The organism is Myxococcus sp. AB025B (assembly GCF_006518215.1).
Taxonomy (GTDB): domain Bacteria; phylum Myxococcota; class Myxococcia; order Myxococcales; family Myxococcaceae; genus Myxococcus; species Myxococcus fulvus.
Window position 1 is genome coordinate 1 of record NZ_SRLW01000043.1, and the last position, 44082, is coordinate 44082.

General features: G+C 70.0%; 43 protein-coding genes and 1 tRNA gene. 25 read left to right on the forward strand and 19 right to left on the reverse strand.

Annotated features, from left to right (window positions below):
- Nucleotides 1-1310 (reverse strand): MMPL family transporter (locus FL311_RS09695; protein WP_141324656.1); only part of this gene is annotated, 1310 nt, incomplete at its 3' end.
- A 449-nt stretch (nt 1311-1759) separates the two neighbouring features.
- Here FL311_RS09695 and FL311_RS09700 point away from each other — a divergent pair.
- The 4 genes from FL311_RS09700 (at nt 1760) to FL311_RS09715 (ending at nt 6422) form a co-directional block, all read left to right on the forward strand.
- Nucleotides 1760-4243 (forward strand): RND family transporter, encoded by a 2484-nt coding sequence (locus tag FL311_RS09700; protein WP_228556780.1) that lies wholly within the window; start codon nt 1760-1762, stop codon nt 4241-4243.
- A gap of 74 nt (nt 4244-4317) precedes the next feature.
- A complete protein-coding gene (locus tag FL311_RS09705; RefSeq protein WP_141324657.1) occupies nt 4318-4731 on the forward strand; it encodes an Erp protein in 414 nt (137 codons plus the stop codon).
- Nucleotides 4732-4854: 123 nt separating this feature from the next.
- Entirely contained in the window at nt 4855-5568 is a 714-nt protein-coding gene (locus FL311_RS09710; protein ID WP_141324658.1) for an MOSC domain-containing protein, read from the forward strand.
- A 332-nt stretch (nt 5569-5900) separates the two neighbouring features.
- Nucleotides 5901-6422 (forward strand): hypothetical protein, encoded by a 522-nt coding sequence (locus FL311_RS09715; RefSeq protein WP_228556781.1) that lies wholly within the window; start codon nt 5901-5903, stop codon nt 6420-6422.
- A gap of 198 nt (nt 6423-6620) precedes the next feature.
- Here FL311_RS09715 and FL311_RS09720 read toward each other — a convergent pair whose 3' ends face one another.
- Nucleotides 6621-6833 (reverse strand): hypothetical protein, encoded by a 213-nt coding sequence (locus FL311_RS09720; RefSeq protein ID WP_141324659.1) that lies wholly within the window; start codon nt 6831-6833, stop codon nt 6621-6623.
- A gap of 125 nt (nt 6834-6958) precedes the next feature.
- On the opposite strand from FL311_RS09720, the gene FL311_RS09725 reads away from it, so the two are divergent.
- The 7 genes from FL311_RS09725 (at nt 6959) to FL311_RS09755 (ending at nt 14559) form a co-directional block, all read left to right on the forward strand.
- Nucleotides 6959-7411 (forward strand): hypothetical protein, encoded by a 453-nt coding sequence (locus tag FL311_RS09725; protein WP_141324660.1) that lies wholly within the window; start codon nt 6959-6961, stop codon nt 7409-7411.
- Between the two features lie 276 nt (nt 7412-7687).
- Nucleotides 7688-8962, forward strand: coding sequence for a hypothetical protein (locus FL311_RS09730; RefSeq protein ID WP_141324661.1), 1275 nt, complete (start codon nt 7688-7690; stop codon nt 8960-8962).
- 69 nt (nt 8963-9031) lie between these two features.
- The gene (glgX, locus tag FL311_RS09735) at nt 9032-11161 is read left to right on the forward strand and encodes a glycogen debranching protein GlgX (RefSeq protein ID WP_141324662.1); all 2130 of its coding nucleotides are present in this window, start codon (nt 9032-9034) and stop codon (nt 11159-11161) included.
- Between the two features lie 188 nt (nt 11162-11349).
- The gene (locus FL311_RS09740; protein WP_141324663.1) at nt 11350-12003 is read left to right on the forward strand and encodes a bifunctional 2-polyprenyl-6-hydroxyphenol methylase/3-demethylubiquinol 3-O-methyltransferase UbiG; all 654 of its coding nucleotides are present in this window, start codon (nt 11350-11352) and stop codon (nt 12001-12003) included.
- Between the two features lie 55 nt (nt 12004-12058).
- Entirely contained in the window at nt 12059-12439 is a 381-nt protein-coding gene (locus FL311_RS09745) for a nuclear transport factor 2 family protein (RefSeq protein ID WP_141324664.1), read from the forward strand.
- A gap of 149 nt (nt 12440-12588) precedes the next feature.
- Entirely contained in the window at nt 12589-13341 is a 753-nt protein-coding gene (gene bla / locus FL311_RS09750; RefSeq protein WP_141324665.1) for a subclass B1 metallo-beta-lactamase, read from the forward strand.
- A 258-nt stretch (nt 13342-13599) separates the two neighbouring features.
- Entirely contained in the window at nt 13600-14559 is a 960-nt protein-coding gene (locus FL311_RS09755) for a hypothetical protein (protein ID WP_228556782.1), read from the forward strand.
- Here the strand turns inward: FL311_RS09755 and FL311_RS09760 are convergent.
- Complete coding sequence (locus tag FL311_RS09760) at nt 14553-15638, reverse strand: aldo/keto reductase (RefSeq protein WP_141324666.1); 1086 nt, start codon at nt 15636-15638, stop codon at nt 14553-14555. The genes FL311_RS09755 and FL311_RS09760 overlap by 7 nt on opposite strands.
- A 92-nt stretch (nt 15639-15730) precedes the next feature.
- On the opposite strand from FL311_RS09760, the gene FL311_RS09765 reads away from it, so the two are divergent.
- Entirely contained in the window at nt 15731-16138 is a 408-nt protein-coding gene (locus FL311_RS09765; protein WP_194869136.1) for a MarR family winged helix-turn-helix transcriptional regulator, read from the forward strand.
- An 18-nt stretch (nt 16139-16156) separates the two neighbouring features.
- Here the strand turns inward: FL311_RS09765 and FL311_RS09770 are convergent, their stop codons facing one another.
- A complete protein-coding gene (locus FL311_RS09770; protein ID WP_141324667.1) occupies nt 16157-16999 on the reverse strand; it encodes a hypothetical protein in 843 nt (280 codons plus the stop codon).
- A gap of 766 nt (nt 17000-17765) precedes the next feature.
- On the opposite strand from FL311_RS09770, the gene FL311_RS09775 reads away from it, so the two are divergent.
- The 5 genes from FL311_RS09775 to FL311_RS09795 all read left to right on the forward strand — a co-directional run bounded on the left by FL311_RS09775 (nt 17766) and on the right by FL311_RS09795 (nt 23177).
- Entirely contained in the window at nt 17766-18083 is a 318-nt protein-coding gene (locus FL311_RS09775) for a hypothetical protein (RefSeq protein ID WP_141324668.1), read from the forward strand.
- Nucleotides 18084-18323: 240 nt separating this feature from the next.
- Nucleotides 18324-18395, forward strand: a tRNA-Gln gene (locus FL311_RS09780).
- Nucleotides 18396-18726: 331 nt separating this feature from the next.
- Nucleotides 18727-19851, forward strand: coding sequence for a slipin family protein (locus FL311_RS09785; RefSeq protein ID WP_141324669.1), 1125 nt, complete (start codon nt 18727-18729; stop codon nt 19849-19851).
- A 179-nt stretch (nt 19852-20030) separates the two neighbouring features.
- Nucleotides 20031-21848: an acyl-CoA dehydrogenase gene (locus FL311_RS09790; RefSeq protein WP_141324670.1), complete on the forward strand. Its 1818-nt coding sequence runs from the start codon at nt 20031-20033 to the stop codon at nt 21846-21848.
- 135 nt (nt 21849-21983) lie between these two features.
- Nucleotides 21984-23177 carry a Dickkopf N-terminal cysteine-rich domain-containing protein gene (locus tag FL311_RS09795; RefSeq protein ID WP_194869137.1) on the forward strand — a complete coding sequence of 398 codons (1194 nt, stop codon included), beginning with the start codon at nt 21984-21986 and terminating at the stop codon, nt 23175-23177.
- A 48-nt stretch (nt 23178-23225) separates the two neighbouring features.
- Here the strand turns inward: FL311_RS09795 and FL311_RS09800 are convergent, their stop codons facing one another.
- Entirely contained in the window at nt 23226-24329 is a 1104-nt protein-coding gene (locus tag FL311_RS09800) for a hypothetical protein (protein ID WP_141324672.1), read from the reverse strand.
- A gap of 232 nt (nt 24330-24561) precedes the next feature.
- Between FL311_RS09800 and FL311_RS09805 the strand changes: the two genes are divergently transcribed.
- Nucleotides 24562-25248 carry a LysM peptidoglycan-binding domain-containing protein gene (locus tag FL311_RS09805; protein ID WP_141324673.1) on the forward strand — a complete coding sequence of 229 codons (687 nt, stop codon included), beginning with the start codon at nt 24562-24564 and terminating at the stop codon, nt 25246-25248.
- Between the two features lie 84 nt (nt 25249-25332).
- On the opposite strand, the gene FL311_RS09810 is transcribed toward FL311_RS09805, so the two are convergent.
- Entirely contained in the window at nt 25333-26208 is an 876-nt protein-coding gene (locus tag FL311_RS09810) for a LysR family transcriptional regulator (RefSeq protein ID WP_141324674.1), read from the reverse strand.
- A gap of 106 nt (nt 26209-26314) precedes the next feature.
- Between FL311_RS09810 and FL311_RS09815 the strand changes: the two genes are divergently transcribed.
- Nucleotides 26315-26614 carry a YiaA/YiaB family inner membrane protein gene (locus FL311_RS09815; protein ID WP_074948559.1) on the forward strand — a complete coding sequence of 100 codons (300 nt, stop codon included), beginning with the start codon at nt 26315-26317 and terminating at the stop codon, nt 26612-26614.
- A 10-nt stretch (nt 26615-26624) separates the two neighbouring features.
- Here the strand turns inward: FL311_RS09815 and FL311_RS09820 are convergent, their stop codons facing one another.
- From FL311_RS09820 to FL311_RS09840, 5 genes are all read right to left on the reverse strand, one after another.
- Nucleotides 26625-27392 (reverse strand): DUF4157 domain-containing protein, encoded by a 768-nt coding sequence (locus tag FL311_RS09820; RefSeq protein WP_141324675.1) that lies wholly within the window; start codon nt 27390-27392, stop codon nt 26625-26627.
- Nucleotides 27393-27411: 19 nt separating this feature from the next.
- Nucleotides 27412-27876 (reverse strand): hypothetical protein, encoded by a 465-nt coding sequence (locus FL311_RS09825; RefSeq protein WP_228556784.1) that lies wholly within the window; start codon nt 27874-27876, stop codon nt 27412-27414.
- Between the two features lie 220 nt (nt 27877-28096).
- The gene (locus FL311_RS09830; RefSeq protein WP_141324676.1) at nt 28097-29707 is read right to left on the reverse strand and encodes a DUF4419 domain-containing protein; all 1611 of its coding nucleotides are present in this window, start codon (nt 29705-29707) and stop codon (nt 28097-28099) included.
- Nucleotides 29708-29868: 161 nt separating this feature from the next.
- Nucleotides 29869-30681, reverse strand: coding sequence for a Sir2 family NAD-dependent protein deacetylase (locus FL311_RS09835; protein WP_141324677.1), 813 nt, complete (start codon nt 30679-30681; stop codon nt 29869-29871).
- A 61-nt stretch (nt 30682-30742) separates the two neighbouring features.
- Entirely contained in the window at nt 30743-31960 is a 1218-nt protein-coding gene (locus tag FL311_RS09840; protein WP_141324678.1) for a metallophosphoesterase, read from the reverse strand.
- A gap of 102 nt (nt 31961-32062) precedes the next feature.
- Between FL311_RS09840 and FL311_RS09845 the strand changes: the two genes are divergently transcribed.
- The 3 genes from FL311_RS09845 (at nt 32063) to FL311_RS09855 (ending at nt 33938) form a co-directional block, all read left to right on the forward strand.
- Nucleotides 32063-32509, forward strand: coding sequence for a cytochrome c oxidase assembly factor Coa1 family protein (locus FL311_RS09845; RefSeq protein WP_141324679.1), 447 nt, complete (start codon nt 32063-32065; stop codon nt 32507-32509).
- 36 nt (nt 32510-32545) lie between these two features.
- Nucleotides 32546-33079 (forward strand): hypothetical protein, encoded by a 534-nt coding sequence (locus FL311_RS09850; protein ID WP_141324680.1) that lies wholly within the window; start codon nt 32546-32548, stop codon nt 33077-33079.
- Nucleotides 33080-33143: 64 nt separating this feature from the next.
- Nucleotides 33144-33938: a TIGR00266 family protein gene (locus tag FL311_RS09855; protein ID WP_046710615.1), complete on the forward strand. Its 795-nt coding sequence runs from the start codon at nt 33144-33146 to the stop codon at nt 33936-33938.
- A 65-nt stretch (nt 33939-34003) separates the two neighbouring features.
- Here the strand turns inward: FL311_RS09855 and FL311_RS09860 are convergent, their stop codons facing one another.
- The 4 genes from FL311_RS09860 to FL311_RS09875 form a co-directional block, all read right to left on the reverse strand.
- A complete protein-coding gene (locus FL311_RS09860) occupies nt 34004-36391 on the reverse strand; it encodes a hypothetical protein (protein WP_141324681.1) in 2388 nt (795 codons plus the stop codon).
- A 62-nt stretch (nt 36392-36453) separates the two neighbouring features.
- Complete coding sequence (locus FL311_RS09865; RefSeq protein ID WP_141324682.1) at nt 36454-36951, reverse strand: hypothetical protein; 498 nt, start codon at nt 36949-36951, stop codon at nt 36454-36456.
- 13 nt (nt 36952-36964) lie between these two features.
- On the reverse strand, nt 36965-37468 hold the full coding sequence (locus FL311_RS09870) for a cupin domain-containing protein (RefSeq protein WP_141324683.1): 504 nt from the start codon (nt 37466-37468) through the stop codon (nt 36965-36967).
- 106 nt (nt 37469-37574) lie between these two features.
- On the reverse strand, nt 37575-38357 hold the full coding sequence (locus FL311_RS09875; protein WP_141324684.1) for a class I SAM-dependent methyltransferase: 783 nt from the start codon (nt 38355-38357) through the stop codon (nt 37575-37577).
- A 109-nt stretch (nt 38358-38466) separates the two neighbouring features.
- Between FL311_RS09875 and FL311_RS09880 the strand changes: the two genes are divergently transcribed.
- From FL311_RS09880 to FL311_RS09890, 3 genes are all read left to right on the forward strand, one after another.
- Complete coding sequence (locus tag FL311_RS09880) at nt 38467-39762, forward strand: citrate synthase (RefSeq protein ID WP_141324685.1); 1296 nt, start codon at nt 38467-38469, stop codon at nt 39760-39762.
- A 9-nt stretch (nt 39763-39771) separates the two neighbouring features.
- Nucleotides 39772-40143, forward strand: coding sequence for a hypothetical protein (locus FL311_RS09885; RefSeq protein ID WP_141324686.1), 372 nt, complete (start codon nt 39772-39774; stop codon nt 40141-40143).
- Nucleotides 40144-40266: 123 nt separating this feature from the next.
- Nucleotides 40267-40563 (forward strand): hypothetical protein, encoded by a 297-nt coding sequence (locus tag FL311_RS09890; RefSeq protein ID WP_074948531.1) that lies wholly within the window; start codon nt 40267-40269, stop codon nt 40561-40563.
- A 99-nt stretch (nt 40564-40662) separates the two neighbouring features.
- Here the strand turns inward: FL311_RS09890 and ychF are convergent, their stop codons facing one another.
- The 4 genes from ychF to atpB all read right to left on the reverse strand — a co-directional run bounded on the left by ychF (nt 40663) and on the right by atpB (nt 43909).
- Complete coding sequence (gene ychF / locus FL311_RS09895) at nt 40663-41772, reverse strand: redox-regulated ATPase YchF (RefSeq protein ID WP_141324687.1); 1110 nt, start codon at nt 41770-41772, stop codon at nt 40663-40665.
- A 45-nt stretch (nt 41773-41817) separates the two neighbouring features.
- Nucleotides 41818-42369, reverse strand: coding sequence for a F0F1 ATP synthase subunit B (gene atpF, locus FL311_RS09900; protein WP_046710604.1), 552 nt, complete (start codon nt 42367-42369; stop codon nt 41818-41820).
- Between the two features lie 125 nt (nt 42370-42494).
- Entirely contained in the window at nt 42495-42725 is a 231-nt protein-coding gene (locus FL311_RS09905; RefSeq protein WP_141324688.1) for an ATP synthase F0 subunit C, read from the reverse strand.
- A 137-nt stretch (nt 42726-42862) separates the two neighbouring features.
- Nucleotides 42863-43909: a F0F1 ATP synthase subunit A gene (gene atpB / locus FL311_RS09910; protein ID WP_141324689.1), complete on the reverse strand. Its 1047-nt coding sequence runs from the start codon at nt 43907-43909 to the stop codon at nt 42863-42865.
- Between the last annotated feature and the right edge of the window lie 173 nt (nt 43910-44082).

Below are 44082 nucleotides of genomic sequence, written 5' to 3' on the forward strand. Positions count from 1 at the left end.
GTTGGGGATGGCGTCGCGCTTCGGGTGGGCCCCGCCCCCTCCTCCTGCATCCGCGGCGCCCACCCGAAGCGCGACGCCATCCCCAACAGCGCCGGCAGGATGAGCACGTACGCGAAGATGCTCACCAGCATGCCCACCGCCGCGATGATGCCGAACTCGCGAAACGCCCTGAACTCCGACATCGCCAGGCTCAGGAACGTCAGCGCCGCCACCAGCGCCGCGATGAGCGCGGAGAAGCCCGTGTGCCGGAAGGACTCCCGCACCGCCGCCTCGGAGGTCATCCCCTCCGAGCGCAACGTCCCGTATCTCCCCAGCAGATGGATGCCGTGCTCCACGCCCAGGCCGCCGAGCACCGCCGCCAGGAAGCCCGTCAGCAGATTCACCTGCCCGTACGCCAGGCCCACGAAGCCGTACGTCCACCCCAGGCCCGCCATCACCGGCACCATGGTGAGCACCACCGACAGCGCGCTGCGGAAGTGGAACACCAGGTAGACCACCAGCAACACCATGGCCAGCGTGGACGCCCGCGCCAGGTCGCTCACGATGACGCGCTGCTGGTCGATCTTCTTCTTGAAGGTCCCCGTCACCGCCGTCTTGAAGCCCGGCCCGTACTTCGACAGGTCCTGCGTCGCCAGGAACTCCTCCACCTGCGTGACGACCTTCTTCGAGTAGTCCAGGTCCGCGGCGCTGCCCTTGGGCTTCGCCATCAGCACCACCATCCGCTCCGTCGTGTCCAGGTAGTACAGGTCCCCCTGGCCCGACAGGCGCTGGTTGGCGCGGCCCGTGTACTTCTGCTCGATGTCGGAGAAGTCCACCGACGGCGCGGGCTCCTCGTCCAGCCGGACGAAGAGCGGGTTGGCCTGCTCCTTCTCCCACGCGATGCGCGCGTCGATGCGGCCCTGAATCGTCTTCAGGTCCTCCAGGTCGACGTAATACAGCGCGTGCTCGTTGAAGAACTCGCTGGGCCGCTGCGCGTTGACGTAGCGGATCTCCGACAGCTGCGCGAGCTTCGGCGACAGGTCATCCACGAAGCGCTTGAGCGCCTCGGGCTCCGCCCCCATCCCCACCACCACCACGTTGCCCTGGCCACCGAAGCGCTTGCGCATCTTCTCGATGTCCTGGACGCTCGGGAACGACTTGGGCAGCAGGCCCACGAAGTCCGCGCTCAGGGTCAGGTTCCTGGCGAAGTACGCGCCCAGAAGCGTCAGCACCACCGCCACCACCACCGCATGCATCGGACGCCGATGGCTTCGCGCGGCGAGTTGGCCCATCGCCCCCTCGAACCGCTCCGACCAACGCTTCTCACCCATGTTGCGACACCTGCTGTGTTGTTTTCGGGCCGACCCGCGGCCCACCTTGGGCATGCGCCAACCGGGGAGTCAACGCGTTTATGCCGTAAGCCGGAATGTAAGGCCCCGAATGACTTTCCCTCTGTAACAGGCCCCCACGACCCCCGCTCGACTGTCCGCACGGCCGCCTGCGGGCTCGTGACGCCCACGGCCCTGCATCGCGCAGCCGGACCGCGAGCACCGGGCCCGAAGGCCTCCTGGAGGGCAGACGGCCGAGCGGCGCGGACTGCACACCCCGCGCCGCGTCCCCAGGTTCCCGCCCACATGGGGCCGCTCTCGCGGACACCCGAGGGAGGGGAAGCCGTGCCACCTTCCACGCCGTCGGACTTCTCCGGGGGTGGGAGGCTGGGACGCCCGCGCGACGGATGGACTCGGAGCCGACCACATCGACGCAGGGGGAGCGCCGTTGGATGCAGCGCGTGGAGCGGGGCCTCGGCGCCCTGGCCGCGCGCAGCCACCGGCGGCCGGTGCTCGCGCTGGGCCTGGCGGTGGTGCTCGCGGCGGTGGGAGGAGTGCTGTCGCTCAAGCTCCGCCTCAACGCCAACCTGGTGGACCTGCTTCCCCGCTCCTTCCAGAGCGTGCAGGACCTGGGGGAGCTGGAGTCGCGCTTCGGCGCGCTCGGCTGGGTGGCGGTGGTGGGCGAGGGAGGTGACACCGCGTCGCTGCGCCGCTTCGCCGATGACCTGGCGCCCCAGTTGGAGAAGCTGCCGGGCATCCGCTTCGTGGAGAAGGAGCGCACGGGCGCCTTCTTCCGCGACAGGGCGCTCTACTTCCTGTCGGAGGAGGACCTGAAGGAGGTCCACCGCCGGCTCGAGGCGCGGCTGGCGTGGGAGCGGCAGCGGGCCAATCCGCTCTACGTGCCGCTGGTGGACGAGCCCGCGCCGTCGCTCGACTTCTCCGACCTGGAGGCGAAGTACGGCGGCGCGGCCGGACAGAAGCTGTCGGGCGCCCAGGACGACTACTACCTGGACGCCAAGGCCGGGCGCGTCGTCGTGCTGGCCAAGCCGGAGACCACGTCCGCGGACCTGGCCTACTCGCGGCGAATCGTCGACGAGGTGCGCGGGCTGGTCGACGCGCAGGACCTGTCGAAGTACGGCCCCGGCTTCCGGGTGGACATCACCGGCACCTTCCAGAAGAAGCTGGACCAGCAGCAGCAGATTGTCCGCGACATCGCCGTGTCGTCCGCCGTGGCCACGGCGCTGATGCTGCTCTACCTGCTCTTCCACTTCCGGAGCCCCGTGGCGGTGGGGCTGGTGCTGACACCGGTGGGCGCGGGGCTCGCGTGGACGTACGGGCTGGTCGCGCTCCTGTACGGCCAGGTGAATCTGTTGACGGGCTTCCTCGGCGCCATCCTCGGGGGCCTGGGCGTCGAGCACGGCATCCACCTGCTGGGCCGCTATCTCCAGCTGCGCACGCAGGGAGAGGACTCCGAGCGGGCCACGCGCGAGTCCTTCACGCACACGGGCGGCGCGGCACTGGTGTCCGCGCTGGTGGCGGCGCTCACCTTCTTCGTGCTGGGCACGTCCCGCTTCCGGGCGTTCCGCGAGTTCGGCGTCATCGCCGGCATCGGCATGCTGGTGCTCGTCGCGGCGTACGTGCTGGTGCTGCCGGCGCTGCTGGGGCTGACGGCGCGCCTGGGCTGGCGGCCGCGACACGCGCGCGTCGCGCCGCGCGAGTCCTCGATGGGCCGGGTGCTGGTGCGCCACCGCGGGGCCATCACCGCCATCTCCGCGGTGGTGCTGGTGGGGCTCTTCTCCCAGGTGCCTCGGGTGCGCTTCGACTACGACTTCGGGACGCTCGAGGACCAGGACCTGCCGTCGTTCGTCCTGGACCGACAGGTCAACGACATCATCGGCTACTCACAGACGCCCGTGGTGGTGCTCACGCGGGACGAGCAGGAGGAGCACGCGATGGCGTCCGCGCTCGCCCGGCGTCAGCGGGAGCGGGGCAAGGACTCCACCATCGACTTCGTCGCCTCGCTGTCCTCGCTGGTGCCCCGGGACCAGCCGAGAAAGCAGGTGGTGCTGCGCGACATCCACGCGCTGCTCGAGAACGTCCCGGAGGAGCGGCTGTCCGCGGAGCAGCGCGCGCAGGTGGCGCAGCTGCGTCGGCAGACCCAGGCGCCGCCCTTCACGCTCGCGGACCTGCCGGCGAGCGTGCGGCAGCAGTTCACCGGACGCGAGGGGACGACGGGCGGCTTCGTGCTGGTGTACCCGGCGGTGAACCAGTCGGACGGCCAGGCCGTGCGAGCGCTGGCGCGCGAGATTCGCGGCGTCACGCCCCCGGGAGGCGGACGCGTGGCCGCGGCGGGCGAGTCCATGGTGATGGCGGACATCCTGGACATGGTGACGCACGAGGCGCCGCTCATCCTCGGGGGCGCGACGCTGGCGGTGCTGCTCGCCATGTGGATGACCCTGGGAGGGCTGCGCATGGCGGTGCTGTGCCTGCTGCCCACGGTGGTCTCCTTGCTGGCCTTGATTGGCCTGATGCCGGTGGTGGGGTTGGAGTTCAACTATCTGAACATCCTCATCATCCCCGTGCTCATCGGGACCACGGTGGACGCGGGCGTGCATCTGCTGACACGGCTGGCGTCGCCGGGCAGCGACTTCGTGGCGGTGTACTCGGAGACGGGGCGTGCCATCGCGGGCGGCCTGCTGACGAGCGCCATGGGGTTCGGCGCGCTCTTCCTGGCCAGGCATCCAGGCCTGAACTCGGTGGGGGCACTGGCCAGTCTGGGATTCGCCACCAATCTACTGGTCATGCTGGTGGCGTTCCCCGCGCTGTTGCTGGTCCTGACGGCGCGGGGGCACCGCAAGCGGCGAGCGCGGTTGGACTCGGAGGTGAAGGAGAGGGCGGCGGCGGGGGGCACGGGGCCCGAGCACGCGACGCCTTGAGCTGAAGCAACACATACCCACGAACGGAGGCGGCAATGGTGAAGCACATGAGGCGGTGGATGTGGGCGGGTGCCATGGCGGGGACCCTGGCGCTGGGCACGGCTTGCAGCGCGACGGAAGCGCCGGTGATGGTGGCCCAGGCGGACCCCAGCACCACGACGAGTGAGCCCGCGACGGGCGGCTCGGGCACGACGACGCCCAGCCCCACCACGACGGACCCGATGACGCAGGACCCGACGCAGTCGACGCCGGGCACGGTGCCGAGCACGCCGGACACGAACCCGGGCAGCACCACGACGATGCCGGATGACACCACGACGGCTCCGGGCAGCACGACCACGGCGCCCGGCAGCCTGCCCACGTTCGACGGGGACGCGGGCATGGGCGGCTCGGGCCCCACGACGGTGCCAGGCCCCGCGGACGACAACGCGTCCGGCACCTTCACGCCGCCCGCGGGTGGCTCGGTGCTGGACGGCGGTACGTACTGACGCCCGAGCGCGACCAGAGGGAGCGGAGGACGACTCGCTGGAGGCGTCCTCCGCTCCCGTCGCACGTCCGAGGCAGGCTCGACGCTGGACAGCACCCCGCGCGCCTGCTTTGTCGCGAAGCCGATGCAGCCCCAGACACCCCGCATCCTCTCGCTCCACATCGGCATGCCCCGCGAGCTCGGCACGCCCGGCGCCGCCGACCCGATGGAGCGGCCGTGGACCAGCGGCATCCACAAGGAGCCCGTGATGGGGCCCGTGTGGCTCACCCGCACGGGGCTCACCGGTGACGGCCAGGCGGACCTGCGCGTGCACGGAGGCCCCGAGAAGGCCGTGCTCGCCTACGCCGCGTCACACCATGCCTTCTGGCGCGAGCAGCTCGGCCGAGAGGACCTGGGCCCGGGCGCCTTCGGCGAGAACTGGGTCGTCTCCGGCGGCGCGGAGGAGAGCGTCTGCATCGGCGACGTGCTGAAGGTCGGCACCGCCGTGGTGCAGGTGTCCCAGCCGAGACAGCCCTGCTGGAAGCCCGCGCGGCGCTGGCGCCACAAGGAGCTGGCGCTGCTGATTCAACGCACCGGCCGCACCGGCTGGTACTTCCGCGTCCTCCAGGAGGGCCAGGTCCGCGCGGGAGACGTGTTGGAGCTCGTGGAGCGTCCCCACCCCCGCTTCACCGTCACCTTCGCCAACCAGGCCATGCACGAGCAGCGGCCGGAGGACGCCGCGGCCCTGGCCGACTGTCTCCTGCTCACCCCCAGGTGGCGCGAGTCCCTGCACCGCCGCGCCCAGGGGAATCGGGGAGACGACGCCCCCCGGCTCACCGGCCCCAACAGCGACGGCTGAGCCTCGCGAAGCGGCGCTCGAAGGACCTCCGGCAACGCCCTGTCTCGACAACACCACGAGACGCGCGACGCCTGGGACCTGCGTCAATCACAAACACTCCACCCCGCGCCTCGGGACGGTATCGAGACGGCGGCCGTCTCCACGTGCGGGTGACAAATGACAGTCCCGCCCTGACAAGTCGTCCCCACGTCGGGCCCCCGCCGTCGTCAGGAGAGCAGGCAGCCGGAGGAGCGGCCCCTGCACGCCGCGTTCCGGCTGCTCACTTTCCCGGCCAGCAGCAGCCAGCCACAACCACCGCAGCACTCCAGAACTTTCCAATGAGGGGAGCCACCATGAAGAAGTTCATGAAGACGAAGGTCGTGTTGGGTTCGCTCGCCGCCGGCGCGCTCATGTTCAGCACCGCGTGCAAGTCCGACTCGAGCGCCAGTCGCGACGACACCACGGCGCCCACGACGACGGACACGGGCACCACGACGGGCACGGACACGACGACGCCTCCGACCGGCACCACCCAGGACCCGGGCACGGGCGGCACGGGCATGGATGACCCGACGATGAGCCCGCCGCCCTCCACGGACCCCACGTTGGACCCGGGCACCGGTGGCACCGGCGTGGACGACCCGTCCATGAGCCCGCCGCCCTCCACCGGTGACACGCCGGTCAGCCCCCCCACGGGCATGGACCCGTCGACGGACCCGGGCACCGGCGGCTCCGGCACGCTGGACCCCGCCGATGACACCGCCGTCGACCCCGGCACCACGGGCGACGGCGACCTGACGGCGCCCGACTCCAGCAACCGCGAGGACCCGTACGCTCCGGACGCCCTGCCCCGTGAGCCCGAGTCCGGCCGCTAGGCAAGGCCCCCTGCCCAGGCGCTGTTCGAAGCGCCAAGGCGAGTGGAGCTCCGGAGGCCCGCGCCCCGACCGGCGCGGGCCTCTGTGTTTCCGGCCGACCCCGGGGACGCGCCCACCCCGTCACGACCGCGCAACGACAGCAGGCCCACGCCCCGCCTCGGGCATGGGCCTGCTCGCCGCGCGTCACGCTGTCGACGCTCAGCTCACGCTGACGCCGGGATAGCGCCCGGGCGTCGTCTGCGGCTCGATGATGCGCGGGGTGTCATCCACGCCCGGCGTCCCACCCGGCCCCGTGTTCGGGTCCAGCGTCTTGGGGGCACGACGCCTGGGCTCGTCCTCGGCGCCAGCGTCATGCTTGGGGATGGTGGGGAGGTTCTCGGTCGGAATCTTCAACACGTCCTTCTTGCTCATGACGGCCTCCTTTCCCGCAAGGTGATGTCCCCGGTGCCCGCGGGCAGCGTGCGCCTGCTTGAATGGTGGCCCCGGCCTTGGCAGCGTCCTCTCCGGATAACCTCGCAACCCGGAGTATTCACGCCATGCGCCGTCTCCTCGCGGTCCTCGCCCTCCTCCAGCTCACCGCCTGCGCCACCACGCACACCAACGACCCGCGGAACCCGACGCCGCCGGTGCCGCGTCCCGTCCCGCCCGACGCCAGCGAGGCGCGCCGCCTGGGCACCGAGGCCGACAAGCTGCTCGAGGACGGCCGCTACGAGGACGCGCTCTTCCTCTACCGCCGCGCGTGGAACGACGGCTTCCGCCACCCGGACGGGCTCTATTACGCGGGCGTCATCGCCGCGCGCGCCGGCAGCCTCGACGAGTGCATCGTCTGGCTGGAGCGCGCCGCCGACGAGGGCTTCTCCGCCACCCAATCCCTCACCACCGAGCCCTCGCTCGAGGCCGTGCGCACCCACGCCGCCTGGAGCCGCATCGCCGAGAAGGTCGCCGCCAACGCCCGCAAGGACGCCCCGGCCGCCACCACCCAGAACTGACGCTTCACCCTTCCTGGAAAACTGAATCACCATTCGCCTTCCGCGTCCGTGCGCACCGGGGCGCGGAAGACCCGGCACCTCGCTTGGGCCCGTCCACCCGGCAGCCGAGCGAGCCAGCGCTCCGTCGCGCACTCGGACCTTCGCGCGACGTGGAGCACGGGCCGGCCGTCACACCGGGTCAGTGGCACCTTCAAGGTGAAACGCGCTTTCCTGACAAGGCGCGGAGACATGCCCGGTCCCCGATGCGCGGGGGGCCCCGAACCCAAGAGAGGCGTGATGAGTTTGAAGTTGCTGCTGGCCGGCTGGCGTGGGGGGGACGCACCGCACTCGCCGACATCCGAGAACGCGCGCACGTGGCTGGGTCAGGTCGAGCGCTGGTTCCAGATGAATGTGTCGGAGTGGCTGGAGAGCAGTCGCTTCGGCACCGGTCCCCGAGGCGCGCCGCAGCTGCGGCTGCGGCTGCATCCGGCCGCGGGCGAGGTCTCGTTCCTCGCGGCCAGCGGCTCGCGCGTGGTCATCTCCGCGGAGACGTCCGCGGTGGGCCCCGGCTACCACGTGTTCCTGTGCGACACGCTCAAGGCCCTGGGCCAGGCGCTCGACCTCCAGTGGGTGCAGGCCGACGACACGTTGGACGTCGGAGACCCCACGGGCTACTTCCACACGGGCGACGCGGGGCCGGTGGAGGTCTACATGCTGGCGTGGCTGCAGGAGACGGTGGCCCAGGTGCTGCGCATGCGCAGCCTGGGTGAGTCCGGCTTCTCCATGTCCCTGCGCTTCGGCCACATGTTCGAGCACCCCGGCGCGCTGCTCACGCCGCTGGGGCCTCGCGACGAGCGCTGGATGCGGCGCGTGTACGAGGACCCGCGCGTGGGCATGGACGTGTTCCCCTGGTGGCGACAGGGCGTCGGCGCGCACGCCCGGCTGGGGCGCGCCTTGTGTCGGCTGTGGACGGAGGTGGTGTGGCGCCCGCCGCTGCTCGAGGAGGAGCGGCGGCTGTTGCGCGACGTGGCCCGCTCGCTGGAGCTGGCGTGGCGCGAGGACCCGGAGCTGGCCTACCCCTGGCGGGAGTGGCGCGAGGTGCTCGGCTACCTGGGCGTGGGCGGCACGCTGGCGGAGACGGTCCATCACCACGCGGACCACCACGGGGCGCGCGGCCCGTCCATCGGCTACCGGCGCGGGGCGGTGCAGGTGGCGCTGCCGGCGGGCTGGGAGATCCGCATCCCCGGCTCGCTGGCGGAGGCGCACCTGGAGGACGGGACGTGGGTGGCCCGGGACCATCGGCGAAGTGTCCGCTTCGTGCCACTCGAGGACGACGCGGAGGAGCACTTCGCCACCACCACGGCGGAGCGCCGGGCGCTGGAGCTGGAGTACCAGGGCGAGCGGGTGAGCGGCCGCGCGTCGCTGCACATGGAGCCGGGCGAGTGCCGGCTGACGGCCCTGTGCAGCTCCGGGCGCCACCGGGCGCTGTGCGTGGTGAGCTTCGCCGACCCGGAGGAGGAGGACTGGGCCCTGGGGACATGGCGCTCACTGGACCACGCCGCCGCGGCCTGACGGTTGCCGGTCCGCCAGGGCCATCCCACATTCAGCGGGCATTTTCCTTGAGAGGAATCGAGAGCCCGTATGAGCAGGGAGGTCTGGCCGGGCAAGCCCTGGCCGCGCGGCGCCACGTTCGATGGCACCGGAGTCAACTTCGCCGTCTTCTCCCAGGCGGCGACCCGCATCGAGGTCTGCCTCTACGATTCGGCGAACCCGACGCGCGAAATCGAGCGTTTCACGCTGCCGGAGGCGACGGACTTCGTCCACCACGGCTACGTGCCCGGCCTGGAGCCCGGGGCGCTCTACGGCCTGCGGGTGCACGGCCCCTACGAGCCCACCAAGGGCCACCGCTGCAATCCGCACAAGCTGCTGGTGGACCCGTACGCCAAGGCCCTCCACGGCGAGGTGGACTGGAAGCAGCCGGTCTTCGGCTATCCGCTGGGACACGCGCAGCAGGACCTGGCGCGCGACGAGCGCGACAGCGCGGCGGGCGTGCCCAAGAGCGTGGTGGTGAGCGACGCCTTCGACTGGGGCAATGACCGCCGGCCGGAGGTTCCCTGGCGCAAGACGGTCATCTACGAGGCCCACGTGCGCGGCCTCACCATGCGCCACCCGGAGGTGCCCGAGCACCTGCGCGGCACGTACGCGGGCCTGGCCTCGCCGCCCATCATCGAGCATTTGAAGAAGCTGGGCGTCACGTCGGTGGAGCTGCTCCCCATCCACGCCTTCGCGGACGACTCGTTCCTGGACGACAAGAAGCTGTCCAACTTCTGGGGCTACAACACGCTCGGCTTCTTCGCGCCGGAGCAGTACTACGCGAGCCGCAAGACGCCGGGCGGCGCGGTGACCGAGTTCAAGGCCATGGTGCGCGCGCTGCATGCCGCGGGGCTCGAGGTCATCCTCGACGTGGTCTACAACCACACGTGCGAGGGCAATCACCTGGGGCCCACGCTGTCGCTCAAGGGCATCGACAACGCCAGCTACTACTGGCTGATGCCGGACGCGCGCTACTACCTGGACTTCACCGGGTGCGGCAACAGCGTCAACGCGTCCAACCCGAACGGCGCCCGGCTCATCGTCGACAGCCTGCGCTACTGGGTGGACGAGATGCACGTGGACGGCTTCCGCTTCGACCTGGCCACGGTGCTGGGGCGCACGGGCGAGGGCGGCTTCGACCCGAGGGCGGCGCTGTTCCAGATTCTGCACCAGGACCCGGTGCTCAGCCGGGTGAAGCTCATCGCGGAGCCGTGGGACGTGGGGCTCGGCGGCTACCAGGTGGGCGGCTTCCCCGCGCCGTGGCGCGAGTGGAACGGCAAGTACCGCGACGCGCTCAGGCGCTACTGGAAGGGCGACGAGAACCTCGCCGGCGAGGTGGGCTACCGGCTCACGGGCAACTCGGACCTGTACGCGGAGGCGCGGCGCAAGCCGCAGGCGAGCATCAACTTCGTCACCGCGCACGACGGCTTCACGCTGCACGACCTGGTGACGTACAGCCACAAGCACAACGAGGCCAACGGCGAGCACAACCGCGACGGCGCGGACGACAACCAGTCCTGGAACTGCGGCGTGGAGGGTGAGACGGAGGACGCGGGCGTCGTCTCGCTGCGCGAGCGCCAGAAGCGAAACCTCCTGGCCTCGCTGTTCATGTCCACCGGCGTGCCGATGATTGTCGCCGGCGACGAGATGGGGCGCACGCAGCAGGGCAACAACAACGCCTACTGCCAGGACAACGAGCTGTCGTGGGTGGACTGGTCGCTGGACGAGCGGCGCCAGAAGCTGCTCGCCTTCACGCAGAAGCTCATCCACTTCCGTCACCGGCAGCCGGTGTTGCAGCGCCGCCGCTACTTCAAGGGCGCGCACCTGTGGGACTCCGAGCACAAGGACCTGGCGTGGTTCCGTCCGGACGGCTCGGAGATGAGCGAGGAGGACTGGCAGAAGCCCTTCGTGCGCTCGCTGGCGTTCCTGCTCGGCGGTGACGCCATCCCCACGCCCGACGAGCGCGGCCAGCGCATCATCGGCGACGCGCTGCTGGTGCTGCTCAACGCCCACCACGAGCCGGTGGCCTACACGCTGCCCGCCCTCACGGACGGACAGAAGTGGGAGCTGGAGCTGTACACGGCGGACGATGCGCGGGGCGCGGAGAAGCTGCCGGCACGAGGCCGGTTCCAGCTGGAGGGGCGCTCGATGGCGGTGTTCCGGCAGGTGGAGCGCTGAAGGAGCGCGGCACCTCGGGGTGCTCGCTTGCCGGCGGACGCGTGCGCTCTCGCCTGGAGCGCGATGCGTGCGCCAGTGAAGACACTTTGCGTCCGAGTGGTCCTTCGACAGTGGACACACGTGAAGGTTCAGCGCGCCGTGGGACTCGGGGCACGGTAGAACGGACGTCCCCATGCGAGCCAAGCGCCATGTCCCGCGGTAGTCCCCAGGAAGAGGCCGTCCGGGCCATCTACGAGGAGATTGCGTCCGCCTACGAGGCCCTCTTCCCCGTGCTGGGCCGGTACGAGGACCGCGTCGAGCGGTTCCTCGCGGACGCGGTGTCCCCGGGCTGCCGGGTGCTCGACGTGGGCTGTGGCCCGGGGCTGCACACCAAGGGCCTGCAGCCCTCCGTGCACGTGGTGGGCACGGACCTGGCGCCGCAGATGCTGGAGCTGGCCCGACAGGCCCGTCCCTCGGGCGAGTGGTACGCGCACGACTACTACCAGCCGTTCCCCGCGGAGTGGGGGCGCTTCCAGGTGGCGCTGGCGTTGGGCTGTCTGGACTTCTGCGACGACCTGCGGCGCGTGCTGCGGCACATCGCGGACATGCTGGCGCCGGGCGGGCGGCTGTTGTTCACCGCGCTGGAGCGCAGGCCCGGCCACGAGGGACACGAGGCCCCCACGCGCGAGGTGCGGACCGCGGGGCCCGCCGTGACGCTGCATCTGTATTCCTTCGAGGAGGCCTCGCGCGCCGTCACGGACGCGGGGCTGGAGCCGCGCGCCTACGTGCATGCGCCCGGGTGGGTTCAGCTCGCCGAGGAGCGGACTTTGTGGTTCGGTTGGTGGGAGGTCGAGCGTCGGTAGTCCCGCGACGTGTCGGGCGACACTGCCCGGTCGGCCAGCCAGGAGCGCACTGCGGATGATGACGGAAGAAGACATCCTGGCGGCGGAGGAGACGCTGCGCCAGGCCATGCTCGCCAGCGACGTGGACATGCTCGACCAGCTCCTCTCCGAGGACCTCGTCTTCGTCAACCACCTGGGACAGGTCTTCAACAAGGATGCGGACCTGGAGGGCCATGGCTCGGGCGCGCTGCGACTCACCCGGCTGGAGCTGGGTCCCCCCGTCATCCGGTTCCTCTCCGCGGGCGCGGTGGTCGTCGTGCGGGCCTCCGTCGCGGGCCAGTCCGCGGGCACCGGGTTCGCCGCGCAGCTGCGCTACACGCGCGTCTGGCAGTGGGTGGACGAGCGTCCCCAGGTGGTCGCCGGCCAGTGCACCGTCATCGTCGACGCGTCGAGCTGAAGTCCCGGGCAGGAGCGCGGCCCCCCGGACACGGCGCCGTGGCTGCCCGGACGCATCCGTGGCGCTCGAGCTCGCGCGGACTCGGGTGACCCGCTGGCCCGAAGGTTGCCAGGGCGTGCACCGCACTCCCCTGTCCCGAGACTGACCCCATGACCTCACGCTCGCTTCGCGTCCTCGTCCCCCTTCTCGTGTTGACGCAGTCCTGCACCTCGGCGCCCGCGCGTCCGGACGCCACGGAGGCGGCGCGCGCGAGCGCGTACACGCTCGCGAAGGACATCACGGTGCGGCGCATCGCTCCGGGGGTCTGGGTGCACACGACGCTCTCGGACGAGGACTTCGGCCTCGTTCCCGCCAACGGGCTCATCGTCGAGGACGGGGACGGCTCGCTGCTCGTGGACACGGGTTGGAACGAGCAGCAGGCCGAGCAGCTCGCCGACTGGGCCGCGAACACGCTGGGCAAGCCCGTCCGCGCGGCCGTGGCGACTCACTTCCACGACGACCGGACCGCGGGCATCCCCGTGCTCTCCGCCAGGGGCATCCCGGTGCATGGCCTGGAGGACACCGTGAGGCTCGCGAGGGAGCGCGGCAAGCCGGTGCCCACGCGCGCCTTCACGGAGGTCGCGACGCTCGGTCCGCTGGAGTTGTTCTTCCCCGGGGCGGGCCACGCCCCCGACAACATCGTGGTGGTGCACCGCGACAGCCAGGTGATGTTCGGCGGGTGCTTCGTGAAGGACGCGGAGGCGAAGGACCTGGGCAACCTGGGGGACGCCGTGGTCTCCGCGTGGCCCGCGAGCCTCGAGCGTGTGCAGGCGCGCTATCCCGACACGCGCATCATCGTCCCGGGCCACGGTGCTCCGGGTGGCACGGAGCTGCTCGACCACACCCGCGCGCTGCTGCGCTGAGCGTCCGCATCTCGCGTGCACGAGCAAGGCGCAGGGCCCTCGTCTGGCTGCCAGCCCTGGGCTTCAGGTGAGAGCGTTGGGCAGCACACGGGGATGGGTCATCGTGAGCTCGGCTGTCTGCCTTCAGGCGTCCGCTCCAGGACATGCGTCCGGGGCGTGAGGGCTGCGCCGAATGGGCAGGTGTTGGTGGCGTTCCTACCGTGCCTCCGGGGCGAAGCGCGGAGCCCGGGCCGGCGGGCAGGGCGGAGGAGGGGCGTCATGAGGCGAGTGGCGGCGTGGGTGCTCGTGCTGGCGGCGAGCGGGTGCGCATCGGTGAAGGTGGAGCAGCGCGACGGTTGCTGGGTGAAGCAGACCCGCACGTTCCCTTCCACGTTCCGGGAGGAGGTGGGCCCGTGCTCCCGGCCAAGGCCGGAGTGGTCGGCGGACCGGCTCACGCGGCTGGTGCAGGAGTGCGTGATGCACGCGGACTACCGCTGGCAGAGCAGCGCCATGGTGGCGTGGAACCGGGGTGAGCCGCTGCCCGTGCGCGAGCCGGACGAGAAGGTGCTCGAGGCGTGCATGGTGACCACGGAGCGGATGCTCTCCGCGGAGAAGGGCGCGCTGGAGGCGCAGCTCAGCGACGTCTCCAAGGAGCGCGACAGCCTGCGCGCCAACCAGGAGCAGGAGCGGGAGCAGTACCGCGCGAAGCTGGATGCCCAGCGCGAGGCCGCCCAGGCGGAGCTGCTGAAGGAGCGCGAGCGGCTCCAGGACAGCATGGACCAGCAGCGCGCGCACTCGCAGGCGAGCCTGGACCGCGCGAGAGACCAGATGCACGAGAGCAACGGACGACTGGCGGCGGCGCTCGGCGAGGCGGCGAAGCGCCCGACCCCGTCCGCGGTGGCGACCGCCACCTCCTCGTCGACGAGTGAAGGGCGGGCGGACACGCGCAGCGACTCGCAGTCACGAGGCGACTCGCGCTCGCGCGGTGACGCGACGCCGCCCCGCGTGGCGCGGCCCACGGTGGCGACGCCCGCGTCCATGTGCTCGCTGCCCGCGAAGCGCGGGGCCTCGCGGACCACGACGTCGAGCGAGGCGGAGGCGTCCCCGGAGCCGGCGAGCTGTCAGCCGGTGACGCCCGCCGAGCCGCCCGAGGCCGAGCCCGCGCTCGTGCCTCCGGCGCAATCCCAGACGACGGCCTCGGTGCCCCTTCCGCTGCTGCCCAGGCTCCAGCCTCAGTAGGGCTTCTCGCCCTTCACCACGCCGAACGGGGACGGCTCCATGAAGACGCCGTTCACCGTCGTGCCGCCGTTGTGGATGGCGGGGAAGATGGGCTGCATGCTCTGGGGGAAGCCGAAGGTCGGCTTGCTGAGCGCGTCGAGCCGGCCGAGCTGCTCGGCGCTCAGCTTCACCTCGAGGGCGCCCACGTTGTCCTCGAGCTGGGACAGGCGCCGGGCGCCGATGATGGTCGAGCTCACGCCCGGCTGCGCCTGCACCCAGGCCAGCGCCACGCGCGCGATGGTGGTCCCCTGCTCCTTGGCGATGACACCGAGCGCGTCGACGAGCGCGTAGGTCTTCTCGTTCAGGAACGACTCCAGGAAGACGCCGCGGTCACCCTTCTGCTGGCCGGCGTTCGCGCGGGTGTACTTACCGCTGAGCGCGCCGCTCTTGAGCGGCGACCAGGGGGTGATGCCCAGGCCGAGCTCCAGCGCCATGGGCACCAGCTCCTGCTCCACGCTGCGCTCGAGCAGGGAGTATTCGATTTGCAGCCCGATGAAGGAGGACCAGCCGCGGAAGTGGGCCATCACGTTGGCCTGGGCAATCTTCCACGCGGGCGTGTCGGAGACGCCGAGGTAGCGGACCTTGCCGGCGCGCACCAGGTCCTCGAGCGCGGCCATCGTCTCCTCAATCGGCGTGTGGATGTCCCAGTTGTGCAGCCAGTAGAGGTCGATGTAGTCGGTCTGCAGGCGGCGCAGCGAGTTCTCGGCGGCCGCGATGATGGACTTGCGGCCCGAGCCGCCGCCGTTCGGGTCCCCGGGGTACAGATTCCCGCTGAACTTCGTCGCGAGGACCAGCCTGTCCCGCCGGGCCGGGTGGCGACCGACGTGGTCTCCGAGAATCTTCTCGGAGTGGCTCTTCGTGTAGAAGTTCGCCGTGTCGATGAAGTTGCCGCCGAGCTCGATGTAGCGGTCGATGATTTGCTGGGACTCCTCCACGCTGGACCCCCAGCCGAGGTCTTCACCGAACGTCATGGCACCAAGGCACAGCGGGCTCACGCGCAGGCCCGAGCGGCCCAGCGTCACGTAGTGGTTGAGAGGCATGTGGGCTCCAGGGGAGTGCTACATTGTGAGGACGACGATTTAGTTCAATCCGGAACTGGATTAATTTTGAACCAATTTCCGCGCAAGGGCCCATGTCGAAAATCGACCCGGCGAGAATCTGGTCGTTGAACCACCGGCTGTTGATGTCGGTGATAGCCAGTGTCGCCTCGGACATCGCGGCGTTGGGCGTGGAGACGAAGGAGCTGTTCGTGCTGGCGGAGGTGGACGACCACCCCTACCCGGCCGAGCTGGCGGCGTCGCTGTGCATCCCCAAGCCCTCGGTGACGCTCTATGTGAAGCGGCTCGAGGCCGCGGGCCTCCTGCGCCGTGAAATTGATACCGCGGACCTGCGGCGTCACCGGCTGCAGCTCACCTCGGCCGGCCGCAAGGTCATGCAGCAGGGGACGACGCTGCTCTCGGAGGCGTTCGGCACGAAGCTCGGCCGGCTGACCGCCGCCCAGCAGGCGGAGCTGCGGGCCCTGCTGGAGAAGATGAGCTGAAGCAAGCGTGCCGCGACCTCAGGCCAGGTGAGCGACCTCCAGCACGTGCCCCTTCGCCTTCAGGGTGGTCATCAGGTCCCGGAGCCGAGCAGAGATGAGCCAGCGAGGCTCTGGGCGAAGCTCGCCGCGCCTGTCGCCCCAGCGTGTGTCCGTGATGAACAGGTCCGAGCCATCGAGCGAGGCCCGGTCGACATGGAGCGCTGAGAGCAGGTTGAGGCCCGCGACATGCCCCTTCGGGCACCGGTGCTCACCACGCTCGTCGAGGTCGAAGGGGTTGTTGCCCGAGACCGTCTTCGCATCCAGCTTCAGCGGCTTCGAGGTCGTGACGGGCTGATACCACTCCGGCTGGCGCGAAGGCTTGCCGCCCAGGTGCAGCACGGGGCGGAACTCCGCGCCTCGCAGTCCAGCCTCCTGGAAGGCGTCGACGAACCTGGAAGAGACCACGACCTCTCCCGCGAGCGTCTTCGCGAAGTCACGGCCTTTGGCAATCCGGCGCGTGTCGAGGATGAGGTCCGTCGTCTGCCGTGCTCCAACGCCACAATGCGGGCAGGCCTCCGACGCATCATAGCCCGTGCCGCACATGGCTCCGGTGGGCGCGACGGCCCCTCGGATGACGAGGTTCAACAACTCCGCCGACTCGAGTTCCCGAGCCGAGTAGCGCCGCTCGACGTTCCAGTAGGTGAAGAAGAGGTCACCCTCGGCGCGGAGCTTGCGCTCGATGGCGCCAATCTCCCGCACGCGGGGATCATCCCCGGGCAACACCACCTTGCGCAGCCCCTCGTTCACGCGCATGCCGAGCCCAGGCGCCAGGAACTTCCGGGCCCGCTCCTCCGCAATCCTGAACTCGAACGTCTCGCGCATCGTCAGGGAGGGATTCCGATGAGTTGAGGGATGGGGTACCGGGAATAGACCCGCACCAGGATGTCCGTCAGTGCTCGTGCATCCGGTCGCTGTCCCTGACCATAACGCCACTCCTCACGGAAAGCCCGGGTGATGGCCTTGTGATACGCCGTGGGCAAACGGTACGTCTGCCCATCCTTCGCCCCTCCCAGGTACAACGGAACGAGGTGATGGTTCTCGTATCCCGCGCTGTTCGGGTACGTGGTCTGAGCCTCCTGAAGGCGTTGCTGGTAGAGCTTCCTTGCTTGGAGCACCACAGCAGCATCCACTGTGCGTCGCGCCTGGACTTGAGCCTGGAGTGGCGCGGGTCGTGGAGTCAGGAGAGGAGGTCTGCGCAGCGGACCTGCGCCTGGCGTGCGTCGCACGGGGCGGGTGGCGATGGCGCCCTTGAGTGGATCCACATCATCGCCAAGCGCCTGTCGCGCCCAACCCGTGGGGAGGAATGCGCCTGCACGAGTCTCCAGGTCCGCGTCGGACGTGAGCTCGACATAGGTGTACTCCTCGGCCAACCCATCACGGGTGCTCCATGCCGAGGAGCCTCGCGGCTCTACCTCCGGGCTCCCCGCACACCCCAGGCACACCACCCACAGGCTCCAGAACACGAAGGGCTTCGTCATGAACATTGGCTCCAGGCATCCCCTGGCCCCGCTCGCCCCTCCGATTGACCCTCCCATCCGGCGGGTTCAGGATGCACAGCGAATTTACTCGTTTTACAGGAGATGCGGCTATGCGCTCGAAGCTCGTCCTCACCACCGTGGCGCTCATGGGAGCCGCCCTCACCACGGGCGTGGCGCAGGCCTCGTCCGATGAGGGGCAGACCGGGCTCACGTTCTACGCCAGGACTTTCACCCAGCCGGTCCTGAACGTGGCGCAGCCAGACGGCACGTGCACGGCTTTCCCCGCCGATGCGGACTCGCTCGTGGGCTGGAGCAACGTCCAGCAAGTCCTCGCATACCGCACCGCGGACTGCACCGGCCAGGCCGTGGGCCTGGGCACCCTGCGCACCTTCGCCGCAGGCGAGTTCGCTAGTTTCGTCGCCTACTGAGTCGAACTCCTCGCATCTCCCGCTGTCAGCCCCGACGCGGCGCCCGCGTCCCTCGCCCCCGACGCATTCCAGAGGTGTCACGGGGCTGTCCCCGGGCTCCCGAATCCGGACATGGGTGCTCTGCGCTCGTGTCCCGGACAGGGTGTCCCCCGGGTCCATCGTCCGCGGTGACTCCCTCACATCGGGGCGTCCGGCCGGCCGCCGCGAAAGCCAAAGCGAGCAACCCCTTCCAGGGACTGCTCAGAACTAGCTCACCTGGTAGAGCACAAGATATTGGATCTTGAGGAGAAGGTTCGAATCCTTCGTTCTGACCCGATCTGAAAAATCGGTTCCGCCAGAAGGCTCCATCCCGAGCCGGTAGAAGCGCTGGCCCACTCCACCCAACCTTCCCCCACCGCGAAGCCACGCCGTCCGCCAGGGCGACAGTCCCCTTCCGCGCCGTCAGCGGAATGTCTGTCGTCGTCCGCGCCCGGTCCGGCCCGCGAGCGCGGGATGCGTCGATGGGGCCCGGGCACGCAGTCGGCGCTCTCCTCCCGCGAAGGCGGGAGCCTTCACTTTTCTCGCAGTCCCCGGGACGCGCGCCTCTCGCGCCACCTCGCGCCCCGGTCTCAACACTCCCCCTCTGGGGGAAAGGAGGTGCGCGATGAGCTTCTTCATGCGTGTGGATGTCGTGCAGCACGAGCGGGCGTTCGTCCTCGTCGACGAGGTGCCGACGCGCTACCTCGTGCCGGGCCGCTACCGGCTCACCTACCCCTTCCGCAACGTGCGCATCGTCCGCGTCGCCACGGGCCTGCCCCTGGCCAACCTGGACGCGGAGCTGCTCGCGCTCGTGCCGCCCTCGGACCTGCAGGTCGTCGACCTGGGCGCCGACGAGCGCGCCATCCTCTACCACCGGGGCCGCCCCCTGAAGTGGCTCGGCCGCGGCCAGCACCAGGTGTGGACCGTGGAGCACGTCCCCGCGCGCGCCCTGACGCCGCCCACGCCCGCCGTGCGCGTGGAGCGCGTGGACACCACCGGCGTCTCCACCACGCCCCTGCGCGACGACGTGCGCGCCATCGTCCCCGCGAGCGACTACGTGGAGGCCACGGCCACGGAGGGCTCGGTGACGCTGCGCTACGTGGACGGCACGCTCGACGCCGTGCTGCCCGCGGGCCGCCACGCCGCGTGGACCGTCGCCCACAAGGTGCAGCTGGCCGTCATCGACCTGCGCGAGCGGCTGCTCCACGTCACCGGCCAGGAGGTCATGACGCAGGACCGCGTCACGCTGCGCCTCAACCTGTCCACCGCCTTCCGCGTCGCGGACGCGCGCCGGCTCGCCGTCGTCGCCCGCGCGCCGGATGACATCCTCTACCTCGCCATGCAGCTGGCCGCCCGCGAGGCCGTGGCCACCCGCACGCTCGACGAGCTGCTCGCCTCCCGCGAGGCCCTGGCCGACAACCTCTTCGCCCAGGTGAAGGAGCGCGCCGAGTCGGTGGGCCTGGAGCTGTTGCGCTTCGGCATCAAGGACGTCGTGCTGCCCGGCGAGATGAAGGAGCTGCTCAACCGCGTCATCCAGGCCCAGAAGGAGGCCGAGGCCAACGTCATCACCCGCCGCGAGGAGACCGCCGCCACGCGCTCGCTCGCCCAGACGGCCAAGGTGCTCGCCGAGAACCCGCTGCTCGTGCGCCTCAAGGAGCTGGAGGCCTACAAGGACCTCGCCGCCAAGGTGGGCCAGGTCCACCTGGTCCTCGGCGAGGGCGCCGTGCCGTCGCTCCAGCTCAAGGGCTGAGCACACCCGCACGTGAGCCTGTCGTGACGAAGGGCCTCTGGGGCCGGTTCCCCGGGGGCCCTTCGTGCATCACGGCCCCATGCGTCATGCACCATGGGTGCGGTGCGGGCGCCTTCGGCTGACTCGAAAATCAATCTCGGCTACCCTCGTGGGCCTTTCGTCCTCGTGAGGAGCTTGAGATGTCGTCGTCCGCCAACCACTACGTCCCCAACCTGCGCGATATCGAGTTCAACCTCTTCGAGTTCCTCGACATCGGCCGAACGTCGCTGGGGCGCGCGCCCTTCGGCGACCTGGACGAGACGTCCGCCCGGCAGATGCTCCAGACGTTCTCCGTGCTGTGCGCGAACGAGCTGGCGCCGTCGTTCGACGAGGCGGAGCACAACCCGCCCAAGCTGGAGAACGGCGTGGTGACGCTGCCCCCAGGGCTGAAGAAGTCCATGGGGGCGTTCTTCGACGCGGGCATGCACCTCCTGGAGCAGCCGCCGCACCTGGGCGGACTGGGCGCGCCGCCGTCCCTGGGATGGGCCGCGTTCGAGCTGATGGTGGGCGCCAACGCCTCGCTCGCCTTCTACACGCTGGGCAACCTGCTCGCGCGAATCATCGACCGGCTGGGCACGGACGCGCAGAAGCAGCGCTTCCTGCCGCACATGCTGGACAAGCGCTGGAGCGGCACCATGGTGCTCACCGAGCCCGACGCCGGCAGCGACGTGGGCGCCGCGCGCACCAAGGCGCGCCCGGTGGGCGGCGACGTCTGGGAGATTGAAGGCGTCAAGCGCTTCATCACCAACGGCGACTCGGACATGTCCGAGAACGTCATCCACATGGTGCTGGCGCGCCCGGAAGGCGGTCCCCCGGGCACCAAGGGCCTGTCGCTGTTCGTCGTCCCCAAGTACTGGGTGAACGAGGACGGCAGCCTGGGTGAGCACAACGGTGTCGTGTGCACCAAGCTCGAGAAGAAGATGGGCCTGAAGGGCTCCGTCACGTGCGAGCTGACGTTCGGCGACGGCAAGCCCTCGCGCGGCCTGCTGCTGGGCGAGGTCCACGACGGCATGCGCCAGATGTTCTACATCATCGAGCAGGCGCGCATGGCGGTGGGCGTGAAGTCCATGGCCACGCTGTCGGCGGGCTACCAGCGCGCGCTGGCGTTCTCCAAGGACCGGCTCCAGGGCGCGGACCTCTTGCAGGCGCGCGACAAGACGGCGCCGCGCGTGCCCATCTTCCGCCACCCGGACGTGCGGCGCATGCTGATGACCCAGAAGGCGTTCGCGGAAGGGATGCGCGCTTTGTGCCTCTACACCGCCTCCGTGCAGGACGGCGTGGAGCTCAAGGGCGGCCACCGCGCCACCGAGGCCGGGGAGATGGACGCGCTCAACGACATGCTGCTGCCGCTGGTGAAGGGCTACTGCTCGGAGAAGGCGTACGAGCTGCTCGCGCTGAGCCTCCAGGTGCACGGCGGCTCCGGCTACCTGACGGACTACCCGGTGGAGCAGTACATCCGGGACCAGAAGATCGACACGCTCTACGAGGGCACCACGCACATCCAGGCGCTGGACCTGCTCATGCGCAAGGTGGCGCGCGACGGCGGCGCGACGCTGCAGGCGCTGCTCGGGCAGGTGCGCGAGACGGCCGAGGGCGAGCTGGGCGGCAAGGAGCTCCAGGCGGAGCGCGCCGCGCTGGGCAAGGCGCTGGGGGATTTGGAGCTGATGCTCGGCACGCTGATGGGCAAGCTGGGCGAGTCCGTCTACCACGTGGGCCTGCAGGGCAACCGCGTGCTGGCGGGCGTGGCGGAGGTGGTCATCGGCTGGCTCCTGGTGCGCCACGCGGGCGTCGCGCTGGAGCGGATGAAGTCCAACCCCGGTGACCGCGCCTTCTACGTGGGCAAGCTGGCCAGCGCGCGCTGGTACTGCGCGGAAGTCCTCCCGGGCCTCGCCCACGCCGCGCGCATGGTGGAGTCCGGCACGCTGGACCTCATGGAGGTCCCCGAGGAGTCGTACTGAGTCGCGAGCCGTCGCCCATCTGCCGCACCTCGACCAGGGGGTGCGGCGCCGGCACAGCCTGAAGTATGGATTCGGTCCGTATGTCGAAGGCGGGGCCTCCTGGGCCGGGCCCCATCACGGATGGGCAGGCGAGCGATGCGCGACTGGCGAGCGGTACTCGGGGTGATGCTGCTGGGGCTGTGGGCGTGTGGCGGCGACGAGGACGTGTCGATGGAGGACTTCGGCACCCAGGTCGTCCAGGCGCTCTGCGCGCGGGCCCAGCGGTGTGGTGAGTACGTCCGGGCGAGCGCGTGCGAGGACGACATGCGCCAGTGGAACCGGCCCCAGTCCCTGGGGTTGGGGACGCGGTACGAGGACTCACTGGAGTCCGGTCGGCTGCGCTTCGACGGGGCCGCGGCCCGGCGCTGTCTGGACGCGCTCCGGGGCAGGAGCTGTTCCGAGCCCGCCCTGTCCGACGCCGCGTGGCAGTACGGCATCGAGTACGAGCCGGCCTGTCAGCTGTTCGTCCAGCAGGGCTCCGCGAGCGGGTGCGGGATGAACCTGGACTGCGGCTCGGAGGCCTACTGCGGCCACACCTCGCAGAACGCCTGCGAGGGGACGTGCACGCCGCGAGGCGCGGAGGGACAGGCCGTCTCCCAGCCCTGGCAGTGCGCGCCCGGGCTCGTGTTCGAGGGCTCGACCCGGACCTGCATGAAGCCCCTGGAGGAGAACGTCTCGTGCGTGCGCCAGCGCTCCGACGGCACGAGCTTTTCGCTGCCCTGCGCCCAGGGGCTCTGGTGCGACTGGAATGGCTACCGGACCTGTCGGCCCGTGGGCGCGGAGGGGGACGTCTGCGAGGACGTGGGCTACTACCCCTGCGGCCCTTCGCTGGTGTGCAATGGCAACCGCTGCGCGCCGCACGTGAAGGAGGGCCACCTGTGCAACGCGCCCCCCTACGACGTGAACTCCGTGTTCCTGGTGACCGTGTGCCAGCGCGAGCTCTTCTGCGACGCGGACCCGTCCAACCCCGGGCTGTGCCGTCCCCGCCGCGCCGAGCGGCAGGAGTGCCGTCTGGACACCGAGTGCCAGGAGGGGCTGTGGTGCAAGGACGCCCGTCCCGAGGCGGGGGTCTGGGGCATCTGCGTGAAGGCCTCGGGTCCCGACGACGCGTGCGACAACGTGAGCCGCTTCTGCCCCAGGGGCTACGCCTGCCTCGAAGGCGGCATGTCGCGCTGCCTGCCCATCGTCCACGAGGGAGAGCGTTGCGGCCCCACGCTGGGCCTGTGCGACTTCGACAACAGCTGCGTGGGCGGCCGCTGCGTCGGCGCCGAGGCCTCGTCCTGTCAGTGAGGCCCCCGCGCGTGGGCTCCGGCGCTCGAGCCCGGGCCCACGTGCGAATCAGGCCTTTCGGGCGGACAGCTCGCGCTCCACGTACAGCCGCAGGATGTGCATGAAGTCCTGGGCGTTGGTCACCACGCCGAAGGCCTGGTGCGTGCCCCGGTCCTTCAGCTTGCTGACGACGAACTCGGACGAGTCCACGCAGATGGTGGCCAGCTCGCGCAGCGAGCCGTCCTTCTCCGTGACGAACGCGGGCAGCATGTTGCCGGTGGCGATGGCGTGCAGCGCGGTGGCCACCAGCACCGCCATGGTGGCCTTCTTCGCGTGCTGGCGCATGGCGTCCTGACCGCCCACGTTGTCCGTCACCACGTCCGGCAGCGGGCCGTCATCCCGGATGGAGCCGGTGAGGACGAAGGGCACCTTGTGCACCACGCACGCGTGCATGATGCCGTTGGTGATGACGCCCGCCTCCACCGCCTTGGCGATGGAGCCCGCCGCGCGCACCTTGTTGATGGCGCGCATGTGCAGGCCGTGGCCTCCGCTGGTGGCCTCGCCCGTGCCGCTCATGCCCAGCGTGGTACCGAAGATGGACGCCTCGATGTCGTGCACCGCCACCGCGTTGCCCGCGAGCAGCGCGCCCACGAAGCCGTTGGCGATGAACCACGTCATGTCCGCGCGCGCCCGCGAGTGCACCAGCGCCGGCCCCGTCACCCAGATGGGGTAGCCGCCGCGCTCGCGCTCCTCCACCAGCACCCGCGCCATCTGCGCGTAGTCGATGGGCTTCTCGCGAGACACCTCGCTCGTCATGAACTTGAACTCGCCCTCCCCGCCTCCGCCGAGGTAGGCCATGTTCACGTACACGCCCTCGGAGCCGTCCTCCGCGTGGCCCACCACCACGCGCTCGCCCGCCTTCACGCGGCGCCCCTCGCGAATCCACAACTCGCCCTGCGCATCCAGCACCAGCGCGCCGTCCATGCGCGGCTCGCGCGGCATGCGCCACGCGCCGTCGACCCGCACGTAGGTGGGCAGGTTGGTGGTGGTGAAGAAACCCTCCGGCAGCACGCCGTCCGCGGGCGCGGGTTCGAAGCGGGCGTCCGGGCAGCGGGTGAACCGCTCGGCCGCGAAATCGGGATGGGGGATGGGGGTGCTCACGCCGGCCACCATGCGCGGACCGCTCCACCTGTTCAAGGACCTTTGGTGGATGACGCAGGGAGCCGAGGTCACACCCTCCGTGAGCCGCGCTCGCGCAAGTGCGCGACCTACGTCGGGGTGATCGACAGATCAGTGGAATTGGGCCCGCACCCACGCAACTCGGGCTCTTGGCTTCCGAGAATAGGGGCAAGTTGTACGCGACCTCCCTCGCGCGTCACCGCCCCCCATTCGGAGCCCTTCGCTCATGAGCTACCGCATCCAGTCTGGCGACACCCTGTCCGCGCTCGCGCTTCGCCACGGCACCACCGTGGACGCCCTGCAGAAGGCGAACCCCCAAATCAAGGACGTGGACCTCATCTACACGGGGGACACGCTCAACATCCCCGGCGCCAAGGATGGCTTCGATTCGGCGCCGTCGCGCTCGGGCCCGAACCTCACGGGCGGCACGACGAACTACCCGGCCAACATGACGACGGGCGAGGGCACCAAGGGCCCCGGTGGCAGCCCGTTCGACATCGCGCGTTCACACCTGAACAAGAACGCGGGCTCGCTGAAGCTCGAGGGCAGCGGAGTTGGCGCGGACATGGAGGACTGGGTCCCCAACAACGTCAACTGCGCCAACTTCGTCTCCGCGTGTCTGGAGCAGGCGGGCCAGATTTCCGATGCGCAGCACGACAACAGCGTGATGGGTCTGCAGGCCAAGCTGGACCGGGACCCGAACTTCAAGCGCGTGTCGCTCCAGGACGCCAAGCCCGGCGACGTGGTCTCCATGAAGGTGGGCAGCGGCCAGCACGTGGTGATGTTCGCCGGCTGGGAGAACGGCAAGCCGATGTTCATCGGCTCCAACAACGTCAACCCAGACGGCTCGCAGCGCATCACCATCAGCAGCATGAACTACCCCATCATGTCGGTGCACCAGTACCAGGGCTGAGCCCACACCGAGCCTTCGCAGTACCCACGGGGCTTCGCCTCCGCCACGCGCGGAAGCGAGGCCCCGTCGCACGTCAGGGGCACCTCAAGGCTTCGGCGCGAGCGTGAGCGCGGCCTGGATGAGCGGGCTGCGCGCGGAGGACCGCCGCCACGCGGCCTGAATCGCGACCGAGGGTGCGCCCGGCAGCGGCCTCGCCACCACGCCCGCTTCGCGAGGACCTCCTGGCAGCAGCGAGGCGAGCAGCGAATAGCCCAGCCCCGCCGAGACGAAGCCGAGGATGGTCTCTGACGAGTCCGCCGCGTGCAGCCGCCGGGGCCGCACTCCCGCGCGCGCCAGCTCCGCCAGCTGGAGTTCACGCAGGTACTTGTCCGTGCTGTAAGCGATGAAGGCGTCGTCCCGGAGCAGGTCCAGCCGCACGCGTCGGCTCTTCGCCTGGGGATGATTCGAGGGCAGCACCAGGAAGGGCGCGGTGTGACCCACGACGCGGGCCTCCACGTCCTCGGGTACCTCCGGGAGGTGGTCCACCACCAGGTCCGTGTCACCCGCGGAGAGGATGTCCACGGCGGGCACCTTGGACTCGTGCAGGACGACCTCGATGTCCGGGCGGCGGGCCTGCAGTCGCCGCAGCCACGCGGGCAGCAGGTGGCGCAGCACGTGGCCGGAGGCGTGGATGCGCAATGTGCCGCCCACCTCGCCCTTGCGCAGCGACTGCACCACGGCGTCGAGCCCCTCCAGGAACGGCGCGACGTGTGAGTACAGCGCGCGGCCCTCGGGGGTGAGCACCACGCGGTCCTTGCCCACGCGCTCGAAGAGCGCCACGCCCACCTCGGACTCCAGTCGCTTGACCTGCTGGTGGATGCCGGGCTGGGTGATGGGGTACGGGAATGAGCGGACGGCTCGCGCGTAGCCTTCGGCGCGGGCCACGCGGTAGAAGCCCTCGAGGCGCTGGAGCTGAATCATACACTCCAGGTTATCAATCACGCATCGATTAGTTCCATGCACTTTGCGATGGGACGCGGCATGTTTTCCCCATCAGCGAGCCAAGGCTCGCTCCCGAGGAGAAACCATGTCCCGTTCCACGCCCAAGGTCGTCGTCGCGCACAGCTCCGCCTGGGTCATCCAGACCTGGCTTTCCTTCGCCCTCTCCGTGGGAGTCACCGCCATCGGCATCTGGCACCTGCCGGTGGACACGTGGGTGAAGTCCTTCATGGCCATGGGGCTGCTGTTCAGCGTGGGCTCCGCGTTCAGCTTGTCGAAGACGGTGCGCGACCAGCACGAGATGGAGCAGCTCGGCGCCCGTCTGGACGAGGCGCGCGTGGCGAAGATGCTCTCCGAGCACGACCCCATCGCGCCTCCGAAGCTGTAGCCTGAGCGACCTACGGCGCGCCCCGTCCTGCCCGCAGGCTCGCGAGGGCCTCATCGAGCACCGGCAGCGCGGCCTCGGTCCATCCCTTCAATCGAATCCGTTGGGACAGCGCTGCCTGGCCCGGATGGACCAGGCCCGCCACGGTGGCGTCCTCGACGAGCTGCGCCTGCTGCTTGGGATTGAGCTCCTCCCAGCGCAGCCCCGCGTGCACGCCCTTGCGCCAGTCGTACCCGTCTCCCCAGAACTGCGCGGCGAGCGCGGCGCTCAAGTACGCCGTGCCACCGTGCTGGTGTTGCCACACGTGCGTCAGCTCATGCGCCAGCAGCGCCGCGTCCGTGGGCCCGCTCCTCGGCGGGATGAACACGGTGTCCCCATGCACGAAGGCCCGCCCGGGAATCCCCAGCACGCCCATCCCTCCCTCCTTCACCCGCACCGCCGCGTAGTCCAGGCTCGTGCCGAACACGGGCCGCAGCAGCGCCACCTCGAAGCCCGTGAGCCGACGCCCCACCGGCTCCAGGCCCAGCAACACCTGCACCGCGCTGACCATCCGCCCGGCCAGCATCAGCACCAGGTCCACCGGCAGCTGCGCCACGCGCACCAATCCCCGCCGCAGTTGGAACCACCCCTCGCGCCAACGCCCCAGGACGAGCGCGACGAGCCCTCGCGCCACACCCGAGAGCACCACCACCAGCCCCAGCACCAGGCCGCGCACGGCGCTCAATGCACCTGTGAGCAGACCCCACCCCGCGTCCGCCAGACGGGCGGGAATCCCAGACATCCGACTCACGACGAGTCCCTCAGCGTCCCGCGGCGACGCGAAGCGGCGCGCGCTGCCCCAGCACCGATTCCACCAGCGAGCGCAGCATCCCCGGACGCCACGGCCGCGCGAGCGCGAAGTGCGTCAGGCACGAGCCGCTGAACGCCTCCGCCAGCTCCGGACAGAAGCGCGCCGACACCAGCACCCGCGGACCCTGGAAGTCCTTCTCCACCAGCCGCGCCAGGAACGCGTGCGACACGGCGCGAGGCTCCGAGTCCAGGTCCACCACCACCGCCGCCGGCACCGTCCCCATCTCCAGCCTGCGCCCCGCCGACGCCACGCCCTGCGCGTGGATCAACCCGAAGGACGGCGCCAGCTCCCGCCCCATCAGCAGCCGCGAGAACGGCGACTCGGAGACCACCATCACCGTCGGCCCACCCGAGCCCTTCAGGGCACGTCGCGCCCCGGACACGCCCAGGACGCCCACCTCCCTCAAGCGAGGCACGGAAACGGACTCGAGCAGCCGGGGCTGGGCAATCGTGGAGGGGGGCACGCATCGGACTGTAGCCAGCAATAGCGGAAATATCAAATTTCACTTCAATTATCCGATTAGTCCGCTCTTGCTCCAGGCAGCCATGCCACATCCCACGAGCCCCGTCACAGGCCCGTGGGATATGCCATCCGTTCAGTGGGTCTCTTTCAACCCAACCCCTCGCAACACAGTGTCAGGGAGACGACGGTCGCCGTCGGGCCCCGGGGTTCTCCCAGGCCTCCAGCTGATCAGCGAGCGAGCCCGAGGCGGGCAGCTCGGTGGCGCCGCCCTGGTCCAGCGCCTGGAGGAGCAGCGCTGTCAGCGAGGTCCCCACGACGGGGATGTCGGTGGCCCGCTGGCGGGAGCGCAGGGGGGTGCGCAGCGTCTCGCAGTCCAACATCACCGTCTCCGCGGCCGTCACGCCGGGTGCCAGCACCATCGGCTCGAGCGCATCCGCGCGCAGCCGGACGAAGCAGGAGGGGCGCCGGCCACTGCAGGAGCGCAGCGCGAGCACCGTCCCGTCCGGCAGGTCCGCCACGCAGCGCACCGGCGTGAATTCGTCGCCCTCGAGGGGGATGTGGACCTCGACATGCTCGGCGGTGGGCCGCACGCGCCAGGGCCGTGTCCCCGGGAAGAGCGTGGCGCTGGCCAGGTGGTCATAGAGCGCGTTGAGCTCCGCGAGGCCCCGGTACGTGCTCGGCTGGGTGGCCCGGACGACGGAGTGCTCCGCGACGAGCCGCTCGATGAGCAGGTCCACCGAGGCGCCCCCCGAGCGGACCATGACGCCCGCGCGAGGCATGAGGGCCCCGTCGGCCGCCACCGTCACCGCGAGCACGCCCGCCTCCAGGGACCACGTCTCCCGCCAGTTCATCGGCTCGTCCTGGACGCGCAATGGCACACACGACAAGCCCGCGGGCACCCAGTGCAGCGCGACGCCCGGCACATCGAAGTCGTCCAAGGCCGCGTCCCGCGACTTCAGGAACTCCGCGTGGGACTGCGCGAGCAGCGGGTTTCGCTGGTCGAAGCTCCCGGACTGGCCGATGTAGGGGAACAGCCGCATCACCCAGCCCGCCATGCGGTCCCAGCCATACGCGGCCGCGGGCTTGTAGAGCTCCGTCCAGAGCTGACGGTCCGGCTGCCCCTCCGAGGCGCGCACCAGCTCGTCCGCGATGGGGATGAGCGAGGACGTCCACCAAGCCAGGTCCAGCTCGGCGATGACGTCGATGCGGCGACGAATGGCCCGCCAGTCCTCGGGCGTGCCCAGCAAGGTGACCCGAGGGATGCCGCACCGGATGGCCAACGTGAAGTCGAAGTAAGGCGACATCGCATCCATCAGGACGACGTCGCCAGCCATGCGCTCGATGTCGGTGCTGGTGGAGAAGTCACACGACATCAGGCGGGGGAGGCCCGGTCCCATCGCCTCGCGGAGCTGTCCCCGGAAGTCCTCCAGGATGGCGAGGAAGTCCTCGTCCGTCCGAGGCACCGCGTCCACCACGACCTTGAGGTTCCGGCGCCCCTCGTGACGGACGAAGCGCTCCCGGAGCCGCTCGGCGTTCAGCCGGATGTGCTGGGCCACGCCCTGCGCCAGCGTGAGCCACACCACGTCCGGAGAGAGCACCAGGGGCCGGTGCTCGGCGAAGGCCTGATGCACCGCGGCGAGCAGCGGGTGGATGCCCTGGGGGTCCATCACCGGGGTGTCCGCACCCGGCGCCATCCAGTGCGTCTTCCCCACCAGCGTCCCGAGCGGGACGGTGTCCACCGGAGTCCTTGCTTCCTCGACAGCGTCCACTGCGAAGGTCGTCACGGTTACGCTCCCTCGTCATGTCGTGTGAACTCAAGCCGCCCGACGGCGGACGCCACCCGACGAGGGGTTTCTCAGCGACCTGACAGGTGCGGCGGCGTGCCTCGGTTCGACCTACAGCAGCACCTCCGGGCCGCAAGGGTGCCCGGAGGTGCTGGGATGACTCAGGACTGGAGCGCGCGAACCAGCTCGGGCAGGGCCTCCTCCGCGCGGGCTGTCACCGGCTCGATGCCCCGGTCCAGCGACACGTTCGAGGGGTCGATGCTGAACATCCGCGCGTCCAGCTTCCGGCCCCGCCGATAGACAAGCTCCGTCACTCCCACGGAGAAGGACGTCCCGACGAAGACAATCACGCGGCTCTGTCGCGCCAGGATGAGCGTCCGCTCGATTTCGTAGGTGTCGTGCTCCGTGTAGTTCTCATCGAACCAGAGCACGTGGGGCCGCAGGCGGCTGTCGCAGCGAGGGCAGCGAGGCACCGTCTCCGGGCTCGGGTTCGCGTGGAACGCCGAGAAGTCCACCGACGCCATCGGCACCGTGCCGCGAGGCGCCCCCAGCTCACAACCCTGGGCGGAGCAGCGCGCCAATCGCAGGCTCCCGTGCACCTTCACGAGCTGCCGGCTCCCGGCGTCCTCGTGCAGCGAGTCCACGTTCTGGGTGACGACGGCGAAGCCGCGCCCCTGCGCCTCCTGCCACGTCTCCCACGCCACGAGCGCCCGGTGCGCCGCGTTCGGCTTCGCGGCCCGCGCCAGCTCGAAGCGCTGGAGGTACATCTTCCAGGACTCGTGCGGCGCGCGCTGGAAGAACGCGTGCGTCCCCTTCTCCATCACCTCGTTGGACCAGACCGCGCCCGGGTCCGTGCCCCGGAACGTCGGAATGCCACTGGCCAGGCTGATGCCCGCGCCGGTGAGGACCAGGACATTCACCGAGGCCGGTCCGCGCACGGCCTCGAGGAGCGCCTCGAATCCCGAAGACGTCATGTGAACACCTCCCCACGGCTCGACGCTGGCACGTCGCCGAGCATGACACGCCCGGCCCCGTTCACGCCGTGGCCGGCACCAGCGTCAGCTCGGCGATTTCGGGCGACGGCCCCAGGCGCAAGGGCGGGCCCCAGTACCCCGTGCCCCGATGCGTGTACACGCGCACGCCGGCGATGGTCGCGAGCCCCCGCACCACGGGTTGCTGCAGCTTGATGAAGAACATGAACGGGAACACCTGCCCGCCATGCGTGTGTCCGGACAGCTGCAGGTCCACGCGCACGCCGTCGCGCGCCACGTGCAGCGCCGAGCGGGGCTGATGCGCCAGCAGCACCACCGGCACGCCCTCGGGAGCATTCGCGAGCGCCACGGAGGGACGGCTCGCGTGCGCCGGGATGATGTGTCCCGCGTCGTGGTCCGTCACGCCCGCGACGACCAGCCGAGCGCCGTCGCGCGCCACCACGCGGTGCGAGTTGCGCAGCACGGTGAGCCCCAGCCGCGCCACCTCCGCCTCCCAGGCGGGACCTCCGTGGTAGTACTCGTGATTGCCCGTCACGTAGAACACGCCGAGCGACGCGCGCAGCTCCGCCAGGGGGCTCACCTCATCGCGCAGCGCCTCCACGTGTCCATCGACCAGGTCCCCCGTCACCGCGATGATGTCCGGCTTCAGCGCGTTCACCTGCTCCACCACGCGCCGCAGCCATTTGCCATCCAGCGTGGGCCCCACGTGGACATCTGAAATCTGAACCACCCGCAGGCCATCGAGCCCCGGCCCGAGCCCCGTCATCGGCACCGTCACCCGCTCCACCGTCGCGCGCCCCCGCGCCGTCACGAACGCATGGAGCACCGCGGGCACCGTCACCGCGCCCACCACGAGCGCCTTGCCGCGCGCGAGCACCAGCGCGTCCGGCACCACACCCGTCCACCCCAGCACCGCGCCCACGAGGTCCGCCACCACCACGGCGCTGAGCAGGATGCCGAAGCTCCCCAGCCACAGGAACGACGTCCACTGCAACACGCGCTGGGCCGCCGAGGGCTCTCCCCGCCCCGCGAACAGGCCGGCCGGAATCGACACGAAGAGCAGCACCATCAGCACCACGCCCAGCACCCCCCAGGGCGAGGGCCATGCAGGGCTCACGAACAGGCGCACCGCCAGGTACGCGTGCAGCCCGCCCATCAGCGCGAGGATGCCGCCCAGGGACATCAGCCAGCGCAGCACCCGCCCAGGGCCCGCGCGGCGCTGTCGTGACGCCTGCTCCACCGCTCGAGACTGCTCCGCCACGTCCAGCACCTCCGGTGCGAGCGCGGAGCATAATGGCCGCCCGTGTCGCCTGCCCGGCAACCCGCGCGCCCGCCCGTTAGTGTGGGGCTCCCGGAGACCCGAATGCCTTCGCGCCGCGTGGACAGTCCCTGGCAGAGCTGGATGGTGGCGGCCGCGCTCGTCCTCGGTGGGCTCGGCTGCTTCGCCGCGGGGGTGGCCTGGGTGTCGCGCTCGCTCTTCCAGGACATCGAACAGGCGCTGCGCCGGGACGACGTGCACCGGCTCGCGCTGCGCACCGCGGAGGCCAGCCCGCTCGCCACCGAGCGGCTGGGCGCGCCCCTGACGAGCAGCTTCATCACGCTGCGCTCCCATGACGCCACCGACCGCCGGGGAGGACAGGTGGACTTCGACCTCACCGTGCAGGGCCCCAAGGGGCGCGGCGTGCTGGAGGCCCAGGTGGTCTACACCTCGGAGACATGGACGCTGCGCAGGCTGGTGCTGCGTCCGGAGGGAGAAGATTCCGTGGAGCTTCCCGCCGGAGGCAGCACGCCCGCCCTGCCAGCGGACTGAGCACACCCACGCCACGGGCTGCGTAGGTTCAAGGACATGAAACCCTCGCGCTTCCTCGCCCTCGGCCTGCTCGCCAGCGCTCCCGTGCTGGCGGCGAACTCCCCGGACCAGTACCTCGACCTGCGGACGCGGGAGCGCGCCGTGAGCCTCCGCGTCACGGAGGACAACCTCTCGGGGCCTCAGCTCCAGCTCTACTTCGGCGATGACGCCGTGCGCGGCCGGGCCTTCGGCCGACCGGTGAACCTCCAGGTGGAGGACGACACCGTGAAGGGCATCTATGGCCAGGGGCCGGTGGACCTGAAGGTGACGGAGGACGGGGATATGCTCGAGGCCGTGGGGACGTTCGGCGGCCAGCTCTCCAACTTCCGGGTGAGCCCTGACCAGATCGCCGGGAACATCGGCCGATGCAGCTACGAGCTGGTCACCAAGAGCAAGAGCAAGGACCTCTACACCGGCTGGCGCACGTGCGGCGGCAGGTTGGACAATGCCGTGACGCTGTCCATTCCTCCCGCACTGGCCGAGGACGACGCCGGGCTGGTCACCGCGCTCTCCATCGTGCTCGCGCAGTAGACATGGGTTGAGCCCCGCGAGGGGGCGGCTATGGTGCGCCGACCCTTTTCGACGGAGCAATCCCATGGCGCAGATGCACGAGGTCGACTTCCACATCTACGGCGATGACCTGCAGTTCGTCGAGGTGGAGCTGGACCCGCAGGAAGCGGCGGTGGCCGAGGCCGGCACCCTCATGTACATGGAGGACGGCATCGAGATGGAGACCATCTTCGGTGACGGCTCGGAGAAGAAGAGCGGCTTCCTGGGCTCGCTGCTCGGCGCGGGCAAGCGGCTGCTGACGGGCGAGTCGCTGTTCACCACCGTCTTCCTCAACCGGGGCGGCGGCAAGCGCAAGGTGGCCTTCGCGGCGCCCTACCCCGGGAAGATCATCCCGGTGAACCTGGGTGAGCTCGGCGGCGAGCTGATTGCGCAGAAGGACAGCTTCCTCGCGGCGGCGAAGGGCGTGTCGCTGGGCATCGCGTTCCAGAAGAAGCTGGGCACGGGCCTGTTCGGCGGCGAGGGCTTCATCATGCAGCGGCTGCAGGGTGACGGGCTCGCGTTCATCCACGCGGGTGGCACGCTGCGCGAGCGCACGCTGGGCCCGGGCGAGGTGCTGCGCGTGGACACCGGCTGTATCGTCGCGTTCCAGCCGACGGTGGACTACGACATCCAGATGGTGAGCGGCATCAAGACGGCCTTCTTCGGCGGCGAGGGCCTGTTCTTCGCCACGCTGCGGGGCCCGGGCAAGGTGTGGCTCCAGTCGCTGCCCTTCAGCCGGCTCGCGGGCCGCATCCTCTCCGCCGCGCGCCCGGGGGGTGCGCGGGACGAGGGCAGCGTGCTCGGCAACGTCGGCCTGGGCTCGCTGCTCGGCGACGACTGAGGGACGGAAGTCTCCAGCGGCGGCGGAGGTCCGTGAGGCCTCCGCCCTACGCCCCCCTTCGAGTGCTAGCTGCGCCGACGGCGCAGGAGCGCCAACCCGCCCACGAGCAGCACCCACGCCCCCGCGCCCACGGGCGATGCGCCGCAACCGCCGCAGCCCACGTCCAGCGCCATGGGTCCACGCACCTTGAACCCCGTGTCCGCGGACCGGGGGCCCGGCGTCCCGGACTCGCCATTGAGCATGTACGCCGACACGGCATGCTCCCCCGAAGCCAACGCGCTGTCAGTGGGCACCGAGTGCCGGAACGCGCCCGTCGAGTCAGCGGTGACGGTGGCCACGCGAGTCCCGTCCACGTCGAGCGACACGGAGGCACCAGGCCGAGCCACACCCGCGAACAAGGGCGTCGGGTCGACGACCTCGCCTTCCGCGGGCACCACGAGCACCGGCGTGTCACCCGAGAACACGGAGCCTCCGTCCCCTGTGCCCGGCGAGCCCGCGTCCGGAGAACCCGCGTCCGGCGTTCCCGAATCAGGCGGCGTCGTTCCGCCGTCGACATCCTCCACCACCTCGAAGACGGTGTTGGGCGAGTCCGGTCCGTAGTCCTGGTTGTTCGCGGCATGCCCGTGCGCGTTGACGCGGTGGGGGCCGGGCCCGAGCGGCGCGTCGTCGGGAATCTGGTAGCGGAAGCGACCGAACGCGTCCGCGGAGACGATGACCTCCTCGCGGTCATCCACGTACAGGCCCACCGTGCTCGCGTTGGGCGCCACGCCCGCGATGTAAGGGGTGGGCCCCACCACTTCGCCCTCCTCGGGCACGACGATGATGGGCTGGGGAATGGCGCCCGCATCCGGCCCCGAGACATTGAAGGCCACCAGGTCCGCGGGCTTGCTGTACGCGCCCAGCGAGTCGGCGATGGCCGTGACGGAGTGGCCTCCCGAGGACAGGGGCGGATGCCCATCGCCCACCGCGGCGGAGAAGTCACCACTGGCCCCCGAGGTCACCTGGGCCACCTCCACGCCATCCACGTAGATGACGATGCGCATGCCCGGGTCCGCGAGGCCCGTGATGCGGGGACGCTCGGAGACGTTGGTCTGATTCTGGGTGGGCGCGGTGATGACCGGCCTGGTCGGCGTGGCGTACGCAAACGTGTACAGCTTCGCGTCACCTCCGCCGCCGACCCCCGCGCCGTGCGTGGGGCCATGCGCCCCCACCGTGGACGTCACCCCCGCGGCGCCTCCCGAGCTCCCCATGTCACACGAGACCGACGAGCCATGGAGCAGCAAGGAGCCGCCCGCGCCGCCACCGCCCGGTCCGAACTGGGAGGTCGTGCCGCGCACATCGCCCCCGCGCCCGCCGAGCACCGCGACCTTGCACGCCAGCGTGCCCGAGGTCCTCACGATGACCGAGCCACCCGCGCCGCCGCCGCCCGCACCATCCTCCCCTGTCACCGAGAGCGCGGCCTGACCGTTGGCGGTGATGCTCCCGCTTCCAGAGAGGGAGGCGCTCCGGAAGAACACCGCGCCGCCGCCCGCGCCACCTCCGGTCGCCACGGTGTTGTCACCCTCGCCCGCGCCGCCACCGCCGCCGAAGAGGAAGGCGTCGACGATGGAGTACTCCATCAACGTGCCGCCCAGGCCACCCACGTCACGCGAGTTGTCGAGCGTGGAGGAGGAGCGTCCGCCCGTTCCACCGAAGCCCCGGTGTCCGCCACCGCCGCCACCCGAGTTGTGGCAGATACCGCCGCCGCCCGCGTTCACCAGGTTGCCGCGTCCGGAGGCCGTGCCGTAGCGCTGCACCACCACGCCCTCGCCCTTGAAGGTGCCGCCCTGGGACGGAGCGAGGTCGTTTCCTGCGCAGCCGGACCTCGAGATGTTGTTGATGGCGGCGCCTCCACGGAAGCCCGCGCCGTCGGCGGAGATGTTGCCCTCGAGGCTCACCGCGCCCGTGGAGAGGAAGGCCACGATGCCCCCGGAGCTCCCATCCCAGGGCCGCGCGACGAGCGAGCCCGAGGAGGACACGGTGACGCGGGAGTACTCGGGCACCGTGACGACCTGCGCGCCGGGCGCGGTGTAGGGATTCACGAGCGGCGCGGAGAGCTCGAGCACGGTGGGACTGCCAATCGTCACCCGGGACACGCGCGCGAACTCCCAGCGACCCACGCCACCGGGACTCGTCTGGCCGGTGCTGCCCGAGGGGGTGCTCGCCGGGAAGCCCATCGTCTGGTGCACCATCACCAGGCCGCCCACGGGAGGCGCTGCAGAGGACGTCACCGCGAGCGACCTGTCCCCGCGCGCCGAGCCGAGCGCCAGGGGCGTCGCGGTGTTGATGACGGTGTTGGCGGTGGTGACGCTGAGCGCGCCGTTGAGCGCGTCGCCCAGACCGAACGAGTCAGGCTCGGCCAGGGCGGCCGAGGACCACAGCAACAGCAGCGGGAGGCAGGACACGAGACGCATGTCCCCCCATGCTGCCCCAGAACCCGGGATTATCGCGAGAGCGTGACAGCTCCTCCCGCACCTCACTCCCCCGTGCGGGAACGCAAGTCCCGGGCGTTCCGAGGGGCGAAGAAGGGCTGCCGCGCGAAGCGTTGCAGGGTGCGCTTGTCGACACACCAGAGCTGGAGCGCGTCCTCCCACTCGCCCAGCTCGGCGATGGCGCGGGCGTCGGGGGCGTCCCGGTAGAGGTCGTTGAGGTTGTGGACGAGGACGGAGAGGTCGTCGACCTCCCACTTCTCGGTCACGTCGCCGACCTGGACGTGCAGCTCGAGGACGGGGCGCTCGCGGACGTCGACGACCTTGAGGTTGCGAGCGGGGCCGCCCATGGCGGTGGTGAGGGGGCCCATGAGTTCGTCGGCGCGGACGCCGTAGGCGACGGAGAGGCCACCTTGGAGGAGCCCTGCGTCGCACAGGCGCAGCAGGGAGACGTGGGGTGGCTCGCCGGGGCGCACGAGTTCGGCGGCGGCATCGCGGTCCTTGAGGAGGCGCTCCTTGGCGAGGGTGTCGAGCAGGGAGGACATGAGGGCGCGGAGCCTATCGCTCCTCGCCGCTCCAGTAGTCCACTTCGGCGGAGAGGGGCAGGACGGTGAACAGCGTTCGAGAGGCCTTGTCGCCGCCGGGGGCGGAGCCCGCGGTGACGCAGAGCTTCTTCGAGTCCGGGTACACCATGACGTCCGGCTCCACCATGGTGGAGAACGCGAGGTAGCGGAGCGTCTCGGTGCCGTCGTTGAGGAGCTGGTGCGCGGACTGTGCGCCCGGGGGCAGGGCCACGTAGTCACCGGCCTTCACGGGGAGCGTCGAGTCACCGAGGCGCAGCAGGCCGGTGCCGGAGAGGATGAGGTAGGCCTCCTCGTTGGCCAGGTGGAAGTGGAGCGGGAAGGCATGCTTGCCCGGCGCGAGCTCCATGAGGCTGCAGCCGAGCTTCTGTCCCTTCGCGGCGGCACCGAGCTGCTTGCGACGGTAGGCCACACGAGGGCCTTGAGTGACTTCGGTCCACGGGAGGTCCGGCTCGTGGATGACGTGGGGATGGGAGGGCATGGGATGTGCTCCGTGGGTTCGGGAGGGTGCGGCGCCCGAGGCGCAAGCACCGTGGGGATGAAACAGGGATGCGCGGCGAGGAAGACGGAGGAATTGACGGGCCCTCTCAAGGACGCGTGGCGAGGAGCGCGAAGACGCGGTGAGGGATGTCGAGCGTGTCCTGTGGAAAGCTCTCGGCGAGGAGACGAGCGTGGGCGGCGTCGAAGCGCTCCACGTCGTCGGGAGGCAGGGTCGCGGCGACCAGGGCGCTGGCGCGGCAGCGACCACGCCAGGACTCGTGGGTGTAGGGCAAGAGCACATCGAAGGAGAAAGTCTCCAGGGGCGTGAAGCCAGCGTCGGTGACGTCGCGGAGCCACTGGGGATAGAGTCCCACGCCACAGCCGAAGCGTGCGTGGTCGGGAGGGTCGGGATTGAAGGCGCTCATGAGCGCCTCGGTGGCCTCGACGACATTGCCAGGCAGTGGAAGCCAGTCGAGGTGGGCGATGATGAGCCGACCACCAGGGACGAGCAGGCGCAGTGCCTCGCGAGCCGCTGCGGGGCGGTCGAACCAGTGCCAGCACTGTCCAGCGGTCACGAGGTCGAAGGCACTGGCGGGGAGCCCCGTGGCTTCGGCGGGGGCCTCACGGAAGTCCATCGAGAGCGCCGCGTCCGAGGCGAGCTGACAGGCCGCCGAGAGCATGTTCGCCGAGATATCGGTCGCGGTGACAGCGCAGCCATGGCGGGCGAGCCCCCGAGCCACAGTGCCGGTGCCGGAGCCGACGTCGACGGCGCGCAAGCCAGTGCGCAGCACGCCTTCACGAGCGAGGCGGGAGAAGAAGGCGTCCGGGAAGCCCTGGCGGTGTCTCGAGTAGTCGGAGGACGTGCGTCCGAAGTCGACGACAGCAGGCATGACGGTGCTCCTCTCGGCGCAATCACGAGTGGGGGCGCGAGCGAAAAGACTCACATCGACAAGTGAATCGAGTCGAGTCGAGAATGGAGAGACGGGAGGTTGCGAGAGAATGAGTAGACGCAAGGGTGGACGCTCTCAATCTCGATTCGTCCATCGACCTGAGGACGAGCTGGTGACAGCAGTGGAGGCCGCGGCGCTCCTGGGAGTGAAGCGGGCGACGCTCTACACCTACGTGAGCCGAGGGCTCGTGCGCTGCGTGCCGGAGCCGGGCTCGAAGGAGAACCGTTATGTGCGCTCGGACCTGGAGCGGCTGAAGGTCCGGCACGACGCGCGGGCGGGGCACGCGGCGGTGGCGTCAGGTGCACTGAGGTGGGGAGAGCCGGTCATCGACTCATCCGTGTCCCAGGTGGGAGCGGAGGGGCTCGCGTACCGGGGGCACTCCGCGGTGGCACTGGCGACGAGTGGGAGGAGCCTCGAGTCCGTGGCGGAGTTGCTGTGGTCGGGGACCCTGCCCGAGGAAGACCCACGTTGGGCAAGCGAGGAGCCCTCGCTGCCGCCTTCCGAGTTGGCGAGACTGTTGCCGCGAGGAACGACGCCGGTGGCGGCGCTGTCAGCCCTGGTACCGTTGCTGGCTGCAAGGGACGCGGGGCGTTTCGCGGCGCCGCCGGAGCAGGAGAAGGCGCGGGCGCGAAGACTGCTGCGACAGTTGGCGGGCTGGGTGAGCGTGGCACAAGCACCAGGGCGAGTCGTCCGAGCCCTGCCAGCGCCGACAGTGGCCGAGTCGCTCGCCATCGCGTGGGACACCCAGGTGAAGCGAGCGCCGGAGTTGCTCAATCGAGCCCTGGTGTTGTGCGCGGACCACGAACTGAACGTGTCGACTTTCACGGCCCGGGTGACAGCGTCCTCGGGAGCGGACCTGTATGCCTGCGTGAGCGCGGCACTGGCGGCGTTGTCAGGGCCGAGGCACGGCGGAGCCTGCGACAGGGTGGAGGCGCTGTTGTCGGAAGTGGGGAAGCCGGAGCGAGCGACGGCGGTGTTGCACGAGCGCCTGCGTCGAGGTGACGCGGTGCCAGGATTCGGGCACCAGCTGTATCCCGACGGCGACCCGAGATCTCCGCCCATCATGGACGCGGCGAGAGAGGTGAAGCCCGAAGTGCAAAGTGTGCGCGTGGCAAGGGCGGTCCTCGATGCGATGCGCAAAGCCGGGCACCCTGAGCCGACGATAGACCTGGGGTTGGTCATGCTCGCGGAAGCACTGGGCCTCCCGCCCGGCGCCGCAGCCACCTTGTTCGCCGTGGGGCGCATGACAGGATGGGTCGCGCACATCCTGGAGCAACGTGAGCAGGGGCACCTGCTGCGTCCCAGGGCGCGCTACGTGGCATCGACGGAGTCGTCGCGAAAGTAGGGATGGCACATGAAATCCTCCGCCCTCATCTCATTCCTGGTTTCTGGAGCGCTGACGATAGCGGCCTGCTCCAAACAAGAGCCGATTCCCACCCAACATGGAGCCGGATGCATGGTCTCCGTCGGAGACAAGCTCGAGCATGTCATCACCCGGTGCGGGAAGCCCTGTGCCTCGGGCGGAATCCCCAAGGGTCCCTGCCGCCTCGATCCACCACTCTTCAAGGTGGAACTTTGCTCAAACGAATGCGTCATCTACCAAGATGTCGCGCTCTGCCTGGTTGGGGATCAGGTGGCCTCGATCTTCCAGATGACGGATGGCAGCTATTGGACGCTCCAGTCCTGTGAATGGCCGAACTACTCGAGCCCCACCCAGACACGCTGAGCGCCCTATTTGATTGTCTTTGATGTCATGGTGTTGCGTCCTCCGACTCAGGCGATGTCACCTTCCGACCACCCCACACACTCCCGGGTTGGCCGGAAGGCCTCCACGGTAGACACTGTCCCCGTGGACCCTCGACGCACCTACCCGCGCTTCGCCGTCGCCGCCCTCTTGGGCAACATCGCCTTCCTCGCCTCCTGGGGCGTGCTCCTGTCCCGCCCCACGGGCTGGGCCGTGGTCGGCGGCATCCTCATCACCCTCTTCTTCGTCCTCCGCGTGGGCGGCATGTGGCTCTACGCCTCCCGCCAGACGGACACCGCCCCCCAGGCCCGGCGAGCAGCCATCTTCACCACCCTCATCGCCCTCGTCGGCCTGGGCCTCTGGGTCTTCACCGCCGTGCGCGGCCCCCGCATCACCCTCTGACCCCACAAACGCCTCGCGGGCGCTCCCAGACGGCCCCAAGGCCCTCCAGAACGCGCCCGCGCGGTACTCCCGGCTCGCGGCTCCACAGGGCCGCCACCGTCACACGTTGAAGCGGAAGTGCATGCAGTCACCGTCCTGCACGACGTACTCCTTGCCTTCCATCCGCAGGAGCCCCTTCTCCTTCACCGCGGACTCACTGCCCAGCTTCACCAGGTCCTCCCAGCGCATCACCTCGGCCTTGATGAAGCCGCGCTCGAAGTCCGAGTGGATGACGCCCGCCGCCTGCGGCGCCTTGTAGCCCTGGTGGATGGTCCACGCGCGGCACTCCTGCTCGCCCACCGTGAAGTACGTCCACAGGCCCAGAAGCTTGTAGCCCGCCCGCACCACCTTGTGCAGACCCGGCTCCTTCAGCCCCGCGCTCTCCAGGAAGCCCGGACGCTCGGCCTCGGGCAGCTGCTGAATCTCCGACTCCAGCGCCGCCGCCAACACCACCACCTCGAAGCCCTCCTTCGCGGCCATCTCCTTCACCGCCGCGACGTGCTTGTTGGCGTCCTCCTTCCCAATCTCCCCTTCCCCGATGTTCGCCACGTACAGCACCGGCTTGTCCGTCAGGAGGAACAGGTCGTGGATGACCGCCTTCTCCTCCTCCGTCAGCTTCTGCGCGCGAACCGTGACGCCGTTATCCAGCCCCGCCTTCACGCGGTCCAGGAGCGCCATCTCCGCCTTGGCCTCCTCACCCGCCTTGCCACCCATCTTCGTGTTCTTCTGGGTGCGCTCGCGGCGCTTGTCCACCGTCTCCAGGTCCTTCAGGCACAGCTCCGTGTCGACCACGTCCCGGTCCCTCACCGGATTCACCCCGCCCTCGACGTGGGTGACGTTGTCGTCCTCGAAGCAGCGCAGCACGTGCAGCACCGCGTCCACCTGCCGGATGTTGCCCAGGAACTGGTTGCCCAGGCCCTCGCCCTTGGAGGCGCCGCGCACCAGGCCCGCGATGTCCACGAACTCCAGCGACGTGGGGATCTTCTTCAGCGGCTTGATGAGCTCGGAAAGCTTGTCCAGGCGCTCATCCGGCACCGGCACCACGCCCACGTTGGGCTCGATGGTGCAGAACGGGTAGTTGGCCGCCTGCGCACCCGCGGCCGACAACGCGTTGAACAGGGTGGACTTGCCCACGTTGGGCAGCCCGACGATGCCGATGGATAGCGCCATGGTGTTTCCCTGGAACAAGCGCGCCTGTGGGCGCGCTTCCCCGAACTAGGCCGACCGGCGAACGCCGGCGTTGCCGGTGCCGCTCAGGGGGAGGCCCTGCACGAACTGCTCGGCCAGCGCGCGGTGCTTGCTGTCGTCCATGCGCTCGTTGATGAGCTTGCCGGCCACTTCCATCGCCAGGTCCACGGCCATGGAGCGCACCTCGGCGATGGCCTTGGTCTTCTGCTCGTCGATCTCCCGACGCGCGGACAGCTTCAGCTCCTCCGCCTCCTTGCGGCTCTTGGCCATCAGCTCCTCGCGGAACTTCTCCATCTCCTGCTGGTTGCGGCGCGTCTCCTCGGCGGCCTGGCGGCGGGCCTCGGCGATGGCCGTCTTCTGGTCGGCCAAGAGCTTCTCCGCCTCGGCGCGCTCACGCTTGGCGCTCTCCACGGCGGCGGAGATCTGCTTCTCACGCTCCTCGACCAGCTGGAGGATGGGGCCCCACGCCTTCGACTTCAGGACGAAGAAGACGATGACGAAGGTGACGAGGGTCCAGAAGATGAGGCCCGGCTGGACGCTCACGAGGTTGCTGGCGGCGAGGACGGAGGGCAGGAACATGGCGGCGTGTCCGGCGTGAGGGAGTCAGTCAGACGGCGAAAGTCTCGAGGGTTCTACCACCGGGAAGCACCGGCCCCCGCGAAGTCGCGAGCGCCGGCGCGTTCCAGGCTTGCTGCGAAGCGGCCTTAAGCCTTGGTGGCCAGAAGCACGCAAACGACCAGCGCGAACAGCGTGGCGCCTTCGATGAGGGCCGCGGCGATGATCATCGTGGTGCGGATGTCGCCACCGGCGGCGGGCTGACGGCCCGTCGCGTCCATGGCGGCGGCGGCGAGCTTACCGATGCCGAGGGCGGCGCCGATGATGGAGAGACCGGCACCGAGGCCGGCGGCGAGGAAGGCAAGAGCGAGGTTGGTCATGGCGGTGCTTCTCTTTTCGTAGCGAAGGACCCGCTTGTGGGGGGGTCGTGATGCCCTTCAGGACTACCTCTGGCGACCTTTCGAATCGCCAGGTCTCCGACCGGAGCGCCCGACTGCCAGCGCCCCGCTAACTTGTCTCAGGCGTGCGCCTTGCCGTGGTCGTGGCTGGGGCCAAGCTCCGAGTGCCCGTGGCCGTGGTCGTCCGCGTGGCCGTGCTCGTCGTGGTGGTGGCCCGTCGCCACCGCCATGCCGATGAACAGCGCCGACAGCAGCGTGAACACGTACGCCTGCACGAAGGCCACGAACAGCTCCAGCAGGTAGATGGCGAACGCGAACGGCACGCTCACCACCGCGACCGCGGGGTGGCCCAGGATGAAGATGAGGCCGATGAGGAAGAAGAGGACGATGTGGCCCGCCAGCATGTTGGCGAACAGACGCATCGTGAGGGCGAAGGGCTTGGTGAACAGGCCCAGGATCTCCACCGGAATCATGATGGGCCAGAGCAGCCAGTGCACGCCGCCCGTCAGGTGCTTCAGGTAGCCGCCCAGGCCCGCCGCGCGGATGCCCGCCGCCTGCGTCACCAGGAACGTGCAGATGGCCAGACCCGCCGTCACGGCCAGGTTGCCCGTCGCCGTCGCCATCCAGGGCACCAGGCCCAGGAGGTTCATGAAGAGGATGAAGAAGAACGCGGTCAGGAGATACGGCACGTAGCGCGGGCCGTCCTCCTTGCCGATGTTCTTGATGGCCATCTCGTCCCGGACGAAGAGGACCAGCATCTCGATGAGGTTGGCGCCCGCGCCGCGCGGCACCAGCTTGGTCTTGTCGCGGTTGCTCCACACCAGCATGGAGCCCAGCAGCAGCAGCGCCGCCAGCCACATCATCACCGTGTGCTTGGTGATGGACAGGTCCAGGCAGCCCTTGAAGAGCCCGTCCCAACCGGAGGGGGCCACCAGCCCGTGGTCCGTCATCACCGGCTCGCAGCTGCCGATGCGGATGGGCGGAATCGCGCCCAGGTGGATGGGCTTGCTGAGCGGGACCTCGAGCTCGAAGTCGTTCGTGTCCGAGACGTGGTGGAGGATGTACTCCGGCACACTCGGCTCGTGCCCCTCGCCGTGGCCTTCCGACCCGGCGGCCCACGCGGTGGCCACGAACAGACTGGCGAACAGCACCATTGCCTTGCGCATCACTCGTCTCCGCCCGCCGCGCTTTTCGACGCGGCCATCACGTAGCTGACTTCAATCCATTGCAGCGCGAAGTAGACCCCGAAGAAGCCGGCGATGAACGGCACCGGCTGCATTCCTCGCGACACCATCCCCAAGAGCCCCGCCACCACCGCCACCATCCTCAGGCCGAACAC

What these genes read in the sequence shown, in the direction of transcription:
- atpF (WP_046710604.1), bottom strand. Translation starts at nt 42,369, where the DNA reads ATGTTCCTGCCCTCCGTCCTCGCCGCCAGCAACCTCGTGAGCGTCCAG.
- FL311_RS09720 (WP_141324659.1), bottom strand. Translation starts at nt 6,833, where the DNA reads ATGAGCAAGAAGGACGTGTTGAAGATTCCGACCGAGAACCTCCCCACC.
- FL311_RS09710 (WP_141324658.1), top strand. Translation starts at nt 4,855, where the DNA reads ATGCAGCCCCAGACACCCCGCATCCTCTCGCTCCACATCGGCATGCCC.
- FL311_RS09885 (WP_141324686.1), top strand. Translation starts at nt 39,772, where the DNA reads ATGAAATCCTCCGCCCTCATCTCATTCCTGGTTTCTGGAGCGCTGACG.
- FL311_RS09730 (WP_141324661.1), top strand. Translation starts at nt 7,688, where the DNA reads ATGAGTTTGAAGTTGCTGCTGGCCGGCTGGCGTGGGGGGGACGCACCG.
- FL311_RS09880 (WP_141324685.1), top strand. Translation starts at nt 38,467, where the DNA reads ATGAGTAGACGCAAGGGTGGACGCTCTCAATCTCGATTCGTCCATCGA.
- FL311_RS09835 (WP_141324677.1), bottom strand. Translation starts at nt 30,681, where the DNA reads ATGACGTCTTCGGGATTCGAGGCGCTCCTCGAGGCCGTGCGCGGACCG.
- FL311_RS09700 (WP_228556780.1), top strand. Translation starts at nt 1,760, where the DNA reads ATGCAGCGCGTGGAGCGGGGCCTCGGCGCCCTGGCCGCGCGCAGCCAC.
- glgX (WP_141324662.1), top strand. Translation starts at nt 9,032, where the DNA reads ATGAGCAGGGAGGTCTGGCCGGGCAAGCCCTGGCCGCGCGGCGCCACG.
- FL311_RS09860 (WP_141324681.1), bottom strand. Translation starts at nt 36,391, where the DNA reads ATGCGTCTCGTGTCCTGCCTCCCGCTGCTGTTGCTGTGGTCCTCGGCC.
- FL311_RS09775 (WP_141324668.1), top strand. Translation starts at nt 17,766, where the DNA reads ATGCGCTCGAAGCTCGTCCTCACCACCGTGGCGCTCATGGGAGCCGCC.
- FL311_RS09755 (WP_228556782.1), top strand. Translation starts at nt 13,600, where the DNA reads ATGAGGCGAGTGGCGGCGTGGGTGCTCGTGCTGGCGGCGAGCGGGTGC.
- FL311_RS09820 (WP_141324675.1), bottom strand. Translation starts at nt 27,392, where the DNA reads ATGTCTGGGATTCCCGCCCGTCTGGCGGACGCGGGGTGGGGTCTGCTC.
- FL311_RS09745 (WP_141324664.1), top strand. Translation starts at nt 12,059, where the DNA reads ATGATGACGGAAGAAGACATCCTGGCGGCGGAGGAGACGCTGCGCCAG.
- FL311_RS09810 (WP_141324674.1), bottom strand. Translation starts at nt 26,208, where the DNA reads ATGATTCAGCTCCAGCGCCTCGAGGGCTTCTACCGCGTGGCCCGCGCC.
- FL311_RS09760 (WP_141324666.1), bottom strand. Translation starts at nt 15,638, where the DNA reads ATGCCTCTCAACCACTACGTGACGCTGGGCCGCTCGGGCCTGCGCGTG.
- FL311_RS09845 (WP_141324679.1), top strand. Translation starts at nt 32,063, where the DNA reads ATGCCTTCGCGCCGCGTGGACAGTCCCTGGCAGAGCTGGATGGTGGCG.
- FL311_RS09865 (WP_141324682.1), bottom strand. Translation starts at nt 36,951, where the DNA reads ATGTCCTCCCTGCTCGACACCCTCGCCAAGGAGCGCCTCCTCAAGGAC.
- FL311_RS09725 (WP_141324660.1), top strand. Translation starts at nt 6,959, where the DNA reads ATGCGCCGTCTCCTCGCGGTCCTCGCCCTCCTCCAGCTCACCGCCTGC.
- FL311_RS09870 (WP_141324683.1), bottom strand. Translation starts at nt 37,468, where the DNA reads ATGCCCTCCCATCCCCACGTCATCCACGAGCCGGACCTCCCGTGGACC.
- FL311_RS09805 (WP_141324673.1), top strand. Translation starts at nt 24,562, where the DNA reads ATGAGCTACCGCATCCAGTCTGGCGACACCCTGTCCGCGCTCGCGCTT.
- bla (WP_141324665.1), top strand. Translation starts at nt 12,589, where the DNA reads ATGACCTCACGCTCGCTTCGCGTCCTCGTCCCCCTTCTCGTGTTGACG.
- FL311_RS09765 (WP_194869136.1), top strand. Translation starts at nt 15,731, where the DNA reads ATGTCGAAAATCGACCCGGCGAGAATCTGGTCGTTGAACCACCGGCTG.
- FL311_RS09875 (WP_141324684.1), bottom strand. Translation starts at nt 38,357, where the DNA reads ATGCCTGCTGTCGTCGACTTCGGACGCACGTCCTCCGACTACTCGAGA.
- FL311_RS09815 (WP_074948559.1), top strand. Translation starts at nt 26,315, where the DNA reads ATGTCCCGTTCCACGCCCAAGGTCGTCGTCGCGCACAGCTCCGCCTGG.
- FL311_RS09855 (WP_046710615.1), top strand. Translation starts at nt 33,144, where the DNA reads ATGGCGCAGATGCACGAGGTCGACTTCCACATCTACGGCGATGACCTG.
- FL311_RS09715 (WP_228556781.1), top strand. Translation starts at nt 5,901, where the DNA reads ATGAAGAAGTTCATGAAGACGAAGGTCGTGTTGGGTTCGCTCGCCGCC.
- FL311_RS09905 (WP_141324688.1), bottom strand. Translation starts at nt 42,725, where the DNA reads ATGACCAACCTCGCTCTTGCCTTCCTCGCCGCCGGCCTCGGTGCCGGT.
- FL311_RS09705 (WP_141324657.1), top strand. Translation starts at nt 4,318, where the DNA reads ATGGCGGGGACCCTGGCGCTGGGCACGGCTTGCAGCGCGACGGAAGCG.
- FL311_RS09740 (WP_141324663.1), top strand. Translation starts at nt 11,350, where the DNA reads ATGTCCCGCGGTAGTCCCCAGGAAGAGGCCGTCCGGGCCATCTACGAG.
- FL311_RS09850 (WP_141324680.1), top strand. Translation starts at nt 32,546, where the DNA reads ATGAAACCCTCGCGCTTCCTCGCCCTCGGCCTGCTCGCCAGCGCTCCC.
- ychF (WP_141324687.1), bottom strand. Translation starts at nt 41,772, where the DNA reads ATGGCGCTATCCATCGGCATCGTCGGGCTGCCCAACGTGGGCAAGTCC.
- FL311_RS09770 (WP_141324667.1), bottom strand. Translation starts at nt 16,999, where the DNA reads ATGCGCGAGACGTTCGAGTTCAGGATTGCGGAGGAGCGGGCCCGGAAG.
- atpB (WP_141324689.1), bottom strand. Translation starts at nt 43,909, where the DNA reads ATGCGCAAGGCAATGGTGCTGTTCGCCAGTCTGTTCGTGGCCACCGCG.
- FL311_RS09800 (WP_141324672.1), bottom strand. Translation starts at nt 24,329, where the DNA reads ATGGTGGCCGGCGTGAGCACCCCCATCCCCCATCCCGATTTCGCGGCC.
- FL311_RS09795 (WP_194869137.1), top strand. Translation starts at nt 21,984, where the DNA reads ATGCGCGACTGGCGAGCGGTACTCGGGGTGATGCTGCTGGGGCTGTGG.
- FL311_RS09790 (WP_141324670.1), top strand. Translation starts at nt 20,031, where the DNA reads ATGTCGTCGTCCGCCAACCACTACGTCCCCAACCTGCGCGATATCGAG.
- FL311_RS09785 (WP_141324669.1), top strand. Translation starts at nt 18,727, where the DNA reads ATGAGCTTCTTCATGCGTGTGGATGTCGTGCAGCACGAGCGGGCGTTC.